The organism is Paenibacillus doosanensis, assembly GCF_025060755.1.
Lineage (GTDB): Bacteria > Bacillota > Bacilli > Paenibacillales > NBRC-103111 > Paenibacillus_S > Paenibacillus_S doosanensis.
In genome coordinates this window covers 1-57,671 of record NZ_JANYUY010000011.1, presented here as the reverse complement: position 1 = coordinate 57,671, position 57,671 = coordinate 1, and the positions used below count along the sequence as shown (strand labels likewise).

Below are 57,671 nucleotides of genomic sequence, written 5' to 3'. Positions count from 1 at the left end.
ATGCTGGCGCCGCCGGGCTCGCGGATCATGCTCGCCGAAACCCCCGGGCCGGCCGATAATCCGGCCCGCAGCATGAACGGGCTGCTGCACAGGCAGCACGGCACGAGCGCTTCGTTCGTGACGGCGTACAGCGACAGCAGCCGGCCTGCTGCATTCGCCGGCCCGGAAGCGGCCGCCGCGGGAACGCGGGCCGTCGAGCTCAGCTGGCCGGGCGAGCGCTGGCGGGCTCGGCTCGACCCGGCCGAGGGGCTGCGGTTGGACCGAATATAAGCTTCGGATATGAACAGCTTGGAGATGGACCATCAGGCGACTGCGGGAAGAGAGCGACGACGATCCCGCCGGGGAGCCTGCGGTACAAGCTCCAAGCTGTTTTGCCGTTATGTCAGTTATGGCCGGATAGACTGCGATTGGAGCGGATGAAACGCCGGGAAAGAAGGCGTTTTGCGTTGGAAAGGGGGTGATTTCCGGGATGTAATGATAGCGGTTACATGCGATTGGAAAATCAAATGGGCACCGCAGCGGACTTGTTCACCACACTCTTAGAAACGAAAGGAGATTGAATCATGCGCAGCAAGCCATCGTTATGGCTTTGGAAAAGTAGCGTCAGCTGCTTGACGGCGGGGCTGCTCCTCTGCGGAGCGGCGCAGCTTCCCGGAACGGCGCGCGCCGTTACAACGGAGACCGACATCTATGAAGACTTTCAAGGGTTCAGCACAAGCGCCGTATTCAACACGAGCAGCAGCACCGCCTACCATTGGGCGGCCAATGCAAGCGCCAATAACTGGTCCGTCGAGGCCGACGCGGACGAAGCCGCGAATCATTTCATCCGGATCGGGGGGCAGCAGTCCTCCACGACGCTGCTCTACAACAAGGATTTCGTAGGGAACAATGTCGCTTACTCGGCGCTCGTCAAATCCGACACGACCGCCGCCGCCGGCATTACGGCCCGCTACAGAGACAGCAGCAATTATTACTGGTTATCGCTGAATCGGGACGGGAAGCTCAGCCTCGGCAAGCGAGCGGCGGGCGCTAACACGACGTTGAAGTCGGCCGTCATCCCCGGCTTCGATGCGGACCGCTATTACCGGTTGAAGCTGACGGTGAGCGGCGCATCGCTGGCCGGTTCGGCGGAAGGAGGTCCGACGCTTTACGTCGCGGAGGACACTTCGCTCTCGGAAGCGCCCGGCGGCACCGCTGCGAATCGGGTCGGATTCTTCGCCGCGGGAGGAGCTGCGGCGTCATTCGACGATATGTACGCGGTCAACGTCGTGCCGCCGGCCCCGACGGGACTCGCGGCGATGGCCGCCGTCGACGGGCAGATCAGCCTCGGCTGGAACGGAACGGGCGGCCGCTATGCCGTGAAGCGCAGCTCCTCTCCGGGCGGCCCGTATACGACGCTTGCCACCGTCAGCGAAGCTTCGTACACGGACCTCGTGCCTGACGGGACCGCTTACAGCTATGTCGTATCGGCTGTCGCGTCCGCCGAGGATCGCCCCGAAGCGGAGGGACTCCCGTCGGGCGAACTGACGGCCGCTTCGACGGCTTCAACGGTTCCGCCGGCGGCCCCGGCCGGTTTGTTCGCGGTGGTCGGCCTGTCGCAGGCCGCCTTAACCTGGAACGCGTCCGCCGACGTGACCGCTTACCGTATCAAGCGCAGCGAGCAGCCGGGCGGGCCTTACGAGACGATCGGGGAGGTCGGAGCGGCAGCGCTCTCTTATACGGATACCGGGCTGATCCCCGGACACATTTACTATTACGCCGTGGCGGGAGTGAACGCCCAGGGCGAAGGCCCGTTGTCCGTGCAGGTCGCCGCGTCTCCGTCGACGCCTCCTGACTCCCCTTCGGCTGTTACGGCTATCCCGGGCAATGGCAAAGTGAAGGTGGCTTGGAGTCCGGTGAACGAAGCGGCGGGATATACCGTCAAGCGGTCGGCTTCTCCGACCGGACCGTTTATGCCGATCGCTGCCGGACTTAATGCCCTCGCGCTGGAGGATAGCGGATCGCTGTCGAACGGAACGACCTATTATTATGTCGTTCAGGCGGTTAACGACAGCGGGGTGAGCAGCGACGACTCGGCTCCGGCAAGCGCTACTCCCCGGTCCAGATACCCGCTCGATCCGGCGGGGATAACGGCAAGCTCGGACGACGGCAACAAGCCGCAAGCTTCGGCGGACAACAAGCTGAGCACGCGCTGGGGCGCAAACGGTCAGGGACAGTGGATTCAATACGATTTGGGCGCCGTATCTTCAATCGGTTATTTGGGTATCGCCTGGTACAAAGGAGACGTCCGTTCATCCCGGTTCCATCTCGACGTGTCTAATGACGGACTCGCATGGACAAGGGTATATACGGGCCAAAGCAGCGGTTCTTCCGCCGGATTGGAAGCTGTGCAGCTTCCCGATACGGAAGCGCGCTATATTAAGCTGACCGGCGAAGGCAACTCGGCGACCGCGTATAACGGCATTCAAGAGCTTCAGGTGTATGCGCCCAATCCGAACGGGGCCGTCCTCGAGCCTGTAGCCGAGGAACCGGGCTCTCATGCTCCGACGGCCGTCCCTTATTTGAAAGCGGGGCTGTACAACGCCGATGGAACGCCTCATCTGCTGCCGCAGCCCAATGCGGTGACGGGCCGAACGATCGATGTCGCCGCCGAATACGGCGCCGATCCGGCCGACGGCGAGGACGACCGTCCGGCCATACAGCGGGCTATCGACGAAGCTCAGCCTGGCGATGAGCTGTATTTCCCCAATGGCGTGTATAACTTGAAGACGGCGGCTCCGGGAGATGCGAACTCGAACCTGGTGCTGAAAAGCGGCGTCAATCTGCGGGGAGAAAGTCAGGAAGGGACGATCTTGATTTCCGATTTCGACAATCGGGCCGGTTCTTCGCTGACCGGAAGCAACAGCCGCGTCATGGCGGCGATCAACAAGAACGGCATCGTCATCTCCAACCTGACGATCAGCTCCTCTTGGACGGGGGCTTATCCGACCGACACGACGGTTTCCAGCCCGGAGCGCGGCGGGCCGAAATCCGGCATTTACATTGACGACAGCTCTTCCGGCACTACGAATACGAATAACGAGCCGCATAACATCGTGGTCGACCATGTGACGGTGGAGAAGTACGAGCGGCTCGGCGTGAGGATCAGCAAAGCTCACGATGTCGTCGTCCAGCATTCGCTCTTCCGCAACGCTACGGATATCGGAGGCGGCGGGGCCGGCTACGGCGTAGATATTCAAGGGGTGTTTAAGGAAGACCGGCTCGGATATTATAACGACTCCCGCTGGAACGTGGTGCAGAACAATTTATTTGACGGCACGAATGCGCTGCGTCACGGAGCGCTGCTGCAGGCTTATACGCATAATAACGTCGTTAGAGACAACACGTTTACCGGGACGGCGCTGGATGCGATCGATTTGCACGGCGAGGACGAATATTTGAACGAAGTATATGGCAATACGGTGACGGGCGTCTGGCACGGCGGAGGCATCGGCGTAGGCAATACCGGCGGTTCGTCTCCGAGCAATCACGACGCATCCGGCCCGTACAATTACATTCACGACAATGTGATCCGCAATTCGCTGCGCGGCATTCAATTAATGATGGGCTCGCCCGATACGATTGTCGAGAACAATCTGATCGAGTTCGATCCCGAGCTGGAACCGACGCGGGAGTTCGTTACGGATGACGGCATCGAAGTACTGAATGCGCCGAGAACGATCATAAGAAATAACGTCATCCGCGGTTTCTCGGGGCCGAGTTCGAGAGGCATCGTCGTGATGCGGGATGCGGGGGACAAAAACAACGGCAATGTCGGAGCCGGAGACCCTGCCGATGTTTGGATCGCCGGCAATACGGTAACGGGCAACCGGACCGGCGTTCAGATCGATGCGGGTACGGGGATCGTTCTTGAGGACAATGAGATTGCGGGCAACATCGCCGCGGATTTGCTGGTGAATTCTGCGGTACAGGCCGTGTTCGACCGGCAGGCAGCCGCCGCGGAAGACGCTTGGGCCGACCGCTCCCGGCCGGATGCAAATTTCGGCGCGGGAGACTCGAACGACGCGCAAAGCTTCCGAATGACGACGAGTCCGGACGGAACCGCGGCTTCGATCGCCTATTATAAGTTCAACGTGCCTGCAGTCGGCGGCATCGCCTCCGCGCAGCTGCGGCTAAGCGGCAGACTGACCGACGCCAATCCCGGGGACGATGCATACCGATTCGACGTATACGGACTTTCGGACGCTTCATGGAGCGAGAGCGGCTTAACCTGGAACGCATCGCCCAATCATGCCGCCGGCGGGACGCAGGTGACCGGCATCGGCTCGACGGCAGTCTACTTGGGAAGCATCACTGTCACAGGCAATACGATCCAGGCTTACTCGCTGTCCTCGCAGGAGCTGACCGATTATGTGAACGGCCGGCGGGGCGGCCAAGCTTCGATTCTGGTCGCCGATACCGAGGGGCAGAATGCGGAAGCGGAGCTGTATTCCCGCGAGAAAGTATATGAGACGCTGCGTCCGGCACTGATGCTGCAAACATCCGGGCAGCCGTAAACGGCAGGGATCGAGGTCGAGCCGGGGGAGGAACTGGCTGCGAGCCTCTCAATGCGCCGCCGTCTCGTCGGCGGAAGGAGCCCTGGTTCGTCCTCAGGCACTGCAGCGAAATGCTGACGGATAACCTTGCTGGAATGCCGCTTGACATGGAAACCTTTTTCCAGTATAACTACTATAAAGTATAGGAAGACGATGTTTCACGGCATATTCGAATATTGATGAACGGGAGAGTAATTCCGACCGACAGTCGCAGCGAGCCGGGTTAGTGCAAGCCGGTACGAAGGATCGGAATGAAGCGGACCCGGGAAATGGTTGGCCGAAACGGCGGTTTATGGCGGCGTAGGCGAACCCGGTACGAGACCGTTATCGCTAATGAGCGGCCGATTCGCATGCTAATGCGGATGGGCACTTAGAGTGGCACCGCGGGAACTTCAGGCTCTCGTCTCTTACAAGGAGACGGGGGCTTTTTTGCTTTTGCCGGAATCGGCCGGCGGTTATCCGCTGGAACTATCATTCTAAACGGAGGGAACACAGATGATCAGAAATATAATTGTTTCGTCGGTAGAACGTATTGTCAGCGAGCTATGGGAGACCTCCGGGAGGGAACGGCCCGCAGGCGTGAAGGTTTCCGTGGAACGCCCCGCTCATTCGGAGCACGGCGATTACAGCGTCAATGCCGCGATGCTGCTGGCCAAACCGCTCAAGCGGTCTCCGCAGTCGATAGCTTCGGAGATCAGGGAGAAGCTGATGAACGATGCCGCAGCCGAACCGTACTTTCACAAAATCGAGACGGCTGGACCCGGTTTTCTCAATTTCTATGTCAACTGGGCGAAGTGGAGCGCTCCGGGAGCGTCATCCGAGAAGATTCAGCGGAAAAAGGAGAAAGTCATCATTGAGCATACGTCGATCAATCCGAACAAATCGGCGCATGTCGGCCACCTGCGCAATTCCTGCATCGGCGATACGATCGCCCGTATGATGAAACGCAGCGGTTATACGGTCGAGGTGCACAATTATATCGACGATTTGGGCAACCAACTGGCCGACACGGTCGTCGGACTGCTCCATACCGGCAACGCGGGAAATTACGCCCGGTTCGGCGATTTTTGCTGGGACACGTACGCCAAGATCAACCGCGAGTACGAGAAGCGGCCGGAGCTTTTGCAGAAGCGGACCGAGGTGCTTCACGAGCTGGAGCGGGGCCATACGAATACCGCCTGGCTGGGGCTTCTTGTTGCGGAACGAATCGTCCGCGAGCATCTGGAGGAAATGAAGCAGTTCGGCATCCGGTACGACGTGCTCGTGTGGGAAAGCAGCATCGTGAAGGAAGGCTTCTGGGACAGCGCATTCGAGCTGCTTCGAACGACGCCGATTTTCCGCCGGGAAACTGCCGGGAAGCTGGCAGGCTGCTGGGTGTTGAAGCAGGAGGATGCGGCCGGGAGCGAAGCGGAATTTCAGGCTGATAAAGTGCTTGTCCGTTCCAATGGCATTTTGACGTACACGGCCAAAGATATTGCCTATCATTTGTGGAAGTTCGGCGTATTGGGCCGAGATTTCCGCTACAAAAAGTTCGGCGAAGGGCTATGGTCGACCGATTCCGAGGGGACCCGGAAAAAGCTGGGCGCGGCGGATATGGTCGTTAACGTCATCGATCATAGGCAGGAATATCCGCAAGCGATGGTCAGGCAGTCGCTTGCCGCGCTCGGGCTGGAGAAGCAAGCGGCGCAGCTGAGGCACGTCAGCTACGGCGTCGTCTCGCTCAGCAGGGATACGGCGGCGGGACTCGGCGTGGACGTATCGGAAGGCAAGCATGCCTATCCGATGTCGGGCCGCCAAGGGATCGGCATTCAAGCGGCGGATTTGCTCCGCCGGATGGAGGAGGCGATCGAGGCGAAGCGCTCCCGCAAAGCGGGTCTGTCCAGCCGGACGATCGCCGCCGCGGCGATCCGTTACTACTTGCTGAGGTTTCATCTACAAACCGAGGTCGTATTCGATCTGGCGCAGGCGACCGAAATATCGGGCAATACGGGCGTTTATTTATTGTACGCGCACGCGAGAGGATGCAGCATTCTCGATAAAGCCGGCAGCGAAGCAGAGGCTATCACGGCGAATGTGCCGGAAAGAGAGCGAATGCATCCGCAGGAGCTCAGCCTTATCAGACAGCTGGCTTACTGGCCTGAGACGCTGGAGGCGGCGGCCGGGGAGCTGTCGCCGATTACGATTTGCGCGTATGCGCATGAATTGTCGGCGCTATTCAACCATTTTTACGCCTCGTGCCCGATTTTGAAGTCGGAAGGCGAAGAGAGAACGTTTCGCCTATGGCTGACGGCGCGTTTCCAGGCGACGCTGAAGGAAGCGCTCGAAGTGCTCGGTCTTCCGGCTCCGCGAAGAATGTAATGCTGGATGCCGGACTAACAACTGGCTCTGGACGAAACGGCCGGAAAAGAGTAACATAACAGTGGGCTGAAACAATCGGTCCTCTGATCTCGTATATATAAGATATACTCGTAAATAGTAAGATATTATTGAAATAAGACGGGCATGCTAAGGAGGTGAATGCATTGTTCGAGCTGCAGGATGTGCTCATTCACGAACTGCTGCCGTATTTATTTTCTATCGGGATTATTTGTTCGTTCAGCTATGTGTACCGTATTTTTCTGCATGACGGCGTCCATCTGGACTGGATTCGCAATGAGCATCCGTCGATGCCGCCGCTTCCGCGGCCCCGGTTGCGGCAAACTCGCCGCGACGTTCATCACGGATTAACGCGCAGAGTGAAGCGGAAGGAAGCGCCGGACGGCGAATCCGGTGACTGCCGCCCCTCGTTGGAGAGTTACTTTTTATCCAAACGAGGAGGATGTTTATGGCAAAGAAGAACAATGGATTCACCCGGTTTAAAATTATCGGCTTACTAACGGCGCTGGCCGTGCTGCTCATCGTCAGCGGATGCGGGGTTAGCGGACCGAACGCCAAGATCGATGCGAGCACGCCGGGCATGTTTAATCATTATATTGTGTATCCTTTTTCTTATTTGATTCAGCATTTGGCTACTTTTTTTGACGGGAGCTACGGTCTCGGGCTGATCGTTCTGACGCTGATGGTCCGCTTGGTGCTGCTGCCGCTCATGATGAGACAGTACCGCAGCCAGCATATGATGAAACAGAAAATGAACGCCCTTCAGCCGGAGCTTAAGCAGCTGCAGGACAAGTATAAAGATAAGAACGACGCGGAATCGAAGACGAAGCTCCAGCAGGAGACGATGCAGCTGTATCAGAAGCATCAGGTGAACCCGCTGGCGGTAGGCTGTTTGCCGATGCTGATTCAGCTGCCGATATTATCGGGGCTGTATTACGCGATCAAGCTGACGCCGGAGCTGGCGGATCATTCGTTCTTATGGTTTCAGCTCGGCAAGCCGGATATGGTGCTGCCGTTCGTCGCGGCGATCATCTACTACTTTCAATATAAAGTATCGCAGATCGGCGTCGATCCGGCGCAGCAGAAGCAGTTTGCGCTTATCGCCTACGTCTCTCCGATCATGATGGCGGTGTTCTCGTTCAGCGCTCCCGCCGCCGTGCCGTTGTATTGGGTCGTAGGAGGAATCTTCGTCATCTTGCAGACGCTGCTCGCCAAAAAAATATATCATGTCAAAGCAGTGGATGAAACGAATCAGCCTGCGGAAAGCAAGGCGTAGAGAGCAAGTATGCTTTTAAAGGAAATAAGCTATGTACAAGCTGCCCGGTTCAGTCGAGAGACTGGTCCGGGCTATTTTTTTGACAGTATAGATTTATAAATTTCGGGGCCCCCCGCCAAGTACCTGAATCAGCTTCGAAGCCAAGGCCCCATTTTGCGGGGTTACTTTGCCGTTAAGAGGTGATAAAGTCGCCTCCGTTAACATGCATCGTTTCTCCGGTAACGTATCTGGAATCGTCGCTCGCCAAATAGACGTAGGCCGGAGCGAGCTCGAAAGGCTGCCCGGCGCGCTTCATCGGCGTATCGGTTCCGAAAGTGGACACTTCCTTGGCCGAGTAGCTCGAAACGATAAGCGGCGTCCAGATCGGACCGGGCGCTACGGCATTGACGCGAATGCCCTGGCTGACCAAGGACATCGACAAGGAACGGGTAAACGATACGATCGCCCCTTTGGTCGAGGAGTAGTCGATCAGCTCCTTGCTCCCCCGGTAAGCGGTGATCGAAGCCGTATTGATGATGGAGCTCCCCGCCTTCAAATGCGGCAGCGCGGCTTGGGCCATGAAGAAATAGGAGAAAATATTCGTCTGAAACGTGTGGAGCAGCTGCTCCTCTGTAATATCGAGCAAGCTTTGCTGAGGGAACTGGACGCCGATATTGTTGACCAGCACATCGAGCTGTCCGTAGGCTTGCAGCGTTTCCTGGACGACCCGGGCGCATTGCGCTTTATGTCTGAGATCCGCCTGAATCGTCAGGCATTTGCCGCCCAGCTTCTCGATATGCCGCTTCGTTTCCTCCGCGTCGGGCACCTCGTACAAGAAGGCGATGGCGACCTGCGCTCCCTCTTTGGCGAAAGCGACGGCCGCCGCCCGGCCGATCCCGCTGTCGCCGCCGGTAATAATGGCGGTTTTTCCTTTCAGTTTGCCGCTTCCGATATAGGAAGGATTATCGAAAATCGGCTTCGGATTCATCAAATACTCAAGCCCCGGCTGCTGGTTCTGATGCTGGGCAGGGAACGAGATCGGCTGCTCTTCGCAAACCATTTCTTTACTGTAATACGGATAGACAGGATACGAATTCATGGGAACCTCCGGTGAAAAAAAGTATATATCGAAATAGTATATTCGCCGCGCCCATCGTCGGTTCCAGGCAGGAGAAGCCGCCGAACCGCAAACGCAAATTAACACATAGGAGCATAATTTACCGTATAGAAACGTAGCGCCTCTCCTTTGTATAGTTAAATAGGCATGCTGCTGGCCGGATCGGCCGCAGCCGAATACATATGCGATAGAATTCAAAGGGGAGAGTGCGAATGAAGCTTGCACAAAGAAAACTGTCAGGGGCTTTGCTGTCTTCGGCGATGCTGATGACGCTGTTTACAGGCTGTTCCAAGGGAGGGCAGGAGGCGCCGGCCCAAGCGGTCGAAGCCGTCAGCGATAAGGGAGGACCGGTTCAGACGGAGCCGGTCGACATTACCTTTTATCGCCCGAGCACAGGCACGACGCAGGAGCAGTTCATGGATTTGATGGGCAATGCGATCAAAGCGAAATTTCCGAACGTCAACCTTAAGTTTATCCCTTACGGACAAGGTACGAATGTGGAGGAAGTGTTGACCGCGGGATCGGATATCGATCTGCTGATTTTGAATATTAACCTGATTGCGCAGTTTCCGAAATATAATTTGCTGCAGGATGTTTCGGATTCGATCAAGAAGGCGAATTTCGATTTAAGCAGGCTGGAGCCGACGACGGTCGATTTCATCGACCAATTCACGGGCGGCAAAATCAATGCGCTGCCGATCTTCACGACGGCGCAGTCGCTGGTGTACAATAAGGACATTTTCGATAAATTCGGCGTTCCGTATCCGCAGGAAGGGATGACTTGGGACGAGCTGTACGAGCTGGCCAAAAAAGTAAGCAAATCCGACAACGGCATCCAGTATTACGGTTTTGCAGGCTCGACGCCGTTCAGCTCGATGACCCGGGTCAACCAGAAGTCGATCGCCTACGTCGATCCGAAGACGAACAAATCGCAGATCGCCGGCGAAGAGTTCAAGAAGGTCGTGGACAATTTCGCGAGATTTTACCGGATTCCCGGCGCCGAGTTTCCGAAGGACAAGATGGGCAAAGAGAACGATATGTTTAATAAGGACCGCAACCTGGCGATGTACGTCGGCAACAGCAGCCTGTTGATCAACAGCGCGGTGAACATGAACGTCGATGCGATCTCGCTGCCTTCCTTCAGCGATGCGAAGGGCGTCGGTCCGCAGATGTATCCGACTTACGCGGCCGTATCGAGCATCAGCAAGCATAAAGATATCGCCTTCCAGATTCTTACGTATTTGACGTCCGACGAAATGCAGGAGAAATTCGCCAGGGACGGCACCGGACTTCCGATCATCAAAGATCAGAAGGTCGTCGATCTGTTCGGCGCCGATTTGGAGCAGCTGAAAGGGAAAAATATGAAATCGTTCTATCCTCAGAAGCCGGCCCCTATTGCGATGAAAACGCCGTACGACGACAAGGTCGAAGGCAAGGTGAGCGCGGCGTTCAAGGAAGTCGTCGGCGGAGACAGCGACGTCAATACGGCCTTCCGCAAGGCGGCGGAGCAGGCCGACGCGGACATAGACGCCGCCATCAAGGCGTCGTCCGCCGGCAAATAGAAGCGGCTTTAAGCGGAGCTTGCGCACGTCGGCGCGGGCTCCGTTTCTTTTTATGCGGGGAAACGGGCAAAGTGGGATGGCGGTGGCCTATGAGAGCGAATACAATTCATGTATTGACAAATGATAAATCGTGAAACTATAATAAAAACGTACCTGCTCATCATTGATGAGGTGGTGTTGACAAAGAGTTGGCGTTTGAGCAGTGCAGTGTAAAATAAGCGAGTCAAAATTTTTTTATTTCCACCTGCTCATCATTGATGAGCAGGTGAGAAGGCGAGGTTTAAGGTGGACATTAAATTGGTTGAAAACGTAGACAAACTCGACGAAGGAAATTTTTTTGCTTCCAGAAACGAATATTCGGAATATTTGGTTTTGAAGTATTTAATCCAATCCGACGAGCCGGTCGGTTCCTGGGTTCTGAAGGTAATGCTCGGACTGAAAGGGATTGAGCTAAGCACCGCCACCATTGGAAGACTTTTAAAAGAATTGGACTCAAAAGGGTTTACCAAGCTTGTCGATGCACAAGGAAGGGTCATCACTTCAGAAGGAATCGGCTATGCCAAAACGCAATCGGAAAGAATAGAGAGGGAGCGCCTTCAGGCACGGCTTATGATGGCTGCGATCCCGCAAAGTCTTGACGAGTTAATCGATTTGCTTCATGCCAGAAAAGCGTTGGAGTGCGAAACGGCAAGACTGGCTGCGCTTCGGGCGAATCCAAAGGATATCGATGAACTTGAGCTTTCCTTAAAAAAACATGCGGAAGTGGTCAAAGGGCATATCGACCCTACAGATATAGCGCTAGATTTCCATATTAAAGTGGCGAAGGCTTCCTATAATCGCTTTTTAATTGCATCGCTGGATATTTTAATTTACGAGGAACTTCGATTGGAATCGCAGATTGCCCAGCTTATCACCCGGGAACGCGGAGAAGAGTACTTGCTCCAGCATATCTCGATTGTCGAGTCTATTAAACAAAACGATCCGCATGAAGCGGAAAGGCGAATGGGCGTTCATATTGAAACGCTGATTAACGCGATTAAAGAGCAAGCCGAGCGAAATTAAGGAAGACAGGATCTCATAGAGTTACGAAAGAAAGGAGCGCAAGAAATGGGAACTATATTCGATACTGCAATCGTTAACGGAACCATCGTATTGGAAAATCGGGCGGTCCGGGGAACCTTATTCATTCAAAACGGGAAAATTGCGGGGATGGCGGACGGCAGCAGTACGTTCGAATGCAAACAGCTTATCGATGCGGAAGGGATGGTGATATTGCCGGGCGCAATCGACCCCCATGTCCATCTTTGGGAACCGGGCCCTCAAGATTATAGGGAGGACTATCGCTGCGGTTCTCAAGCGGCGGCTTCGGGCGGAGTCACGACGTTAATCGAGATGCCGTTAAGCGTCCCGCCGGTCATCGATCGGGAATCGTTTCAATTAAAAAAGGATATTGCGGATAAGCATTCCGTGATCGATTTTGCTCTGTGGGGCGGATTGATTCCTAAATCGGCAGATCATCTCAGTGACATGCATGAATTAGGGTGCGTCGGCTATAAGGCATTTATATCTTATGCCAATGACAATTACCCGCATACGCCGGACGACGTTCTGTTCAAAGCGATGAAGAACGCAGCCAAGTTCAACGGCCTCATCGGGGTTCATGCGGAAAACGCCGACATCGTCGAAGCCGCAAGTAAAGAGATGGAGCAAAACGGTGTGCTCGATCCGGAATCATATCCCGACGGAAGACCGGCTCTGGCTGAACTGGAGGCGATGGAAAGAGCGATTTGTTTTGCGGAAAATGCCGGCTGCCGTTTGCATATTGTTCATATGTCCGTAGCCGAAGGCGGAGAACGGGTGCGCAAGGCGAAGGAGAGGGGGGTTAAAGTTTCTAACGAAACATGTCCGCACTATCTGCTATTTGATAAGTCGATCCTGCGGGAAAAAGGGCCTTTCGCCAAATGCAATCCTCCCATAAGGTCGTACGAGAATAAAGAAGCTCTTTGGGAACAGCTATTCAAAGGGAATATAGACTTTATCGGCTCCGACCATTCGCCGTACACGGACGAGGAAAAGCTTAAAGGTAAACATAATATATGGGAAGCGCCGCCCGGATTCGGCGGAATTGACGTACTGCTGCCGGCTATGATCAGCGAAGGCGTGAATGCCAGAGGACTCGGCTTGGTCGAGCTGGCAAAGCTGGTTTCCACCAATGTCGCGAAAGCGTTTGAATTATATCCGAAAAAAGGGACCATCACCGTCGGTTCCGACGCCGATTTGGCGATTGTAGATTTAAATGAGGAATGGGTGTATAAAGGCGAATCCTCGTTCTCCAAGACGAAAAGCTCGCAAGGCATTTACGAAGGATATAAGTTTAAAGGCAAAGTGAAGATAACGATGGTGCGGGGAAGCGTCGTTTATGAGAACGGGAAAATTACCGGAGATGCCTCCTACGGAGAATTTGTAGCCATTCAGCGTTAATTGATCCATTCTCCCCCTTTTTGGGGGTTAAATAAAGGAGGAATAAGCATGAACGTATTAGTCACGGGAAGCTCAGGGCTAGTAGGGTCCGCAGTGATGGAACTATTATCCCGCGAAGGCCATAACGTCGTAGGATTTGACCAGAAAACATCGCCGCTGACGGAGCATTTTACCGTTGAAACGGGAGACTTGTGCGATTTTCCGAGATTGGTCTCGATTATCCAAAAGCACGGCATTGACGCGATAGTTCATTCGGGCGGAATTTCACATCCTCATGCGGGAGAAATATCGCCTTATGAGACTGTACGAACCAATATTGTAGGAACGACGACGATCCTCGAAGCGGCAAAAATATTTCATATCCGTAAAGTGGTCTATTTGAGCTCCGGCGCTGTCTACGGCAATCATGCCGCAGCCGTAACTACATTGGAAAGCAAGGTAAATCCGGAGAATACGTATGCCGTAACCAAATTAACGGGCGAGTATCTGGGGGAGACGTACAACAGAAATTACGGGATGAACGTCATTTCTTTACGTCTTGCTTTCGTATACGGGCCCTACCGGTTCATGCCCGACCCCATCAAGTCCCTGCTGGAGCGGGCTGTGAACGGAATAGACGTCGATGATGCGAAGGGCGCGGATCAGCGATTGGAATTCATTTATGTGAAGGATGCCGCTCTTGCCGTATACCAAGCGCTGCAGGCCGAAACATGCAGTTCCAGCATCTTTAATATCGGAACAGGCGTCAATACCAAGATGACGGAGGTTGCGGCCATTATTAAAAAGCTCTACCCTAATAGATCCATCAAGCTGGGCTCCGGAGATTTAGGCTATGATTTTATCGGTGCGTTCGATTGCGGCGAAGCGGAGCGTCAGCTGCAGTTTAAAGCCAAATATAATCTTGAAGACGGCATTGCGGATTATGCAAAATATTTGGAGAAAGCAAGCAGCGGGCAGTTTGAAAGCGTTTAATTTAACGGGGCGGGTGAATGTCCATGGGACAAATTTCAGTTGGCACGATCGATTATTTCATTATTTTTAGTTATTTTGCATTTGTCATCGTCGTCGGATTCATTGTTCGCAAGCTGATCAAAACCGACAGCGACTTCTTTCTTTCGGGCCGGTCGCTTCCGGCATGGATGACGGGAATCGCCTATTTGGCGGCGAATTTAGGCGCGCTGGAATTGCTGGGAATGGCGGCCAGCGGTGCGCAGTACGGCATGCTGACTATGCATTATTATTGGATGGGAGCAGTGCCCGCCATGATCTTCGTAGGCTTGTACATGTATCCGTTCTTCTATGCATCGAAAGCGAGAACGATTCCGGAGTATTTAAGATTTCGTTTCAATGAAGCCACCCGGGGATTGAACGCCATCACCTTTTTCGTCCTGACCATTTTATTTTCCGGAATTAGTTTGTACGCGATGGGATTAATATTCAGCGTGCTGTTGGGATGGTCGATGGTCTTCAGCATCATTGTTGCGGCCATAGTCGTTCTATTATACGTATCGCTGGGCGGATTAACTTCATCGATCTACAATGAGGTCATTCAATTTTTCTTAATATGGATCGGTTTGCTGCCCGTTGCGCTGATCGGAATGTATAAGTTTGGAGGCATCAACGGTATTTTGGCTAATTTGCCCGAGTCGTTCACACATCTATGGCAGGGCTTGAGCAGCACGGCCGATAATCCGATGGGGGTAAGCTGGTTTGGCGTCATTATAGGTCTTAGCTTCGTTCTCTCGTTCGGATATTGGATGACCGACTTCCTGGTTGCCCAAAGGGCTTTTGCCGCCAAGGATGTAAGAGCTGTTCAAAACACGCCGGTCTACGCCTCCTTTTTTCGACTTATCGTGCCCATTGTCGTTATCATTCCGGGATTTATAGCCGTTCCGCTTTTTCCCGAGCTAGGCAAAAACCCTGACTTGCCCTACAATCTAGCGTTGCCGTTGACACTGGTGAAATTATTGCCCGAAGGGCTGTTCGGTCTCGGGATCACCGCTCTATTGGCCGCTTTCATGAGCGGGATGGCGGGGAATATTACCGCTTTTACTACCGTGTGGACCTATGATATTTATCAAGCTTATATTAACAAGGACGGCAGTGACCGGCATTATATTAAAGTCGGGCGTCTCATGGTTGTGATTGGGACCATATGCGCCGTGTTCGCCGCGTTTATTGCAGCCAAATTTCCGAACATTATGGATTACATTCAAATGCTGTTCTCCTTCTTTAACGCACCGTTCTTTGCCACCTTCTTCTTGGGAGTGTTCTGGAAACGAGCTACCGGATGGGGCGCGTTCTGGGGACTGTTATTGGGGGTTGCAAGCTCCTTCCTGATGTTCTTCTTCATTCCAAGCGATTTCTATAGCACACTCGCGGAAGGCAACTTCTCAAGGGCACTATGGGCTTGGATCGTAACTATGGTCATCACCGTCGTCGTAAGCTTGTTTACGAAACCGAGACCGGAAAGCGAGCTTAAAGGATTAGTGCGAAGCGTCAGCGAAAAAATATCGTACGCCCATCTTCCTTGGTATAAACGCCCAGGCTATTTATCCGTCATTTCTCTGATTATTATGCTTGTTATTAATCTTTATTATTGGTAAGCGGTTTCAACTTGTCCAGGCGTAAATGTCGGCTGATTGCAACGAAACAGACGGGGAGTGATAGTATGAAGCGATTGCTGTTTGATCTTAAATTTTTAACAGGCGTTATTTTTTGTTACCTCGGCGTCGTTTTAACGATATACGGCTTGTTTACGAATAAAACGACGGAATACTTTCCATATAATATCAATTTATGGTGGGGGATTTTCACCGTTTTGTTCGGAGCAGCCTTTTTTATCGGCAGCTTCCTAACGATGAAAAAGGCTGAATCCTACCAGGCGGGCGGATCAGCCGTCTTTCATGAAGATAACTAGAAGCGCGGTGAAACAAGAGCTGAGGGGCCATTGGAATCTGAAGCAGCGTAAGCGTTCGACTTTGTAGACGGATTTTCCCCCCTTCTAGACCACAACGGAGATAAGGAGATGGAACATCTATGGATTCCGCATTACAACCGGCTCATATATTTATAGAGCCTACCGAAGAGAGATTTAAGGATCATTATCGGCGTTGGCAAGGGATTCCTTCGATTGAAGTCACGGATCAAGGAAGAATCTTTATCGATTTTTACTCCGGACAGGATGCGGAGGTTGGCGGCAATATGATGGTTTTATGCGTAAGCGACGATCATGGGCAGACGTTCCGCTCAGGCGTTACCGTCGTGGAGCATCCCGATCGGGAATGCCGTATTTATGATCCCAATTTATGGATCGATCCTTTGAAAAGATTATGGTTGACTTGGACGCAGGCGCGCGGATTTAACGACGGAAGAATGGGAGTATGGGTTTCCGTTTGCGAAGATCCGGATGCGAAGAAGCTGAACTGGTCTCCACCGCGAAGAATAGCCAACGGCATTATGATGAATAAACCTGTTGTCACATCGAAGCAAGAATGGCTGTTTCCTTGCGCGATATGGTGCAATACGAGCGGAAGCAGGCCAAGCGAAAATCACGGACTCCAGCATGAGCAGTTTTCCAATGTTTACGTATCCGCCGATAACGGGAATACGATTAGTCTTAGAGGTCATGCGGATGTGCCTAATCGAGGCTTCGACGAGCATATGATCGTGGAAAAAAACGACGGGACCTTATGGATGCTTGTCAGAACGTTTGACGGGATTGGGGAGAGCTTTTCGCATGATGGAGGTTATACTTGGTTTCCGGGCCGGAAAAGCCATATCGACGGACCATGCTCGCGCTTTCATATTCGCAGATTGAAATCGGGAAGGCTGTTATTGATTAATCATTATCATTTTGAGGAAAGAATTGACTTGGACGATATTATGAGCCAAGGGAATGTGAAAAGCTGGAAAGGTCGGAGCCATCTGACTGCGTTATTGAGCGAAGACGACGGGAAGACATGGCCGTATACGTTATTGCTGGATGAACGCAATGAGGTGTCTTATCCCGATGCTGTCGAAGCCTCGGACGGATACATTTATGTGACGTATGATTGGGAACGGGTGAAACAACGGGAGATATTGATGGCGCGGTTCACCGAGGAGGATATTATAAGGGGGCAATGCGGCTCGCAAGGCGCTATGCTGAAGCAACTTGTGAATAAAGCGACAGGGCAGCCGGATATCCAATAAAGCTTGACCGCGCCTGCGCCATGCTGCCGGGCGGGAAAGACGAGTCGGCCGGCAGCGCAGCCGGATCGACGCGCCTAGCAGATAACGAGCAGTCCGATTCCGTCACGGCGATCAAGCCGGAATGGGACGAATCGGTGTGCAAGCAAAGCAGGGCGGGCGGTGCGGCAGCCGCCCGTTCCGTTTATGCATGCAGGGCGGCCTGCCGCTTCAAGTGATCTTCAAGGACGAGGCAGGCCATCGCTTCCACGACCGGCACGATCCGCGGGCAGATGCACGGGTCGTGCCGTCCTACGGTGCGGATCGTATGCTCCTCGCCGCTGATGCGGATCGTCTGCTGAGGCAGCGAGATCGAGGAGGTCGGCTTGACGGCGACGCGCAGTACGATTTCGGCGCCGGTGCTGATGCCTCCGAGAATGCCGCCCGCATGATTGCTCAAGAACCCCTGGCTGTTCATCGCATCGTTATGCTCGCTGCCGAGCATGCGAGCCGCCTCGAAGCCGGCCCCGAATTCAATGCCTTTCACAGCTCCGATGGATAACATCGCTTTGGCCAAATCGGCGTCGAGCTTGTCGAATACGGGCTCGCCCAGACCGGCCGGCACGCCGCCGATGCGGCACTCCACGATGCCCCCGCAGCTGTCCCCGGCGGACGACAGCGCTTCGATCTTGCGGATCATGGCGTCTGCGGCTTCGGGATCGCAAGCTCTGACGGCGTTGCGTTCGCTCTCGCCTTCGACGTACCGGGCGCAGCGGATGCCGCCGATTTCCTTCGTATAGGCGGTCACGCTGACGCCTCGCCTCTCCAGCAGCTTGCGGGCGACCGCTCCGGCGGCGACGCGGCCTGCCGTTTCTCTGCCGGAAGCTCTGCCGCTGCCCCGGTGATCGCGAATGCCGTATTTATGCAAATACGTAAAGTCGGCATGTCCCGGGCGAAAGGCCAGTTTAATATCGTCGTAAGCTTCGGGCCTCATATCTTTGTTGTATAAAACGACGAACAGCGGAGTGCCCGTCGTCCTGCCTTCGAATACGCCGGATAAGATATGAACCTCATCGTACTCCTTGCGCGGGGACGTGACGGAAGACTGCCCCGGCTTGCGGCGGTCCATCTGCACCTGGATGTACGCCTCGTCGATTTCCACTCCCGGCGTCACCCCGTCGATAATGACCCCGACCGCTTCCCCGTGCGATTCTCCGAATGTCGTGACCTTAAAGCTTTCTCCAAAACTGTTTCCGGCCATTCCTATCTCCTCCTGCAATCATTGAATGATATTCCGTTTTGACGTTTGCTCTGGTACCCATTATAATTGCAAGCATGAAATAGATAAAATACGAAAATTAAATTGTTGCCATAGAGAGGATTTATATCATGCAGTCGATGAATTTGGAATGGTACCGTATTTTTCTGTACACGGCCCGCTCGGGCAGCTTGACCAAAGCGGCGCAGCAGCTGCATATTACGCAGCCTTCCGTCAGCTATTCGATCAAGCAGCTGGAAGACACGCTGGGAGCCAAGCTGTTCGACCGGCTCTCCAAGGGCGTCTCCTTAACCCGCGAAGGGCAATCGCTGTACGATTATGTGGAGCAATCGTTCGCCATACTGGATGCCGGAGAGAAGCGGCTGCAGTCGCTTCAGCGGCTTACGGCCGGAGAGCTGCGGATCGGCGCGAGCGGGCCTGTGATCAGGCATATGCTGCTGCCTTCGTTGGACCGGTTTCATGCCGCCTATCCGGATGTGAGAATTCGATTGACGCAGGGAAAAACGGCGGAAATCTCCGGCAAATTGCAGGAAGGCAGCCTCGATCTGGGCATGGTGCATCTGCCGTTGGCGGACCCGGAGCTTGCCGTCCGTCCGTTATTTTCCATCCAGGACTGCTTCGTCGTCGGGGAAGCTTACCGCAAGCTGGCTCAAGCCGGTCGGCCGGTCGCAGCGATCCGGCTCACGAAGCTTCCGCTGCTGCTGCTGTCGCCGGGGAGCAGCACCCGACGGTTTGTGGAAGGCTGGCTGCAAACCCAGGGAGTGGCCGCGGAAGCGGATATTGAGCTGGGCAGCATGGACATGCTGGTCGAGATGGCTCGCCGCGGCTATGGAGCGGCCTTTGTAACCCGAGCGTTCGTCCGGAGGGAGCTTGCAGGCGGGCAGTTGTTCGAGCTGCCGCTCGCGGAGCCGATTCCGCCGCGAATGATCGGCGTCGCGTCGCGCAAGGCAGCCTCGCTGCCGCTTGCGGCGGAACGGTTTATGACGATGCTGGCCGAAGCGGCCATAAGCGAGTGAGAATGCATCTGTCCGATGGAGTTACGTTTATGCATATTGAATGAATAATGACTGCCTATTTTGCCGCTAACGCTGCATGAATACTGTCATTTTGCATAGATATACTTTCTACGTCGTCGTTCATCGGACAGACTCTTACAGGGCTGCTCCCTTATGCAGGGGGCGGCCTTTTGCGTGTTCTCGCTTCGGGCCATGCGGGAAAAGCCGCTTCGGGCTCATCTGAGCTTAAGCGGCTGTCTTTGGAAGCGTGGTGAAAAAAGAGCGGAGGGGCCATTTGAATCTGGAAAAGCGTAAGCGTTCGCCTTTGAAAACGGATTCTCTCCACAGAAAAACGAAAAAACAATCCAAAGAATCCGTTTACAACAGCGATTGGAGGATCAAATGGACGCCGCAGCGGACTTTTTCACCACCCTTTTAGCGATGTATTCAATATGAACAAAAGAATGAGCAGCGCGATCCCGACTGCGGCAGCAAGCCAATCTCTCCGCCGGAAAGGCGGGTAGTCTGCGGAAGAGCGGTTCAGCCGATGCAGTTTGCAGCCTCGGGCCTCCAGGGCGAGGGCTAAATCCTCGGCATGCCGCATCATCGACAGCAGCAGCGGGATCATGAATACCGGCACGTCCCGAAGGCGCAAGGCTGCGCCGGGCTTCGCCACGGCTTTGCCGCGCGCTCTGACGATCAGCGACATCCGTTCTGTTTCCGCCGCTATTAACGGAATGAAGCGCAGCAGAAGAGAGGCGGAGAAGGTGAAGACGGAGACGGGAATGCGAAACCGTTCGAGAAACGATAAAGCTTGCTCCAGCCCGCGCTGCATCATCGAAGGGCGGGTGCTGACGGCAAAGGCGACGCCGGCGACCAGCACGAGAAAGAACACGGAGAGCTGGCGAACGGTTCGAAAAGCGGCGTCCCAGGAAAAAGACGCGGCTTGCCAGCGCCACCACTCTCCGTCCGCCGCGGGCTCCACCCCGGACAGCAGGGCGGATATGACGATGAAGACGGCGAACGCTTTAACCGCCCTGCCGGCCGTTCGCATGGATACGCCTGCCCCGTAGACCATAGCGGCGACGATCAGAGCGGAGAAGAGCAGTCCGGGCCACCGGTTTTGCAGAAGCATACCGGTCGATACGGCTACGTAAAATATCCACTTGGCGATCGGATGAAACCGGTGCAAGCCTTCGTCTGCCGCTGCGGCAGGCACCGAAGCCGCTGCAGCTTCGGCCATGCTGCGAGCCTCGCCGCCGCTGGCTGTGCATTGGACGGCAGCCAGCGCTTCCTCAGCGCCCGCGCCCGCATCCGCAGGCGGCAAACCGGGCTCGGCTGCGAGGCTGCCGCCCTCTGCCGCCGCCGTATCCACCGCAGAGGATTGCGCAGGCTGCGGCGCGCGCAGCGCCCGAACGACCGCCTCGGCGGTATCGTCGGCGGACAGAGGGCGTCCGGCCAGCCGGAACCCTCGCTTCCGCAGCTCCTGCGCGATGCGGATCGAGGCCGGCAGTCCGACTTCGGCCCTAAGCAGCGGGCCGGGATCGTCGTACAGCCCGGCCGGAGACGTGGCGGCGGCGACCGTGCCGCGCTGCATGATGAGGACCTGATCCGCGACGGGCAGGAACGTATCCAGATCATGGCTTACGATGATGACTCCGCCTGTGCCGAGCTCGCGATGTGATTTGATCGCCGCGAGCAGCGGCGGTATTCCTTGCGGATCGATGCCCGCCGTCGGCTCGTCGAGCAGCAGCCAGTCCGGCTCAGCCGCCCAAGCGGTGGCGAGGGCGGCTTTGCGCTTCCAGCCGTCCGATAAGGTGAAGACCGATTCTTGCAGAATGGACTCGGGCAGCTCCAGCAGGGCCAGCGACCCGCGGATTCGCGCGAGCGCTTCCGGCTTCGATAGCCGAAGAGGCTGCAGCGAATAAAGAAATTCTTTCATCACGCTGTCGGCAAACAATTGGCGTTCCGGATACTGAAAGACGATACCCGAGCGGAGCCAGACGGATTTCTGCACACGGCCGTCCCGCCACAGAGGCTCGCCGCCGCAGAGGATTTGTCCGGAGGCGGCAGGAATCAGCCCCGCCAGCGCGTGGAGCAGAGTGCTCTTGCCGGAGCCGGTGCGGCCCGCGATCAAAGTGATCGTCCCGTCGGGGAAAGTATGGCTCACCTCGGACAAGATCGCCGCCGATCCGCCGCGAGGCGGCATCACTGTAACCTGCTGCAGCTGCAGCGTCATAGCGCGCTCACCGCCTCACCGAGCTGTTCGGGAGTCAGCGGCAGCGGCTCCGGCCTATAGCCGTGCTTTACGAGCTGCCGCACGACCTGAATCGTATAAGGCGGGGCGAACCCCAATTGCTCGCAGCAGCTCAGCCCGTCATCGCCGATTTCGTAGAAGAACGCCTGGTTCGTTCCCGTAAACCGAAGCCGGCCTACTTCCAGCGCAGCGACGCGGTCGGCCCAGACCAACTCGTCCAGCAGCTGGGTGATCCATAGAATCGTCGCCCCCTCCCGGTGAAGCCGGCGCGCGATATGTATAATGCCTTCCCTTGCCTGCGGATCGAGCATCGAGGTCGCTTCATCGAAAATGTACACCGCAGGCTTGGCCGCGAGACATCCGGCAATGGCCAGCAGCTGCTTCTGCCCGCCGGATAGCGTTGCCGCGGGAACGTGCGCAAGCTGCGCGAGCCCGACCTGATGCAAGGCGTCGAGCGCCCGGGACGGCATATCTTCGTTAGAGACGCCGAAGTTGGCGAGACCGAGGCAAACATCCTCATAAGGCGTCTCTCCAATGAGAGCCGTCTCCGGATTTTGAAAAATGAGCTGGACGGCCGGCTCCCGCCCGATGCTGCGCTTAAGATTTCCGCCGGTCGGCGAATACAGCCCGGCCGCTATTTTGGCCAAGGTGCTTTTGCCGCTTCCGTTCGTTCCCGCCACAGCGAGCCATTCTCCTCGATAAACGGAGAGATCGATATTGCGCAGGGCCATCCGCGGGGTTCCGGCGTGATCGATGAGATAAGAAACTTGTTCAAATGTAATGAGGGCGGTTCGATCCATAGACTCCATAGAATTAACTCTTTTCTAATAGTAAAGTTTGTGTTAGAATTCGATTGTCAACTTGATGTATACATATTAGGTTAACAAATAAAAGGGGCTGTGGCAATGAAAAAAAGTTTGACTATGAGAGGATTGGCTTTTAGTGCGCTGTTCGGCGCTCTGCTGGTCGTATCCAGCTATTTGAACATTCACCTTGGGTTTACTCCGATTCCGATCTCGCTCGAAAACTTGGTCGTCATGCTCACGGGGGCGATTCTCGGGCCGCTGTACGGATTTTGCAGCGTAGCTCTGGTTGTCGTTCTAACTGCGCTCGGCATCCCTTTGCTGCACGGCAGCGGCGGCTTCGCCTTGCTGCTCGGGCCGACCGGAGGCTTCGTATGGGCGTATCCGTTCGCGGCGCTGCTGATCGGACTGCTGCTGAAGCGGGTCAAGGGCAGAGGCGTTGTCGCTTTCGTGCTAACGTTTCTTGCTTTGGAGCTGTGCGGGTCGCTGCTGCTGTATGTAAGCGGGGTTCCGTGGCTCGCCCACAAAGCCGGCATTTCACTGCAAAAAGCGATGGCGCTAGGCTGCTATCCTTACTTGCCGGGAGATGCGGTCAAAGCGGTATTGGCGGCGGTCATTCTCGTTCCGGTGCGCCAGATGTTCCCGGTTTCGAGAATAACGGGCGTCAAGCGCATGATCGACTTGACGGAATAAGCCGCCGCAAACAAACGGCAGCGCGCTTTAGGAGTCTGTCCGATGAACCGCGTAGCATGTAAAATGACAGTAATGAAGCAGCGCTAGCGGCAAAATAGGCAGTCATTATTCATTCGCCATAATAAAAGCAAAAAAGATGCCGGGGAGCAAGCGTCCGAGCATCTTTTTTGCGGTTATAGCCAAACATCGTCTCGAGCGGCGCTTCGCCGGGCGCTACACGGTCAGCACGCGGACGCCGGCTTCCTGAAACAGCCTGATCTGCAGCTCGGACGCCTCACATCCGGTGATGAAGGTGTGTACGCTGGACACCGGCGCGACCGTATGCAGCGACACTTTCCCGATTTTCGTATCGTCGGCGACGACAATGATCTCCTGCGCGCAGCGGATCATGCCCTGCTTGGCCGGCACCAGCTCCGCTTCGGGATGAGTGAGCCCGTGCGCCGGATGAATGGCGGGCGTGCCGAGAAACGCTTTTTGCACATGGAGCTTTTCCAGCACCGAATCCGTATACATGCCGTTCAGCATGTAGCTGGAGCGGTACAGCGTGCCTCCCGTGACGATGACCGTGACGCCGGAAGCGTCGCGCAGCTCCGCGGCAACGTTCATATCGTTGGTCACCACGGTAATGTTGGAGCGGTTGACCAAGTGCCGCGCGATATGGACCGTCGTAGTCCCCGAATCGATAATAATATGATCGCCGTCCTCGACAAGAGAGGCGGCTTTTTTGCCGATCCGGTCTTTTTGGTCGAGCTGATCGCTGACCCTCTCGGAGAACGAAGGCTCGGCGTTGGCCCCCTGGTCGAGGATGACTCCTCCGTGGGTCCGTCTCAACAGCCCCTCCTGTTCAATCTCCGCCAAGTCCCGGCGTATCGTTGCCTCGTGCACTTGAAATTCTTGAGCCAGGGCGGCTACGGAGGCGACTTGCTTCTGTTTGACCCATTCGACTATGCGCAGCTTGCGTTCGGCAGCGAGCATCATTATGACCTCCATCATTGTAAAAAATATTCGTTCGTCGCATCCGGCGACGATTCGGTTCGTATATGTTCATTTCTGCGTATTATCATTTTTTTAGAAACTTTACTTCTTTTAAGATTAATGAGAAAATCGGCCATTGTCAAGGCAGTTTGGCTGCTGGGGCATATTGACACCGAGAGCGGGCTCTTTGTAGTATAAACATGGAATTGATCACAAATGAACAACAAGAAGCAAAAGCGAGCGTATATAAAAATGGTCGGCAGCTTGCTTCCCATCGAAGCCGCCCAAGAAGGGGCATGCAAACGACGGAGCGCGGACCCAATTCGAGGCTAAAGGAGAGTTGTCCATGAGAAAAAGTAAAGCGTTTTCGCTATTGGCGCTGATGGCTGTGCTGGGAGCTGCTCTGCTTGCCGGCTGCAGCGGAGGAAACGGCAGCAATACCGGCCCGAGCGACAATACGGCCGAGTCGGCGAAAGAGGATCGGTATAATAACGAGCCGGTCACTCTGCGGTTTTATTCCCACAATGCGGGCATATTGAGCGATGCCGATCTGGAAACGCTCGTCGGAGCGCCCCTGCGCGCCAAATACCCGAATATTACCCTGGAGCTGATCAAAGGAACGACGCTAGATAAAATGATTGCCGCGGGCGAAGTGCCGGATCTTATTGCGACCAGCAACTATTATTTGCATGACGTGCTGCAGCTCGGGCTCGGCACCGATTTAAGCGGCTTCGTCAAAAGTCAAGGCATCGATATGAGCAAATTCGAGCCGGAAGCGGTCAATGTACTGAAGTCATTCGGCAAAAACGGAGAGCTGTACGGTATTCCGTATGCGATGAATTACGGCGTGGTCGCTTACAACAAAGATATTTTCGATAAATTCGGCGTTCCCTATCCGAAGGACGGAATGACCTGGAGCCAAGTTTTGGAGCTTGCCCGCCAAGTCACCCGGACGGATCAGGGCAATCAATATATCGGGTTCGATATGGGAGACCCGCAGCTGTTGACCCGCGCTTACTCGCTGCCTGTCGTGGACGAGAAGCAGGAGAAGGCGGTGCTGACTTCCGAAGGATACCAAAAGGTATTCGGCTTGTACCGCCAGCTCTATGACATTCCAGGCATCGTCGATTCGAACAAAAAGTATACGTACGGCATCGATGCGTTTTTGAAGGACCAGAAGGTGGCGATGTTCCCTTACTGGATTTCGGCACTGACCGCGCGCCTGCCGCAATTGAAGGAGCCGGGCAAAGATTTTAACTGGGATGTCGTTTCGTTCCCGTCATTCGACGACAAGCCGGGGCTCGGGCGCGAAATCGACTTCCACCTGGCTATGGTGCCTCCGGGCAGCAGCAATAAAAAAGCCGCCTACGCCGTCATCGAAAGTATGATCAGCAATGAAGCCCAGCTCGCGATGAATCGGTCGGGCAGCCGGCTGACGATTCTCAGCGACGCTTCCGTGCGCAATCAGTTTGCCGCCGACGCCAAGCTGTACGACGGCAAAAACCTGCTCGGCATCTTTGCCGTCAAGCCGGCCCCTTTGCCCGAAGCGACCGCTTATGACGTCAAGTCGTACTCCTTCCTAAAGGAAGGCATCAAATCGATGATCAACGACGGCAAAGACATCAATACCGCGCTCAGAGAAGCGAACGAAAAGGCGGATAAATATATTCAAGAGATGAAAACCACTCAATAACGACGACGCTGAACAAGCCGCGCAGCCGCGCGGCTTGTTGGCATTTGTGCGAGCGGTAGGGAGTTCGCGCGGAAAAAGGACGGGCGGAAAGAAAAAATGATGAAAAAACATATTGACATACCGACGGTAGGTACGTAATATAAAAGCATAAACAAACCGACGGTCGGTATCGATAATCTGCTTGCGCTGGCACGAACGATGAAGGCGCCGCCTCATGAACAGACGACCGCATCCCACCCGGGGAACTTATTAGGAGGTTATTATGATGAGTCAACAACCGATGTTTCAATTAGGTTTTACCAATTTGGAGCAGGAAGTGCACGGATGCCGTCTTCCCGTTACCGGCTCGGTGCCGGGCTGGCTGTCGGGAACGCTGTTTCGCAACGGTCCGGCGAAGTTCTCGACGCAGCAAGGATGGCATACGCACTGGTTCGACGGCTTGGCCATGCTGCACAAATTCACCTTCCGCGATTCCGAAGTCATGTACTGGAACAAATATTTGCGGACGAACGCTTATCGTCGGGCACAGGAAACCGGCGTGCTCGGATCGGGCTTCGGAACGGCGGCCGGGCAGAAGACGGTGAAGGATCACAATGCGAACGTCAACGTGTCGCAAATCGACGGCCATTTCGTGGCGATGACGGAGACGCCCGACGTGGTGGAGTTCGATCCGTACACATTGGACACGATGGGAGTATTCGATTTTCACTGCGAATTTCCGGGGCAGTTTACGACCGCGCATCCGCATATCGATTGGAAGACGGGACGCCACATCAACTTTACCATCGAGTTCGGCGCCGTCAGCCAATATCATCTGTATTCGATAGCTCCTCATTCTACGCGCAAGGAGAGAATCGGCTCGGTTCCGACGCTGGAGCCTTCCTATATTCACAGCTTTGCGGTTACCGAGCGCTACGTCATTATCGCGGAGTTCCCGTTCGTCGTGAATCCGCTGGAGCTTATGACGAGCGGCAAGTCGTTCATCGACAATTTTCAATGGAAGCCGGAGCGGGGCACGCGCTTTTATGTAGTGAGCAAGTCGGACGGCGCTTTGGTAAAAACGTATGAAGCCGAACCGTTCTTCTCCTTCCATCACGTGAATGCTTACGAAGCCGGTAACGGAGACATTATGCTCGACATCTGCGCGTCGGCGACCGCTTCGGTTGTCGGGGATTTGCAGGTCGACAATTTGACGAACAAGGACGACGCTCCCGCATCGCCGAGAACCGAGCTCCGCAGATATCGCTTGCCGGTATCGGGCGCCGCCGCCTCCGGCGTACTGCTCACCGGCGAATCGATGGATTTGCCGACGATCAATCAGTCCCGGGGAACGGGCCGCACATACCGTTACGCATACGGCATCAGCATGAACAAGCAGCGGATGGAGAAATACTCCAATCAGCTGGTCAAAGCGGACGTCGTGCAAGGCGAAAGCAAAATCTGGTTTGAACCGGACTGCTATCCGGGGGAGCCGATTTTTATCGAGAAGCCCAATGCGCTGAGCGAAGATGACGGCGTCGTCGTTTCGGTCATTCTGGACGGCAAAAGGGGCCATTCGTTCCTGCTGCTTCTCGATGCCCGCACCTTTACGGAAATCGGCAGAGTCCATGTGCCGCATCATATTCCGTTCGGCTTTCACGGCATGTTCACGGAGGAATTGTTTCTCCGTCATGCTTAGAAGCATGGTGAAAAAAGAGCGGAGGGGCCATTTGAATCTGGAAAAGCGTAAGCGTTCGACTTTGGGGACAACAGCGATCTGATCATATACGACAACTCTTGGAGGAGGCAGACGCTATGAATATCGTGAAAGCCGGCTTGGAGGATCTCGAAGCTATCTCCGGGCTGTATGAAGAAGTGACCCGCCATATGCGGGAGAACGGCATCGATCAATGGGATCAGTATTATCCGACGAAGCCGGTGTTCCACAACGATTTGCGAAACGGCCATTTATACGGCATTCGGCATGAAGGGCAATGGATCGGCGCCGTGGCGGTCAATGACGAGCAGAGCACGGAATACGAAGGACTGCCGTGGCAGGACCGTTCGGGCCATCCGATGGTCATCCACCGGCTGGCGGTTCACCCCGCGTATCAAGGCAGGGGCATCGGCAAAAAGCTGCTGCAGTTTGCGGAAGCCGGCGCTCTGACCCAGCCGTACACGAGCATCCGGCTGGACGCCTATTCGGCCAACCCCGCCGCGATCGGCATGTATGAAAAATTCGGTTACACCAGCGTAGGAGAGGTGCGGTATCCATTCCGCAAACATCCGTACCGCTGCTTTGAGAAGATCATTCCGACGGAGCTTCGCCTGAACTAGGCGGCTCCGTCTTTCTTTTGTCAGAGTTCTGCGGCAAGGCGGCGCACTCGGGCCGACCGGACCCCAAAGGTAAAAATAGTGCACAAACGGGTAAAAATCTTGAGCGTGCAAACCGGGGCAAACCTTTTATAGTTATATCCAGGCAATTAATATAAATGAGGTGAACAGCTTGGAAATGAACAAAACGGAAGTGGGAGCCCGGGGAGTCGTTCGGCCCCGGAAATTTTGGAATACCGCGAGGAAGGACGCCGCGATCGGCTGGTTGTTTCTGGCCCCGGAATTTCTCGGGATGCTGGTGCTCGGCGTGTTTCCGATCGTCTTTTCCTTATATTTAAGCTTTTGCGACTGGAACCTGGTCGGGGGGCTCTGACGAAGCAAGCAAAATTATTAAACAAAATACGAAATAACCAGGTATAGGGCGCCGTGCAGGCGTCATCGGCTATTCGGTTACGCAAAACAAGGTCAAGGAAAAGGTCAAGCTGACTAACGAGTCGGTCGTTTCGGTTATGTCGAAGGATATTGCGAAGATGATCGACGACTTGACTTACGCCTCCAATTTCTTCGTGCAGGACGCCAATGTCCGCAAGGAGCTGAGAAATTTTACGGCCGCCAAAGGGATTACCAATTATGCGGATTTGACGACGTATCAGCAGATTAAGGACTTTTTCAGTCTTGTCATAGCCAAAACGATGAATACCGATATTTTGATGTTTCTGGTGAATAACGAAGGTTTTATTATCCAGTCGTTCGACGGCGGAGACATCTCCCCGGAGCAGGTGCGGCAGCATTGGAGCATCGTGAAGGACCGCGTCGATTACGAGCAGCGAAGCCGGCTGCAGTGGCTCGGAACGGTAGCGGCCGGGCCCGACGGGGGCAAGTCGGCGTACTACGTTTCGCGGGTGCTGCGCGATCCGACGGATAACGGGCTGCTTGCCACCTTGTATATATCGATTCCGCACGCTTATTTCGCGAAGCTGTTCGACCAGATTCAGACGGGCAAGCTGGCGCTGTACGATGCGGACGGAACGCTTATCGCGGGAGACGATACGGTATTCTTCGAGTCCCGTCACGCCGAGCCGCAGAATGTCAGAAACGAGATGGCGATCGAGAAATCCGGCTGGAAGCTTGTCTATGAAACGCCGCGAAAAGAAGTGACCGGCGAAATTTCGCGGACGTTCTATATTTCGTTATTGCTGGTCGTCCCGTTTTTCCTGTTGTTTTTTCTGATCTCGATCCTGATGGCCAGACGCCTCCACAGTCCGATCCGCAAGCTGCAGCTCGGCGTGAAGCAGTTCGGCAACGGCAACCGCACCATCCGCTTCCAAGAGGACGGCAAGGACGAAATCGCCGAGCTCGGGCGGACGCTCAATACGATGCTGGAGCAGATCAACCGGCTGATCGCCGATATCGAGCATGAGCAGGAGCAGAAGCGGGTGATGGAGCTTCAAGCTTTATTTTCCCAGATTCGTCCGCATTTTTTGCTAAACACGCTGAATTCGATCAAATGCAATCTGATTTTGTACGACGATGAATTCCACAGCCAAAAAATCGATTCGCTGATGAGCTTATTGCGGGCTTATATGAAGTTTAACGAGCCGTCCACCTTAAAGAGCGAGTGCAGGCTGCTCGCCCACTATGTCGATATTATGCAGATGCGCAGCGATATCGAGCTGGATTTCCGGGTGCGATTGGCGCCGGAGACGGAGGGCGTCGATCTGCCGAAGCTGCTGCTTCAGCCTGTGGTGGAGAATGCGTTCGTCCACGGCTTTGCCGAACAGGCGGAGCGCCCGCGGATCGAGCTCGAATCGGAGCTTCTGGGGGACAAGCTGCGCATCCGGATTGCGGACAACGGTGCGGGATGCGGCGATGAACGGCTGGCGGAAATGAACGCATGGCTCAGCCGGACCGATGAGCAGACCTTCGGCTCTTATAAGCGGGTGGGGCTGATAAATGTGCTTCAGCGTCTGCGTATCACTTACGGGTCTCAAGCGTCCATGCAGCTGCTGCGCAATGAATACGAGGGAGTCACCGTGATGATGGTCATTCCGCTCGGGAGCGGGCTCGAACCATCGATAAGCGGCAAGGGGGAGTTATAATGAGGCTGAGAGTGATGCTCGTCGACGATGACGTGCCGATGATTAAATATTTGGTGAAGCTGGTCGCGTGGGAAACGATGGGGATGGAGATCGTCGCCACGGCGCATTCCGGGAAAAAGGCGCTGCAGCTGTTTCGCGAGGCGAATCCGGATCTGGTCATTACCGATATCGGCATGCCGCAGATGGACGGTCTGGAGCTGGCGGCCGAGCTGAAGCGGATGAAGCCCGAAATCCGGCTGCTCTTTCTGACCTGTCACGAGGAATTCCATTACGCGCGCAAAGCGGTGCAGCTGGGCGCCGACGATTATTTAATCAAGGACGAGCTTAAGCCGGGAGCAGCTGGAGAAGAGCTTGAGCAAAGCGTCCGTCGAGCTGAGGGAGCAGCTGGAGCAGCGGCGGGAGCAGGTTTACAAGCATGATTTGATGAAAAACAAGGATGTGCTGAAGGAGCGTTTTTTCCGGCAGATGATGAGCGGGGTATCCGCGAGGGACATGCTCAGCTACGGCAAGCGGCTTGGTTTCGAATGGGATCGTTCTCATTTTATGGTGGCGATCGGTTATTTGAATTTCGCGTCGTTTCCTGACCGGTACCGGTACAGCGACGTTCCCGTCCTGCTGTACGCCATCAGTAATATCGCCGAGGAATTGTCGCCCGAAGAGAAGATGGTGACCGCATTTACGGACACGGATGCTTATTTCATCTGCATCGCCAATTTCCAGCCGAATTTGAGCTTGAATACGACGGAGCAAGTTCAGCGGTATTTGGCCGCTCTCAAGGAGAAAATCAAGGAATATTTGAAGGTCGATGTGTCGATCCTGTTCGGACAGCCGTTCAAAGGGGCGGAAGGCATCAAGGCGAATTACAAGCAGCTGAAGCAGTGGAACCGCGCCGCCTATTATGAAGATCTTTCGTTCGGACCGATGCCCGCGATGGAAGGCAAGCTGTGGTCGATTGATGTGACCGGGGCGCTCGGAGACGAATGGAACCGCCTGCTGAAGGCGTACAAGGACCGGGACGACAGCTCCATCCGGCAAGCTCTCGACGAAATGAAGCGTAAAGCAATCAAGCTGCAGCTCGACCCGGGAGAGCTTATCGCCAAATGCTCGCAGTGGGTCAGAGTCTTGGAGCTGGAGAGCGATCGGCACAGCGATGACGGCTTTCACGATTGCCTGCTGAAGAGCCGGCGGCTGAGCGATACGATGGATCTGCTGGAGACGAAGGTGAAGGAGCTTTATGAAGCGAACCGCGAAGCCGTCATCGAGAGAAAGGCCAAGCTGCAGCAGATCGACCATTATATCGCCGAGCATTTGTCGGAAAACATTTCGCTTGTCGACATCGCCGATTATTTGTTCTTGAATCCGAGCTATTTGTCGCGGTATTTCAAGCTGGAGACAGGAATGAATTTCACCGACTACGTGCATCGTTACAAGATGAAAATCGCCTGCCATCTGCTGAAAAGCAAACAGGACAACATCGAGCTCGTCGCGTTCAAGCTTGGTTACGTAGAACGCACTTATTTTTTCCAAAATATTCAAAAAATACGTCGGAGTGAGCCCGAAGGACTATCGTTAAGAGGCGGGCATCAACCGGCGCCCTGCGATAAAAACATAAATTCGTCCATATGAAAATGGGTTTTGTCCATATTCGCCGGAGGGAAGCGAAGCTATAATAGAGCTGAAAAACCTGTACGAATAGGGAGGCTGTCATGAGTATCGTATTCGATCCGGCTTCGCAAACGTTTCACCTGCAAGCCGCCGGCGCAAGCTATGTGATGCAAATCGTCCGATCCAAATATATCGCCCATATCCACTGGGGCCGCAAGGTGCGCGGAACGAATCCGGGAGGGCTGCTGGCAAGACGCGAGCGCTGCTCGTTCACGCCGTCTACCGATCCGGACGACCTCAGCTTATCGCTCGACACGCTGCCGCAGGAGCTGCCGGCTTACGGCGGAAGCGATTTCCGGGTGCCCGCCTACCAGGTTCAGCTGGAGAACGGAACGACGGTCAGCGAGCTGATCTATGAATCGCATCGCATTTACCCCGGCAAGCCGCAGCTTCCCGGACTTCCGGCGACTTATGTCGAGCGGGAGGACGAGGCGGATAGTCTGGATATCGTGCTGACGGACAAGCTGATCGGGATGAAGGCGGTCGTTACCTATACCGTATTCCGCCATTTCAATGCGGTAGCCCGTTCGGTGCGCTACATCAACGAAGGCGGCGGCAAGCTGCGCCTTTTAAGGGCGCTCAGCATGAGCGTCGATTTTCCGCATCCGAACTTCGACATGCTGCATTTGTCGGGCTCCTGGGCGAGAGAGCGGCATATCGAGCGACGCTTGCTTACCGCCGGAGGCGCAACGATCGAGAGCCGCCGGGGCGCGAGCAGCCATTCTTTGAACCCGTTCGTCGCGCTGTTGTCCAAGGATGCGGACGAGGATCACGGCGAAGCCTACGGCTTCAGTCTCGTATACAGCGGCAGCTTCCTGGCGCAGGCGGAGATCGATCCGTACGGCACGACCCGCGTCGTCATGGGCGTGAATCCGTTCGATTTCAGCTGGCTGCTGGAGCCGGGGGAATCGTTCCAGACGCCGGAGGCGGTGCTCGTCTATTCCGGCGAAGGACTCGGGGAGATGTCGCGCACTTATCATAAGCTGTACCGGACGCGGCTGTGCCGCGGCGAATACCGCGACCGCACGCGGCCGGTGCTCGTCAACAACTGGGAAGCGACCTACTTCAATTTTAACGCCGATAAAATCGAGGAGATCGCCACAGCCGGTCAGGAGCTGGGACTGGAGCTGTTCGTGCTCGACGACGGCTGGTTCGGCAAGCGGGATAACGACAACTGCTCGCTCGGCGACTGGTTCGTCGACAAGAACAAGCTGCCGCAAGGACTGGAGGATTTGGCCGCGAGAGTGAACAGGCTGGGTCTGCAATTCGGTCTCTGGTTCGAGCCGGAGATGGTCTCACCGGACAGCGAGCTGTACCGGGCTCATCCCGACTGGTGTCTGCATGTTCCGGGGCGGCGCCGGACGGAAGCGCGCCGGCAGCTGATTCTCGACTATTCCCGGCAGGATGTGCGGGATTATATCGTAAAGGTCGTCTCCGATATATTGGAAGGTTGTCCCATCCGCTATGTGAAATGGGACATGAACCGCAATATGACCGAGATCGGCTCGGCGCTGCTTGCCCCGGACCGGCAGCGGGAGACCGCGCATCGTTACATGCTGGGGCTGTACGAAGTGCTGGAGCGGATTACGTCGGCGTTTCCGCATGTTTTATTCGAAAGCTGCTCCGGCGGCGGCGGGCGTTTCGATCCGGGCATGCTCTACTATATGCCGCAAACGTGGACAAGCGATAATACCGATGCGGCGGAGCGCTTGAAAATTCAGTACGGCACGAGCATCGTCTACCCGGTCAGCACGATGGGAGCGCATGTATCCGCGGTGCCGAATCATCAGGTTCACCGCACGACGCCTATCGAAATGCGCGGGCATGTGGCGATGTCGGGCAATTTCGGCTACGAGCTTGATTTGACGAAGTTTACGGCGGAGGATAAGGAGGCGGTACGCCGGCAGGTGGCCGCTTACAAGCAGCTTCGCCCGCTGATTCAGTTCGGCGACTTTTACCGGCTGCTCAGCCCGTTCGAGGGCAACGAAACGGCGTGGATGTTCGTATCCGAGGATCGCACGGAGGCGCTGGTCGCCTTCTTCCAGGTGCTGGCCAAGCCGAATGCGCCGCTGTCCAAGCTGCGTCTGAAGGGATTGGACCCGGACAAGGATTACCGCGTGCTTGACGTAGACGGCGCCGCAGCGGAAGCCTCCGTCTTCGGAGGGGATGAATTGATGCATATCGGTCTGAACCTCCCGCAGTGGAAGGGCGACTTCCGCAGCCGCTTATACCGGCTGACCGCGCAAGAAGCGGAATAAGCCAAACGAGATCATATCTAAAAGCGTGGTGAAAAAAGAGCGGAGGGGCCATTTGAATCTGGAAAAGCGTTAGCGTTCGCCTAAGAAAACAGCGATTGGAGGATCAAATGGGCGCCGCAGCGGACTTGTTCACCACGCTTCTAAGGGAGCGAACCGTATTGAAAAAGTTTAGGTTAACCGATTTGCAGGATACGAGAGAAGGGCATTTTCTGCAAGGGATATTGCCTGGGGAATATTTGTCGTCGGGAGGACTGGCCTTTGAGAAGCCGGGCTTCCGCACGCATACGAATGACGGCCCGGAAGGGCGGGATTACCATGTTCACAAAGACTGCGAAGTGTTTATCATCGCGCAGGGCAAAGGGGAGATGGAAGTGGACAAGTCCTTCCACCCGGTCGTAACCGGCGATATTATCGTGATCGAGCCGGGCGAGGATCATCATCTTATTTCCAGCACGGAAGACCCTATCGTGACATTATGGGTCCATGCCGGTCCGGCCCGCCATAAAAACCAGCTCCCCGAATAACCCGGGGATGACGCAAGAAGTCCTCTTTGTCCGATCGGAGCAAAGAGGACTTCTGCCGTTCATTTAGGAAACGACGCCGCGCGCTAAGCGGCTCGATGCCTTCTTATCCGAAGCCGGGGCCTCAGCCTTGTTTCAACACCTTCAGCATCGCGTTGATCATGCCCAAATGCTGGTTATCGTGGAGCATAACGGCCTGGAGCAGCTCGCCGACGGTTTCGGCTTTGAAGAAGTTTTCCTTCACCGGGGCATCCATTTTGCCGCTTAAGGCAGCTTCCAACTGACCTGATTGCTCTCTTAACTGAGCTATGAGCGTATCCCAAGCCGGCGGTTCTCCGGTCCAATCGGCGGGCTTGGTCCCGTTGCCGAACAAGCCGCGGTACGTTGCCGGAACGGCGGAAGGCTCTCCGGAGAAACCGAGCACGATGCCGTCGGTTACCGTAACGAGATGCCCCACCTGCCATAGCAAGTGATTGTTAAAGCCTTGCGGCACTTCCTCCCGCTGAGCTTCCGGACTTGCTTCAAGCAGTTCCAGCAGCTTACCCCTTCCTCTGTTGATCAAACCGAACAAATAGGATTCTCTCATCCGTGCATCATCCTCCCTAGTCATTGCAAAATATCAAGCCGACCGATCCTGCCTTATCGGCGAACGAGGACGCTCTGCTTGGCCCCATACGGCTGCCATCTCATTATAGCAAGATATGAAGCAGGGAGTATACTTCAGCTTAATCCTCTGAACCTCCGGCGATACTCGGAGGCGGATTCCTGAGCATGCTTGCCGAATTGTCTCGCGAAATAATGCGGCGAAGAGAAGCCCAGCGTATAGGCGATCTCCGTAATCGGCATATTCGTCTCGCGCAAATACGTCTTAGCCTTGTCCAGCCGGCACTTGAGCAAATAGGTTTGCGGGCTCGTCCCCGTCTGTTTGCGGAACAGCTCGTACAAGTAAGCGACGCTGATGCCGAGCTTACCCGCCCATTCCTTGACGCAGGGGTCCGCCGTCTCCGTATGTCTTAGCCAATCGACCATTCGCCCGATTCTCGGATCGTACCAGGTCTCATAAGGCTTCCGGGCGAACCGCACATACCGGACGAGGAACGTTTCGAACAACGAGCGCAGCAGCGCATCGTCTCCGATCCCTTGTTCCGGATATGCCTCGATTACCGCCAGATAAGGCTCCAGCCAGGCCGCGCCGCGCGGAGCCCGAACCCGGACGGGAAGAGCGATTCCGTCCGCATCCGTGAATTGCACCCGTGCGGCGCAGAGCGACACGTCGTACTCGCCCGCATTGTGGCAATTGAGCTGCGGGTCCCCCTTCTGTTTGGGGGTAGAGGGGGACAGCAAATCGGCGTAGACGGAGGCGTGGACCATCGGATCGTCCTGCGCGGCGATGAACGTATGGGATACGCCGGGCGCAATATAGTACAAATCGCCGGTTTCGGCGGCCCATACGTCCTCTCCGATCTTCATCGTCCCCCTGCCCGCCGAAATGTAGATGAACAGATGGACGTAGGGAAGCCGCGGACCGACATGCTGCCCCGGCTTGAACGGGTAAAAGTTGGCGCTTACGATACGCGAATGGATTTCGTTCAGCTGGGCCGTCTTCGTCTGCGGTTGTCTCGTTGCGGACATCGATGCGTCACCTCGTCTTTTTTGTCCGGTGGATGTTATCGCCCATGCTACCACGAAAGGGGGGGCAAGACAATATTTTATCCTCCAATCGTGCAAATTCAAGACTGAAGGATAAACCGTTGGGAAGCGCTGTTGGTATAGTAGAGGATAAGCACGGTCAAATCAAATTTATGCTAATGGGAGTGTTCATCTGTTATGACGATCAGCGAAATCCAATTTATTCAAGCCGCCGCGTCTTTGGTTAGGGAAACCGGCGGAAATAGAAGCGAGCGGGCCCGCGTCGCTGCCGAATGGGCAGGGGAGACGGCAAGCTTCCGTCTGATTAACGAGGGAGACGAGCCGATCTCCGTCAAGGAAATCGTTTTATTCCAGGGAGCTTGGCCTTTCGGCGGAGATACCAAATTTTATGGCGAAGGCTACAGCATGCTGTCCCAGTACGGCGGCACGATCGGCGAGCCGAAAATGATCGGTAAGTTCGACGACCGCAAGCATTACAAGCTCCCGGCCACCGAAGGATTTTTTACCGCCTATAATTTCGTGCTGCTGTCGCCGGAGCCGACCCGTCATTTGCTGATGGGCTTTACGTCCTGCCGCCGCCATACGGGAGAAATTCGTTTGGCCGCCGGACGCTTCGAGGTCGTACTCGACGGCGAAGAACTTATCGTAGCGCCCGGAGAAAGCCGTGAGCTGGAGAGCTTCGCCCTGCTTACGGGAAGCGACAGGGAAGCGCTCCTTGAACAATTCGCGGCCCTCATCGAGGCGCATCATCCGAAGCTTGAGACACCGGGCGTGCCGACCGGCTGGTGCTCGTGGTACTGCTTCGGGCCTGCAGTGACCGAGCAAAATATATTCGATAATTTGCACGCCATCGGCAAACAGGTTCCGCAGCTCAAATATATCCAGATCGACGACGGTTATCAAGCATACATGGGGGACTGGCTTACGCCGGGGCAATCGTTCAGCGATATGGAGAAGCTGTGCAAGCAGATCAAGGCCGAAGGCTTCGAGCCGGCGATCTGGGTCGCTCCGTTCATCGCTCAGCAGGAATCGGCGCTGTTCCGCGAGCATCCGGACTGGTTCATCCGGGACGAGGAGGACAAGCCGCTCGCATCGAACCGGATTTCGTTCGGAGGCTGGCGGCACGGGCCTTGGTATATGCTCGACGGAACGCATCCGGAGGCCCGCGATTACTTGCGCCGCGTATTCCGTACGATGCGGGAGCAGTGGGGCTGCCATTACTTCAAGCTGGATGCGAATATGTGGGGAGCGCTTCCCGGAGGCCGGCGCTATATACCGGAGGCGACCAAGGTGGAGGCGTACCGCATGGGGATGGAAGCGGTGCTGGAGGGAGCCGGAGTGGACAGCTTCCTGCTCGGCTGCAACGCGCCGATGTGGCCGTCGCTCGGTACGGTTCACGGCATGCGCGTCACCGGAGATATTTCCCGCAAATGGCCGGTGTTCGCCCTGCTCGCCGCGGAAGGCTTCTCCCGGAACTGGCAGCACGGCCGGCTGTGGGTGAACGACCCGGATTGCCTGGTGCTGGAGAACCGCAACATCAAGCTCGTCGATCCCGACGGCACGGTGCGCCGAGGCATGTCTTCCATAACGCCGGATGAATTCATGTTCCACGCCGCCTATATCGTCGCTTCCGGCGGAATGGTACTGTCGGGCGACGATATGCAGACGATGTCAAAGAGCAATCTGCAGCTCGTGAAGAAAGCGCTGACGACTCGCAATATCGCCGCCCGGTTCGACGACGACAGCTTCCGCGTAGGCAGGGTGAACGAGCCGGACCGGCAGCTGCTCTGTTTGTTTAACTGGGAGGAAGCGGTATCCGATCTGACGATTCAGCTTGATCGTGCCGGACGCCTGGAAGACTTCTGGACGGGGGAAGAGTTGGGCTTTTGGGAAGGCCGCCTCACGCTGACGGGAATGCCGCCGCATTCGGCGCGGGTGCTGGCGCTGTATCCTTGTAGCTGAAGGGGATAGAAATCCGGGAACAAGCGGACGAGCGGCCAGAGCAGTCTGGAGAAGCGCCGGCGTTCGCCTTTGTCCCCGGAGTACACTCGCAACGGACACAGCGGCCGTTATATAAACCCTATCGACCGTTTTGGATTTCTAACGGACACAGATGCAGCTATTTGTTGAAAAAACTGCCTTATTGAGCAATTCGGAGCTATGTAAGCGCCGTGGCGACCGTTACGTTTAAAAAGCGTCTGTTTGTGACGACTTTAGCTCCCTGGTGTCCGTTACAATTAGAAACTCGGTTCCGGAGGCTACACCTTCTGCAGCTCCCTTCCAATACTGTTCGATCGCTTAGCCGTCCCTGAGAAAGATGGTTGGGGAAGTGTTTTGAAGACGCCATTTTCGCTGGTAAAAACCTAGCTTGCAGCCAAGCCATTGTCCAAACGGGTACGTTGGAGCATGAAAAACGTGGTGAAAAAGTGAGCGAAGCAAGCGAGAGCAATCTGAAGCAGTGAAGCGTTCGCTTTTGTTTTCGGATTTCACCCGTTTCACGGGCTTAACTATTCAAGAAATCCGGGACGGGCAACTTTCTATCGACTCTCCGGTCACTTTTTCACCACCCTTCTAGGAGTCTGTCCGACGAAGTTACGTTTGTGCATACTGAATGAATAATGACTGCATATTTCTCCGCTAGCGCTTCATAATTACTGTCATTTTGCATATTTATACCTTCTACATTGTTCATCGGACAGACTCCTAGAGCTTGCAAGTAAATTATGGTACAGTGTAATTGAAAGCGATTGCTCATTATAAAACGAATGGAGATGTCCCGTTTTGAAAATTGCAGCTCAGCTCTATACGTTGCGAGAATTTCTGAAAACCCCGGAAGACATTGCCGAAACGCTCAAAAAGGTAAAAGAAATCGGTTATCGCGCCGTACAGGTGTCCGGAGTCGGCCCGATCGACAATCAGGCGCTCAAGGATTTGGCGGACCGCGAGCAGCTCTCGATTTGCGCCACGCATATCAGCTACGCCGATTTGAGCCAGCAGCTCGACGCCGTGATCGAGAAGCATCAATTATGGGGCTGCCGGTACGTCGGACTTGGCGGCTTGCCGCAGGAGTACCGGACAAGCGCGGAAGGGTACTCGGCGTTTGCCAAGGAAGCGTCCGAGATCGGCCGCAAGCTTAAGGCGGCGGGACTTACGTTCATTTATCATAACCACAGCTTCGAATTTGCGAATTTCGGCGGTAGAACCGGAATGGACATTTTGTTCGAGGAATCCGATCCCGAAGCATTCGACTTCGAGCTCGACGTGTACTGGGTACAAGCCGGTGGAGCCGACCCGGCGGACTGGATTCGCAAGGTGAACGGCCGGATGAAAGTCGTGCATCTGAAGGATATGGCCGTCACCGGAGAGCGCGAGCAGCGCTACGCCGAAGTAGGCGAGGGCAATATGAATTTCGACCGCATTCTCAAAGCCTGCAACGAAATCGGCGTCGAATGGGGAGCGGTGGAGCAGGATCAATGCTACGACCGCAATCCGTTCGAAAGCCTTGCCATCAGCTTCAACAATTTGCAGAAAACCGGACTTATCAGCGTATAATCAAGTCCTTATCATTATTTTGCGCGAAGGGGAATCCCGCGCTGCTTGACGATCAAGCGGCACGGGATTTTTTGCGTTGCGGCAGCGTAACGAATGCCCCGCAACGCCCGATAATACGGCAATCTTAATTTGGGATAGCCGATCTTAATATCGGATAATGGCGAATATTAACCTCGGTTTATCATTGGTTAAATTGAGCGGTTTCCATGTTACGAAATCTCTGCAACAATAAGGTTAGCGAAGCCGCCGGTATTTCCAGCGAACAGCATCCTGGGCCAAACGCATCTTTGATCGCATCATACCTTTGCCGCAAGCCGGCATTTCGCCAAACTTCTGCTATATTCTGAAGGAGGTAAAAGGGGTATATGAAAAAAATCAGTCGGAAAAAATGGGTAGCCGCAGGGACCTCGGCGCTGTTGTCCATCACGGTCGTCGCAGGCTGCAGCAGCGGCAGTCCAGCTCCCGCAAATCAGGGAACGGCCAAACAGGAAAATCAAGAGCCGCCTAAATTGCAAGCGCTTACGTACTGGGTCGGCCTGGCAAGCAACGTTGCCGCTACATTAAAAAGCTTCGGGGATATGACGGTTTATCAGGAGCTGCAGAAAAAAACCGGGGTCAATGTAACCTTCCAGCATCCTCCGGTGGGACAAGAGAAAGATCAGTTCAACCTTATGATTACCGGCAAAGATTTGCCCGATGTCATCGAGTACGGCTGGACCGGCTACCCCGGCGGTCCCGAGAAAGCGATCAAAGATAAAAAAATTATTAAGCTGAACGATATTATCGACAAATACGCGCCGAATTTGAAGAAAATTTTGGACGCCAACCCGAACTGGAAAAAGCAGGTCATGACGGATGAAGGCAGTATTTACGGATTTCCGTTTCTGCGCGGCGACGATTACTTGCTGGTCAGCAACGGGATCGCGCTCCGCCAAGATTGGCTGGATAAGCTGAACCTGAAAATGCCGGAAACGATCGACGATTGGTACAATACTTTGACAGCCATCAAGAAAAGCGATCTCAACGGCAACGGAAAGCCGGATGAAATCCCGCTCTTAATCAGTAAAGGCGATATGGGAGGCTCCGTGGCGTTCCTCGGCTCGTTCGGCGTTAACTACGATTTTTACCATGACAACGGTACAGTGAAATACGGACCGATTCAGCCTGAATACAAGCAATTTCTGACCGTCATGAACAAATGGTACAAGGAAGGGCTTCTCGATCCGGACTTTGCCGTCACGGACAGTAAGCTGAAAGACGCGAAAGTTACGGGAAATCAGCTTTTCGCGACCGTAATGAGCACAGGTTCGGGGATCGGCAACTATACCTCGCTTGTGAAAAATAAAATTCCGGATTTCAAGCTTGTCGCTGCACCGTTCCCGGTCGTCAACAAGGGAGACAAGAAGATGTGGAGCGCAAGAACTTATAACTTCTCCGGCGGGGTGGCCGCCGCCATCTCGACCTCGAACAAAAATCCGGAAGCGACGGCCAAATGGCTCGATTACGCTTATAGCGATGAAGGTAAAATGCTGTTCAATTTCGGCGTAGAAGGCGTCTCCTATAAAATGGTGAACGGTTATCCGACGTATACGGACGACGTGATGAATCCGAAAGATATGTCGATGGCGCAAGCGATGGCCCGTCATGTCCGCGCCAACTTCAACGGTCCTTTCGTGCAAGACAAGCGATATATGGAGCAGTATGCTGCATTGCCTGAACAGAAGGATTCGATCAAAATCTGGTCGGAACCGACCGACGAAAGAAAGCTGCCGCCCGTTACGCCGACTTCGGATGAGAGCAGCAAATTCGCTTCGATCATGAACGACGTGAATACGTTTAAAGACGAAATGTTCAACAAATTTATTATGGGAGCCGAGCCTCTGGACAACTTCGACAAATACGTAAAAACGATTGAGGGCATGGGTATCCAGGAAGCGGTCAAAATTGAACAGTCTGCATTGGAAAGATATAACAAGCGTTAATGGGCGCCTGTCCGCGAATGGACATATGAACTGATCTTGTCGGGGGATGAACCGCCGTTCATCCCTCCGGCTTATTCAAAGCGAAGGAGGGAAGCCGTATGGAAACGATCAAATCCGCCGCGAAGCCTGTCGCCAAGCCGAGCCGTTCCGAGCCGAGCCTATGGATCACGATTGGACGCGATCTGAAACGCAACAAGCTCTTATATATCATGGTGCTGCCCGTCATCGCGTATTATTTAATTTTCGACTACGGTCCGATGTACGGCTTGCAAATTGCGTTCAAAGATTACAGTCCCGGCGACGGCATCTGGAACAGCCGTTGGGTCGGCTTCGATCATTTTGTCGAATTTTTCAACAGCTACTACTTTTGGAGATTAATCCGCAATACGCTCCTGATCAACGTGTACGAGCTGATCTTCGGTTTCCCGGCGCCGATCGTGCTCGCGCTGTTATTGAACGAATTGCGCCGGCAATATTTCAAGAGAATCGTTCAGACGATCACGTATTTGCCGCATTTTATATCGGTCGTCGTCATCGTCGGGATGCTGGTCGACTTTTTGGCTAGGGACGGGGTTGTGAACCAGCTGCTTGCCACGCTGGGCATTGCGTCCAAGTCTTATTTGTCCGAACCGGAATGGTTCCGCTTCATTTATGTATCCTCCGGCATTTGGCAGGGAGTCGGATGGGGCTCCATCATCTATCTGGCGGCGCTGTCCGGTATCGATCCGACCCTGTATGAAGCGGCCAAAGTCGATGGGGCGGGGCGCTGGAAGCAAATGATTCATATTACGATTCCGGGGATTATGCCTACGATTATTATTTTGCTGATATTGAAAATGGGCTCGATGATGTCCGTCGGCAGCGAGAAAATTTTGCTCATGTACAATCCGCTGACCTACGATACGGCCGACGTCATTTCCACTTTCGTGTACCGCAAAGGGATTTTGGAAGCAAGCTACAGCTACACGACGGCGGTAGGCTTATTCAATGCTGTCATTGCGTTCTCTCTGCTTATTCTCTCCAACAGCATAAGCAAGCGGGTAAGCGAGACTAAACTATGGTAACGGAGGTGGAACAGCAGGATGGACAAACCGACTTTAGGCGAAAAATCGTTTGACGTTTTGAACGCGGCCGTGATGATCGTTCTTTGCTTCTTGACGCTGTATCCGTTTTTATACGTAGCCTTTTCTTCCTTAAGCGATCCCGGCTTGCTGGCGCAGCACCGCGGGCTGCTGTGGAAGCCGTACGGCTTTAGCCTGGACGCTTACAAAGCCGTTTTTGCCAATCCGAACATTTTGAGCGGTTACAGCAACACCATATTTTATGTCGTTGTCGGGACCTTTTTTAATTTGCTGATGACGGCGCTCGGAGCGTATTTTCTTTCCAGAAGAAACGTATTTTTTAAGAACGCAGTCATGTTTATGATCGTCGTTACGATGTTTTTCCAAGGCGGTCTGATTCCTACGTATCTTCTTGTCAGCAATTTGGGGCTCGTCGATACGCCGTGGGCGATGATTATCCCCGGCGCCATCAATACGTGGAATTTGATCATTATGCGTACTTCATTCCAGGCCGTGCCGGTCAGTCTGGAGGAATCGGCGAAGATGGACGGGGCAAGCGAATGGACGGTGATGTGGCGCATCATTTTGCCGCTGTCGATCCCGGTTATGGCCGTTATGGTGCTGTTTTACGCCGTCGCTCACTGGAACGCATGGTTCAATGCGATGATTTACTTGCGCGATCGCAATTTGTATCCGCTGCAGCTCATTTTACGGGAAATTCTCATTACGAACAGCACGGATAATATGATGACCGACGCCTCCGGCGTAGATAAAATGCCGATCGGCGAAGCGATCAAATATGCGACGATTATGGTCGCAACCATTCCGATTCTGGTGCTGTATCCGTTCTTGCAAAAATATTTCGTTAAGGGGGTTATGATCGGGGCGCTGAAAGAATGATTGAAGAGAAGCAGGAAAACGGGTACCACTTCCAGAATAAGCTATAATTAAGAATGAACGGAGAGAGGTGGAACATGATGCGCATTAAAAGCATACATCTCGGAAACGCTTTCATCACTCTTTTATTGTCTTATCTGGCCGTTTTCCTGCTTCCTCTTGCCCTTGGATCGATTCTGTACACGAAGACCAATACGATTATGACCGATAACGCCAACCGGGCGAATCTGGCGATGCTGGAGCAGCTCCGCCAAGTGCTGGACAGCAAGCTGAAGGATGTCGAGCAGATGTCCCAGCAGATCGCCTTGAATCCCCGGCTGCAATGGCTGATGAACAATACGGACAATACCGATACGGCCGACGCTTACAAATTCGTCGAATTCGTATCGGATCATATGTCCCGCTACCAAAATGTAAGCGATCTCATAAGCGGATATTACGTCTATTTCGGCGCCAACGACACGGTATTGATGCCGACGTCCAAAACAACGGCGGATGTGCTCTACCAGCGTTTGTACCGGCCGGTGGGGACCAGCTTCGAAGCGTGGCGCGGCGGACTGTTGGGGGGGCGCATTACAAGGATTATACCCCTGCCACTTACGAAACGCCGACAGGAACGCTCGATACGATCACATACATCCAGACGCTGCCCCTGGGAGAGCCGAACGATATCCGCGGGGCGCTCGTTATTTTGCTTGACGTGGGTCAAGTCCGCAGCATGCTGTCCAAAATCGAGTCGGCTTATCAAAGCTCGGTTTATATCTTTGACCGGAAAGACCGTCTTATCGTCGGAAACGAGCGTCAAGCGCTTCCCTGGAACCAAATTTCACAGGAGGTGACGACGAAGGGCGTTCCTTACGAGTACAAGGATCACGGCGAGGAGATGATGCTCTCCTATACCGTATCCGAACAGAACGGCTGGAAATACGTCCATACGATGCCCAAGCATGTCTACCTGGAGCGGGTCCAGACGCTGAAAAATTGGATGATCACGCTGCTGCTCATTTGCTTGGCCGGCGGCGGCGCGGCGATTACCTTCTGGGTGCACCGCAATTATGCTCCGCTGCGGGGCGTCGTGCGCGCGCTGCAAAGCGAAAAGCCGGCGCGAGCCAAGCAGCCGTCCAACGAGTATGAATTTATCCGCGAAACGATTCGTATGACCATTCATGAGGAACGGGAGCTGCGGAATATTTTGTCCCGTCAGACCCCCGTCATTCAGGCGAGCTTTCTGTCGCGCTTCGTGCGCGGGCATGTGGACGTCGCGCGGATGACCGAAGAGTCGCTGCAGTTTATGGAGATCCGGCTCATCTCCGATGTATTCGCCGTGATGCTGATCGACATTGCCGATTTCAGCCGGTTTAGCACCGATCAATCCGAGCGCCAGTGGGCGCTGATCCGGTTTATCATTTCCAACATCGGCAACGAATTGATTCGCGAGCGGGGATGGGGATATTCGGTCGAGCTCGATCAGCACCGCGTCGCCCTGCTTGTCAATTTCGACCGGGAACGGCGGGCGGAGGCGGAGAAGGAGCTTGACGTCATCGCCGCCCGGCTGAAGGAACTGATCGAGCAGCGGTTCAAGACGTATATTACCCTTGCCATTGGAGATGTCCACGAAGGGATGGATCATGCCTGCGAATCGTATTTCGAAGCGCTCAGCGCGCTGGATTACAAAATGTACCGGGGCCACAGCTCCATTATTCGCTACAGAGAAATCGCCGAGGCGGACCGCCATTACTATTATCCGATTGAAACGGAAATTCAGCTGATCAATTTCACCAAAAGCGGCGATGTGGACAATGTCGATAAACTGATCGGCAATTTGTTCCACGCGCATTTCAGCCAGCGGCGGATTACGCCGGAGCTGGGCCGAAGCTTGTTCACCAACATGGTCAGCACCCTTTGGAAAATTATTAACCCGATGGACCCGCTGTATCGCGAAGTGTTCGGGGAAAAGTTCGATCCCTTGAAGGAGCTGTCCTCCTGTCCGACGGTCGAGGAGATGAAGGTCCAAATCCGCGATTGGTTCCTAGCGCTATGCCATTATTTGAACGCGAGCCGCAGCGGCCACAGCAGGCAGCTGTCCGAACGGATTGCGCAATACATCGAGCAGCATTACGGCGACGATTCGCTCAGCCTGACGACCATTGCCGAGCATTTTCAACTGACGCCGCAGTATTTATCCGCTTTTTTCAAAAAACAGACCGGGATGAACTTAACCGATTATTTGACGAGAGTGCGGATCGACGAAGCGAAGAAGCTGATGCAGAACAAGAAGCTGACCTTTGCGCAAATTGCCAATCAGGTCGGCTACGCCAACGATATCGGGTTTATTCGGGTATTCAAAAAGTACGAAGGGACGACGCCGGGAAAATACCGGGAATCGCTGTAAATGGTATAATAAACGGGAGTTGGCATGGAAACAATGAACGATATAACGAACAGGAGCGATGAAAAATATGGCTAATCCCGTAACGATTCCCGATTTATCGTCCCGGCCGCATGAACTGCAGGTCGAGCGGCTGATGAAAGCTTCGCCCGCGGTGCTGTTCGGCGCATGGACCAGGCAGATCGACCGTTGGTTTGCGGCGCCCGGAACCGTAATTATGCAGGGGGAGGTCAATACGGTCTTTTTCTTCGAAACGGTGTTCCGAAGCAGTCCTGACAGCGAGGTTCAGCGCCACCCCCATTACGGAAGATTCCTGAGGCTGGAACCGGACAGGCTCGTTCAATTGACCTGGCTTACGGGCGCAGGGGGAACCCAAGGGGCGGAGACGGTCGTAACGGTCGAGCTTGAACCGCACGGCAGCGGCGCTCGCCTGCGTCTGACCCATGCCGGGTTCCCCGACGAAGCTTCCCGGAACGGGCATTTGGAAGCGTGGCCGTTCGTGCTGGAGCAGCTGGACCAGCAAATGGCGGAAGGATAACCGAGAATATTGTGGCCAAGACCGTACAATATCCTGTATTTTGTACGGTCAACATGGTCCATGAGAGCGTTCGCCTGTCCCCTGGGGGTTCCGCCGTTATGCGCATGTGAAGCGCCGTTCTTATTCCCAGGAAACGGATTGAAAGGTTCCGGTCGCCGCCGACTCTCTCGCCTTCAAGCAAAGCAGCGCGCTGACGAGCCCGTCCTCTAGCGGGCTGACCGACTTCTCTGAGCTTCCCTCCATCAGCCCGGCAAAACTGCGCATCAGCGCGGCGTCGCCGCCGAAGTGTCCCTCCCCGCCGCCAAATTCATACGTTTCGACCCGTGTAGAATGATGCATGTATACTTTGATGATGCCCGTATAAAAATCAAATTCCAGCGTTCCCTTGTAGCCGAAGAAACGCGCACCGCGCGCCGCCGCCTGATTGCGGGCAAAAAAGTTCTGCGAGTACGAGACGTGCATTCCGCTATCGTACCGGATCAGCGCGCTGCCCGAGTCCTCGTTGCCGGTGTCCTCGGCAAAGCAGCAGTAGGCCCATTCCTCCCTCAGCTTATCGGTGCGAAACGCCGTGCTCTCGGGACAGGTCTTATTGTCGCCGCATTCCGTGCACCTAAGGCCCGCCGGCTTGTTCCCTTTGAAGATTTGCTTGGATACCATCGCCGCCACCGATTCGGGCTGCATGCCGAGCACGTAGTTGATGTAGTCGAAATCATGCGTCGCTTTTTGCAAAAACAGGCCGCCCGTTTCCTCTTCATCGCGATACCAGCCTTGAAAATATACGTTTCCGTAAGGGACGTTGTTGACGGCCTGCACATGCTCGACGGTGCCGATTTTGCCGGAATCGATAATTTCCTTGACCCACTGCACAATAGTAGTGACCCGCAGCGGGAAGGATACGACCATCTTGCGGTTGCCGGAAGACTCATAGCCTCGCTTCAACCGCAGCGCATCCTCCAGGCTGGTAGCCACGGGCTTCTCCAGAAACAGCGGCAGGCCGCTGGGAAGTACCTTAAGCGCCATAGAAGTGTGGAGCGAACAGCGCGTGCCGATTATAATCCCGTCTAAGTTCATGTCGGCCAGCATCGCTTCGGGCGTTTCGAAAATGCGCACTTGTTCCGAGCCCGCCTGTCTCGCCTCCTCGTGTTTGGCCGGATCGGGATCGACTAGCCCGGCAATTTGCAGATGCGGATCGAGCTTCTTCAGCTCGTTCTGGATAACTCCTTTAATTCTTGTCCCGTAACCGATCACGCCAATGTTCATCCTCGTAATCCTCCTCAGCTTTCATTGCGATTTTCTTCAGTATAAAAGAGAGCCCGGCCGATTTCGTTGTCTTGAAAGCCGGATTTTTTGTCAATTCCAGCTGCTTTTCCCGCAGCGGCGCAAGCTGTATCATAATAGGGAGGCTGCAGAATGCCGGAAACTACATTCGAGGAGCAGGAAAGCGCATGGCGGATTACAAAAGGACGAACCTGAATCAGACGATTGCGATTGAAAGTCTGATTACGATGTATTATTTTGAATTCGGCAAAAACTACGTTTTTTCCGGAGAACGGCATGATTTCTGGGAAATTGTATATGTGGACAAAGGCGAGGTCGAGGTGCTGGCGGATTCCCGCCGCCACATACTGGGACAAGGGACGATTATTTTTCATAAGCCCAATGAATTTCACAGCTTCTATGCGCATAAAGATACGGCGCCTAACCTGATTGTCGTCACATTCGATTGCCGGTCCGAAGCGATGAAATATTTCGAGGACCGCGTCATTTCCCTGGGGGATACCGAACGAAATTTGCTGGCCCAGATCGTCAAAGAGGGAGCGGAAGCCTTTTATTTTCCGTTTCGCTACCCGCTGTTTTCGATTCGCCGCGACGATGCGCTGATCGGCTCCGAGCAGCTCATCAAGCTGTATCTCGAAACGCTGCTTATTCGCTTATTGCGCCGCAACCGTCCGGAGAGCGCCAAGCCGGTTTTATCGTCGGCTTCCCGAGAGAAGGACAATCAAAACTTGACGGTGCGAATTATTCAGTTTTTGGAAGAGCACGCGGACGGCAATCCGACCTTGGAAGAGATCAGCGCGTCGCTTCATATCGCCAAAACCCGGCTGAAAGATATATTTAAGAAAGAAACCGGCTATTCGATTAAAGAGTATTTCGCCAAATTAAAAATCGAGAAAGCGAAGCAGCTCATCCGCGGCGAATCCAGCAGCATGACCGAAATCGCCCGGCAGCTCGGATTCAGCAGCGTCCATTACTTCTCCAAAGCCTATAAGAAAGCGACCGGCATGAGTCCGACCGAATACAGCCGAACCGTTAGGGCACGGATGTAAGCGGGATTCGCAAACCGAAAAAGGAAATGATTTGCGCCTAATAGTTGTTGGTGATATAATTGTCTAAACAATTAATTTAGAAAGGGGGAAGCTTCATGGACCGATACGATCTGGACGGATCGTACGGCTTTTTGCTCGGCAAGGCGTACCGCAGAATGCTTCAGCTGCTGTCCGCCCGGTTTAAACCTTACAATATAACGCCGGAGCAGTGGACGGTGCTATGCCGGCTGCAGGGCAACGACGGCATCAGCCAGAAGGAACTCGCCGCCCGGGCCGATAAAGATGCGCCGACCACGACGAGAATCCTCGATGCGCTGGAGCGCAAGGGCTGGGTTCGCCGCGAGACCAACGCGGAGGATAGAAGGTCGTTCGGCGTCTATTCCACCGAGCTCGGGGTCAAGCTGGCGAAGCAGCTGATTCCGATCGAACTGCAGACGCTGAGGGATGCGGCCCATGAGATCGGCGAAGATCAGCTGATCCAGTTCAAGCAGCTGCTCCGGCAAATTAGCCGGACGGCGGAATCGCTTCAGGAAGAAGAAAAATGACATCATAATGCAACTGCCAGAAGGGAATCGTTACACACTATGAATTCTACGGATATGCCGTCGTCCAAGCTTTGGACGATGAACTTTATTTTTCTTACCTTATGCAATCTCTGCGTTTATTTGAATTTGCAAATGATTACGCCGTCTTTGCCTGCTTATGTATCGGCTGCGTTCGGCAGCAGCGGCACGACGATCAGCTTCGTCATTAGCCTGTTTGCCGTTTCGGCGATCGCAACGCGGCTGTTTGCCGGCACTTTGTTCGAGCTGTTCGGGCAAAGACGGCTTATGTTTATCGGTTTGATCGTCTTCGCCGTCTCCACCGCCGGATACGCCTTGATGCAGTCGATGGGGGCGCTGCTCGTTCTTCGCATCGTCTACGGAATCGGCTTTGCCGTTGCCGGTACGGCGTTCGGCACGCTGGCCTCGGAGATTATTCCGAAGAACCGGATGGGCGAAGGGATGGGCTATTTCGGCCTGTCGACCAGCTTATCCATGTCCGTCGCTCCGGTCATCGGGCTATGGCTGCTGAACGGATACGGGTTCGGCACTTTGATCGCCGTTTCGTCGGCGCTGGCGGTCGTCGTCTTCCCGCTTGCTGCGCTCATCCGGTTTGCGGCCCGCAAAGGGGCCGCATCCGCAAGTGCTTCCGCGGCGCAGAACGTCCGGGCTTCCGGCCGGGGGCATAGCGGATTTTGGGAACAAGGGGCGATGTTTCCGTGCGGCCTGAACTTGCTGTTGTCCGTGACGTACGGGGGACTGATTACGTTCATCGCCTTGTTCGGCCAGGAAGTGAAGCTCGGCAACGTGGGCTGGTTTTTTCTGTTCAACGCCTTGATGGTGCTGATCGTTCGCCCGTTTTCCGGCAAGCTCTTCGACCGCAAAGGCCATGCCGCGGTGCTGCCGGCGGGGGCGATGTTTACCGCTCTCGGTCTTGTGCTGCTCTCCTTTGCGTCGGGGATGCCGATGCTGATTGCATCCGCTCTGTGCTACGGGATCGGCTACGGCATGCTGCAGCCGTCGCTGCAGGCCTGGACGATCCAGCGCAGCGCCCCGGAGAGGCGCGCAGTCGCAACGGGGATGTTCTATAACTCCATTGACCTCGGCATTGCCGTCGGCTCCGTCTGCCTCGGCTTCGCCGCTTCAGGAACAGGATACGCGGGAATGTATCGCCTGTCGGCTTTAAGCATGCTGCTTTTCCTTATTTTCTACGTGATGCATGTCATAGGCTCCAAACAGAAGCCCGCCTTGTCCCGGACGCAAGCGCAGACGCGCACGCAAACGGCCGATTAACAGGCGAAGGAATATGTAACGCAAAAGCAACACCCTGCCGCGGAATCGCCGTCTTAGCGCGATGCAATCCCGCAGCAGGGTGTTTTTGTATCCAATCACACGAGTTCCGACAGCGTTGGACCCCCTATCCCATTGGGAAGGATCACGGGGACTCCAATCGCCGATTACAATCATGCCCCTTGAATGGATAAGGGCCTCGGTCTGACCCTGATTGTAAGTCAGTTCTGAAGATCCTGGAGATACGAACCGTCGTGGACGAGCGCTAACGGACAGGGGTGCGCTTATTTCGCGCAAAAGTCGGGTTGTGCTTTTTTAACGGACAGAGGTGCCTTTATTAGCCCCAAAAGTCGGAAAAATCGCGATGATAGGTAAAATAGGAGCGCTGGCGTCCGTTACATTCTGCAAATCCCTGATTTTGTTTTCATTGCGGCACCCATGTCCGTTAGAAGGGGCTGCTCCATTTCATATCCTATTTTGTGGATGCGATGCTTCCCATGGTACTCTAAACAGTCTTGGACCCTATCCCATACTGGAAGTACGTAGGCGTATAGCGCACATGCAGTTCAATTCCCGCGTCAGCCGCAATTTGCTCAATTTCCTTGTCGCTGAAGAAATTTTTCACTATAGCGGCATGATCACCATTATTAAGTTTCCGAACCATCGTTTGCCCGGATGTCCTCACTACATGAGACTCACGGGTTCCTGCTGCTTCTCGATCGTCGACAAAGAACATTTTCCCTTCGGGCTTCAAACAGCGTGAAATCATGGAGAAGAAGCCGCCCATTCTCTCTCTGGGTAGATGCGATATCCAAAAAGTAAAAGCAACTGAATCATATAACTGGTCAGGAGACCAATGGAAAAGATCAGCGATAATCGTCCTTACCTTGGGCTCAGCAACGACCGGATTATGTGAAAGCATCTCTACGGAGCCGTCTACAATTGTCAGCGTCCGGGCTTCTTTTAAGAACAAACAACTCCAAGTGCCGGTTCCCGCTGCAAGTTCAAGAAAATCACCCTGGAAATGCTCAGCTTGAAAAGCATCCTTAACCATGCTGATCTCATCGAACCAGATTCGATTAGCTTCGTCACCATGATGAAATGCGCCGTGACGGTACCACCAGTCGTCATACTCCGGAGCCCGTTCTCGATAATAATTCAACTGCTCTTGAAGCTGCTGATCTGTTACACTTTCGTACGAAGCATCTTCGCGCTTTTTGCTGTTCATGCAAGCATCCCCCCTCTCAACATTGCTGTTATTGTAATCCATTTATAACCATAGATATAATATATTTTTAAACTTGATCCATATAATGAATATATATACTGAACCTGATATATCCCCTTGATTCCCCGATCACCCATAAAACTGCACATAAAACAAGGTCACCCAGTCACACCTCCGGTTGACCTCGCCATCCTATTCTTATCTCCTTATAAGAGCTAAGCTCCGTCCGTCCCAAATCATATAAATTCCGGAAGAAACCGCAGTGTCGCCCCGAAGCTGCCTGGTTAATGATGACAACGGTTTGGATATGACAGCTGGCCAATGAGTGGCTAGGTGCAATTCATTCGGTTAGATTGAGCGATTTAAGAAAAAGGGAAGATTCCGCTTTACGTTCAGCCGGATGATTATCTAAGGGAACACGACGGTTAGTTAAAGACCAGCTTTCATCAAGGCTGAACCGAAGTCGCTTCATTGGCTGCGTTCAAGCATGGTATGGTTCCGGTTTACTCTATGAAGCCGATATTATTTCGTGAATGCAACCCATACGAATACCAATACGCGATCCGGATACCAGCCGAGGTATCGCTAGTCTGACAACATCGTCCTGTCCCATTCTTTTGCTCCAACGTATGAAGTTCGTATTGCGGCAGTCCGGGAGCCGGTTCGCGGCGCACCGATTACTTATTGTTCTCACCCTATAAATAATACATATCATAAGTACAAATAATTTTTATTAGTGTACAATTAATCAAATATATATTGCGTCATAATACAAATTGTGTTATACCATATATATAAGCGTTGCACATTATTGAGGGAGGCAAATCATGAGAAGAGGCGTTGGCATTAGCGGCATGGGAAGAATCGGCAGATTGCTTGTAAGGCAGCTATGTACGGCTTCGCAGACCGCCGTTGAGTTGAAAGCGATAAATTGCATCTATCCGGTTGAAACGGTCGCTCATCTGTTGAAATACGATACGGTTCACGGAACATGGGACGCGCGAATCTCCGTTCAGGACGGCGACCTGATCGTTAACGGCCGCACAGTCAAGGTAGTATATGAACGGGACCCGGCGAACATTCCCTGGAGCGCTCTCGGAGTGCAGCTGGCGCTGGATGCAACCGGCAAATTCAACGACCGCGAAGGGGCGCTGAAGCATTTGCAAGCCGGAGCGGCTTCCGTCATCGTTACGGCTCCGGGACAGCAGATGGATCTCACTGTCGTAATGGGAGTCAATGACCGCCAGTATAATCCCGCCCTTCACAAAATCGTATCGGCCGCTTCCTGCACGACCAACTGTGCGGCGCCGGTGCTTCATATACTCGATCAGGCTTTTCAGGTGAAGAAAGGATGGCTTACGACCATCCACGCGTTCACGTCCGATCAGAACCATCTCGACAATCCGCATAAGGATCTGCGCAGAGCAAGGGCCTGCACGCAGTCGATCGTTCCTACGACGACCGGAGTCGGCAAAGCGTTAGCCGACGTGCTGCCGCATCTGGCTCCGCATATCGAGGGGCTGTCGGTTCGCGTGCCTACGCAGGATGTATCGCTGATCGACTTGACGGTTCAAGTCGCGAAGCCGGCGGCTAGTCTTGAAGAAGTGCGGGAGGCGCTGAGAACGGCGGCCGAAGGCGCTTTTGCAAGCTATGTCGATTATATAGAGGAGCCGCTTGTATCCGCCGATTTCGTCGGCTGCTCCAAATCCGCCGTCGTGGACGGATTGTCCACTATGGTATCCGGCGATCAGATCAAGGTGTTGGCCTGGTATGACAACGAATGGGCTTACGCTTCAAGGGTAGTCGAACTAACTCAAACTGTGGGCGAAAGGATGGGAGAATCATGCGAAGCATCTCTGGCGGTTCTGTAAATTTGGGGGTCATCGTATGCAAGCATTGCGGAGAAATGATCGATACCGTCGACACGGAGAAAGTCGTTACCTTCTACAGCCAATGCGACCATGAACGCTGCAAGCAGCTGAGTCACAGATCGCAATGGACATCCGATAGCGACGATCGAGATCTTGCCGTCATAAAACCATAATTTAAAGAGTCCGCCTGCGACCGCGGGCGGGTGGAGGCGCTATCGCCATGCCATTCGCCGGCCGGTCGCGGGACGAACCATTCAGGAGAGGAACGGGAACCTATGATCATGAAACTATCCGCCGTTAGTCCGAAGCAGAGCACGGAATCGGGCTCCGTCCATATGAACTTACCGGCAGCGAAGCTGGTGGAGATGGCCGTCGCGCGCCGCGAAGGCCGGCTTGCTTCCAGCGGCGCTTTGCGGGCAACGACAGGCAAATATACCGGGCGCTCGCCTAAAGACAAATATATTGTGGAAGAGCCGTCCGTCATGGAGCATATCGCTTGGGGAGAGGTGAATCGGCCGATATCGAAGGAACGGTTCCAGAAGCTGTACGACAAGGCGATCGACTATATGAAGGAGCGCGAGCTGTTCGTCTTCGACGGATATGCGGGCGCCGATCCGGGCTACAGGCTGCCGATCCGCGTGGTGAACGAACGGGCTTGGCATAATCTGTTCGTGCGCCAGCTGTTCATCCGGCCGACGGAGGAGGAGCTGCAAGAGCACGCGCCGGAATTTACCGTCATCGCCTTGCCGGGGCTGCAGGCCGATCCCGCCGCGGACGGGACCCGCTCGGAAACGTTCATCATCATTTCCTTCGAGCAGAAAGTCGTCCTGATCGGGGGAACGGAATACGCCGGAGAGATGAAAAAATCGATTTTCAGCGTTCTGAACTATTTGCTGCCTTTGCGCGGCGTATTTCCGATGCACTGCTCGGCCAACGTCGGCGAGCAAGGGGATGTGGCCTTGTTCTTCGGGTTGTCCGGCACGGGCAAGACAACGCTGTCGGCCGATCCGAACCGCCGCCTCATCGGCGATGACGAGCACGGCTGGTCGGAGCAAGGCGTATTCAACTTCGAAGGCGGCTGCTACGCCAAATGCATCGGACTGACGCAGGAGAAAGAACCGCAAATTTGGGACGCAATCCGCTTCGGCACCGTGCTCGAAAATGTCGCGCTCGATCCGCTGACCGCGGAGGCCGACTATGCGGACGGCACCCTCACCGAAAACACCCGCGCCGCTTATCCCGTAGAGTTTATCGACCATGCGGTCATTCCGGGATCGGCCGGGCATCCGGGCGTCATCTTGTTTCTCACCGCCGACGCGTTCGGGGTGCTCCCGCCGATCGCCAAATTAACGAAGGAACAGGCGATGTATCATTTTTTATCGGGATACACCTCCAAGCTGGCCGGCACGGAACGGGGAGTGACCGAGCCGGAGGCGACGTTCTCCGCCTGCTTCGGAGCGCCGTTTCTGCCGCTGAAACCGGCCGCTTATGCGGAAATGCTGGGCAAGAAGATCGATGAGCACCAGGCTAAGGTGTATTTGCTTAATACCGGCTGGTCGGGCGGCGGCTACGGCACGGGCGGCAGAATGCCGCTTGCGTACACCCGCGCCATGGTCACGGCCGCATTGAACGGAAGCCTGGAGCAGGCCGCGTTCGCTTTGGACCCGATCTTCGGTCTGTACATCCCGGATCATGTGGCCGGGGTGCCGGACGGCGTGCTGCAGCCCCGCGCCGCTTGGGCCGATGCGGAGGCATACGACCGCAGCGCCCGGCAGCTGGCCCGGCGGTTTGCCGATAATTTCGCCAAGTTTGCGGATGCGCCCGAGGCGATTCGCGAAGCGGGGCCGAAAGCCGGCTCAGGCTCGCAGGGGCAGGACTAGGGAAGCTTACAGGATGCGCTTGCTCGCATAAAAGGCGATTTATAGCCATCGCAGCTTCTCTTCATGGCGTTGACGCTGGATAAACGATAGGTATTCGCCAAAAGGACCTCGTTTCCTTAAGCTGCATTCCGCAGCGGGATCGGAGGTCCTTTCGCCGTTCATATCGCCAAAATCAGGAGCGCGGCCGCACGCGGCTTGTCGGCATGGCGACAAGCGGGTCGTCCGGCCAATAATGCTTCGGATAGCGGCCTTTCAAATCCTTTTTGACTTCAAAATAAGCATGAGACCAAAAGCTGGCCAAATCCTGAGTCACCTGTACGGGACGCTGCGCCGGCGACAAGAGATGCAGCGTCAGCGGCACCCGGCCGCGGCCGATTCTCGGCGTATCGGTCAGGCCGAACATTTCCTGCAGCCGTACGGCCAGCAGCGGCGCGGCCGGATCGCTGTAGTCGACGGGAATGCGCGAGCCGCTCGGGACGACGATATGCGTCGGCGCGTAAGCGTCGAGCTCCCGCCGCTGCTCCCACGACAGCCAGGCTTCAAGAATATCGGCGAGATGGAGCCGTTCCAGCTCGGAGCGGCTCTTGAGCCCGTACAGATGCGGCGCGAGCCACTGCTCCAGCGCGGAGAGGAGCGCTTCGTCGGAGGCGTCCGGCCACGACGGATCGACCCGGTGCATGAAGCGGATGCGCTGCCGAAGCTGTCTCGCCGCCCGGGTCCAGGTGAGCAAGGACAAGCCTTCGGCGGCGATTCCCTGCAGCAGCGCGGCGACGGTCCGCTCCGGGCTTGGCTGCGCCAGCGGGGTTTCCTTCAAAACCAGCGCGCCGAGACGCAGCGTCCGGCGCGCGCGGACCGCTTGCGAGGACGGGTCCCAGGCGACCGTCTCCTGTTCCTCGATCAGCGCGCCCATATGCTGCTGAAGCTCGCCGAGCTCGACGGGAGCCGCCAAATAAATGCGGCTCTCCGGACCGTGATCGTCGAGCTCCGCCGCGACCAAATAAGCCTCGGCCGCCAGCGGCTGCGTTTCATGAAAGGCGGCTCCGCGGCCGTTCTGGAGCAGGAAGCGGCCGTTCGGCCTCCGCTGGCCGATCCGGTCCGGATAGGCGAATGCGAGCAGCAGGCCGCAGGCGTCCGTGTCCGCTGCCGCTGCGGCGTCCCCGACAGGCGGCAGCTTGAGCGCGCGCATCCACTGGCGCGCCTCCGCCAGCGCGCGCCGGCACGCGGCGGTGTCGATGCGGAAGCCTTCGTAGACGGCGGCTTCCGCGGTTTCCCGCCGCCCGCCGCGCTCGGCGGCCGCCCGGCGCAGCGCCTCTACGCGCAGGCGCAGATCCGCGCTCGGCGCGGCGCCCGGCTCCGC

47 protein-coding genes and 1 other annotated feature (1 of these 48 running past the window's edge) are annotated in these 57,671 nt (G+C 55.0%); of the genes, 36 read left to right on the top strand and 11 right to left on the bottom strand.

The genetic code is table 11. From position 1 onward, the window contains the following. From N0M98_RS10850 to yidC, 5 genes are all read left to right on the top strand, one after another. On the top strand, positions 1-270 hold the 3' end of the coding sequence (locus N0M98_RS10850) for a heparinase II/III domain-containing protein (RefSeq protein WP_259617868.1). 1,782 nt of this gene lie to the left of the window's left edge; 270 of the gene's 2,052 nt are visible here — the last part of the coding sequence; its start codon lies beyond the left edge, outside the window; the stop codon is at positions 268-270. A gap of 293 nt (positions 271-563) precedes the next feature. Beyond that, positions 564-4,556, top strand: a complete 3,993-nt coding sequence (locus tag N0M98_RS10845; protein WP_259617867.1) for a discoidin domain-containing protein — start codon at positions 564-566, stop codon at positions 4,554-4,556. Between the two features lie 209 nt (positions 4,557-4,765). After that, positions 4,766-5,006: a binding site (T-box leader), on the top strand. An 84-nt stretch (positions 5,007-5,090) separates the two neighbouring features. Continuing rightward, positions 5,091-6,953, top strand: coding sequence for an arginine--tRNA ligase (locus N0M98_RS10840; protein ID WP_259617866.1), 1,863 nt, complete (start codon positions 5,091-5,093; stop codon positions 6,951-6,953). A gap of 164 nt (positions 6,954-7,117) precedes the next feature. After that, positions 7,118-7,471 carry a hypothetical protein gene (locus N0M98_RS10835; protein WP_249864746.1) on the top strand — a complete coding sequence of 118 codons (354 nt, stop codon included), beginning with the start codon at positions 7,118-7,120 and terminating at the stop codon, positions 7,469-7,471. Then, positions 7,420-8,247 carry a membrane protein insertase YidC gene (yidC, locus tag N0M98_RS10830; protein WP_249864745.1) on the top strand — a complete coding sequence of 276 codons (828 nt, stop codon included), beginning with the start codon at positions 7,420-7,422 and terminating at the stop codon, positions 8,245-8,247. The genes N0M98_RS10835 and yidC overlap by 52 nt, the downstream gene beginning before the upstream one ends. A 172-nt stretch (positions 8,248-8,419) precedes the next feature. On the opposite strand, the gene N0M98_RS10825 is transcribed toward yidC, so the two are convergent. Then, positions 8,420-9,325, bottom strand: a complete 906-nt coding sequence (locus tag N0M98_RS10825; protein ID WP_259617865.1) for an SDR family oxidoreductase — start codon at positions 9,323-9,325, stop codon at positions 8,420-8,422. A gap of 230 nt (positions 9,326-9,555) precedes the next feature. Here N0M98_RS10825 and N0M98_RS10820 point away from each other — a divergent pair, with 230 nt between their 5' ends. The 7 genes from N0M98_RS10820 to N0M98_RS10790 all read left to right on the top strand — a co-directional run bounded on the left by N0M98_RS10820 (position 9,556) and on the right by N0M98_RS10790 (position 17,580). Further along, positions 9,556-10,905, top strand: coding sequence for an ABC transporter substrate-binding protein (locus N0M98_RS10820; protein WP_259617864.1), 1,350 nt, complete (start codon positions 9,556-9,558; stop codon positions 10,903-10,905). A gap of 285 nt (positions 10,906-11,190) precedes the next feature. Then, positions 11,191-11,967 (top strand): FadR/GntR family transcriptional regulator, encoded by a 777-nt coding sequence (locus N0M98_RS10815; protein WP_259617863.1) that lies wholly within the window; start codon positions 11,191-11,193, stop codon positions 11,965-11,967. Positions 11,968-12,012: 45 nt separating this feature from the next. Further along, complete coding sequence (gene allB / locus N0M98_RS10810) at positions 12,013-13,386, top strand: allantoinase AllB (RefSeq protein ID WP_259617862.1); 1,374 nt, start codon at positions 12,013-12,015, stop codon at positions 13,384-13,386. A 48-nt stretch (positions 13,387-13,434) separates the two neighbouring features. Further along, entirely contained in the window at positions 13,435-14,358 is a 924-nt protein-coding gene (locus N0M98_RS10805) for an NAD-dependent epimerase/dehydratase family protein (protein WP_259617861.1), read from the top strand. Positions 14,359-14,381: 23 nt separating this feature from the next. After that, a complete protein-coding gene (locus N0M98_RS10800) occupies positions 14,382-15,992 on the top strand; it encodes a sodium:solute symporter family protein (RefSeq protein WP_259617860.1) in 1,611 nt (536 codons plus the stop codon). Positions 15,993-16,003: 11 nt separating this feature from the next. Further along, complete coding sequence (locus tag N0M98_RS10795; protein WP_259617859.1) at positions 16,004-16,306, top strand: hypothetical protein; 303 nt, start codon at positions 16,004-16,006, stop codon at positions 16,304-16,306. A gap of 119 nt (positions 16,307-16,425) precedes the next feature. Continuing rightward, positions 16,426-17,580 (top strand): sialidase family protein, encoded by a 1,155-nt coding sequence (locus N0M98_RS10790; RefSeq protein ID WP_259617858.1) that lies wholly within the window; start codon positions 16,426-16,428, stop codon positions 17,578-17,580. 181 nt (positions 17,581-17,761) lie between these two features. On the opposite strand, the gene aroC is transcribed toward N0M98_RS10790, so the two are convergent. Beyond that, positions 17,762-18,817 carry a chorismate synthase gene (aroC, locus tag N0M98_RS10785; RefSeq protein WP_259617857.1) on the bottom strand — a complete coding sequence of 352 codons (1,056 nt, stop codon included), beginning with the start codon at positions 18,815-18,817 and terminating at the stop codon, positions 17,762-17,764. 137 nt (positions 18,818-18,954) lie between these two features. On the opposite strand from aroC, the gene N0M98_RS10780 reads away from it, so the two are divergent. Beyond that, positions 18,955-19,851 (top strand): LysR family transcriptional regulator, encoded by an 897-nt coding sequence (locus N0M98_RS10780; RefSeq protein WP_259617913.1) that lies wholly within the window; start codon positions 18,955-18,957, stop codon positions 19,849-19,851. A gap of 403 nt (positions 19,852-20,254) precedes the next feature. Here the strand turns inward: N0M98_RS10780 and N0M98_RS10775 are convergent, their stop codons facing one another. After that, positions 20,255-22,069, bottom strand: coding sequence for an ATP-binding cassette domain-containing protein (locus N0M98_RS10775; protein ID WP_259617856.1), 1,815 nt, complete (start codon positions 22,067-22,069; stop codon positions 20,255-20,257). Next, the gene (locus N0M98_RS10770; RefSeq protein ID WP_259617855.1) at positions 22,066-22,896 is read right to left on the bottom strand and encodes an ATP-binding cassette domain-containing protein; all 831 of its coding nucleotides are present in this window, start codon (positions 22,894-22,896) and stop codon (positions 22,066-22,068) included. Before N0M98_RS10770 ends, N0M98_RS10775 begins: the two co-directional genes overlap by 4 nt. Positions 22,897-22,992: 96 nt before the next feature. Here N0M98_RS10770 and N0M98_RS10765 point away from each other — a divergent pair, with 96 nt between their 5' ends. Then, on the top strand, positions 22,993-23,583 hold the full coding sequence (locus N0M98_RS10765; protein ID WP_259617854.1) for a biotin transporter BioY: 591 nt from the start codon (positions 22,993-22,995) through the stop codon (positions 23,581-23,583). A 213-nt stretch (positions 23,584-23,796) separates the two neighbouring features. Here N0M98_RS10765 and N0M98_RS10760 read toward each other — a convergent pair whose 3' ends face one another. After that, positions 23,797-24,558 (bottom strand): DeoR/GlpR family DNA-binding transcription regulator, encoded by a 762-nt coding sequence (locus N0M98_RS10760; protein WP_249866238.1) that lies wholly within the window; start codon positions 24,556-24,558, stop codon positions 23,797-23,799. Between the two features lie 346 nt (positions 24,559-24,904). On the opposite strand from N0M98_RS10760, the gene N0M98_RS10755 reads away from it, so the two are divergent. From N0M98_RS10755 to N0M98_RS10715, 9 genes are all read left to right on the top strand, one after another. Then, a complete protein-coding gene (locus N0M98_RS10755) occupies positions 24,905-26,251 on the top strand; it encodes an ABC transporter substrate-binding protein (RefSeq protein ID WP_259617853.1) in 1,347 nt (448 codons plus the stop codon). 262 nt (positions 26,252-26,513) lie between these two features. After that, positions 26,514-27,929: a carotenoid oxygenase family protein gene (locus N0M98_RS10750; protein WP_259617852.1), complete on the top strand. Its 1,416-nt coding sequence runs from the start codon at positions 26,514-26,516 to the stop codon at positions 27,927-27,929. A gap of 116 nt (positions 27,930-28,045) precedes the next feature. Beyond that, positions 28,046-28,567 carry a GNAT family N-acetyltransferase gene (locus tag N0M98_RS10745; protein ID WP_259617851.1) on the top strand — a complete coding sequence of 174 codons (522 nt, stop codon included), beginning with the start codon at positions 28,046-28,048 and terminating at the stop codon, positions 28,565-28,567. 169 nt (positions 28,568-28,736) lie between these two features. Next, positions 28,737-28,937 (top strand): hypothetical protein, encoded by a 201-nt coding sequence (locus N0M98_RS10740; RefSeq protein ID WP_259617850.1) that lies wholly within the window; start codon positions 28,737-28,739, stop codon positions 28,935-28,937. A gap of 136 nt (positions 28,938-29,073) precedes the next feature. Further along, the gene (locus N0M98_RS10735; RefSeq protein WP_259617849.1) at positions 29,074-30,663 is read left to right on the top strand and encodes a sensor histidine kinase; all 1,590 of its coding nucleotides are present in this window, start codon (positions 29,074-29,076) and stop codon (positions 30,661-30,663) included. Continuing rightward, positions 30,663-31,082, top strand: a complete 420-nt coding sequence (locus N0M98_RS10730; RefSeq protein ID WP_259617848.1) for a response regulator — start codon at positions 30,663-30,665, stop codon at positions 31,080-31,082. The genes N0M98_RS10735 and N0M98_RS10730 overlap by 1 nt, the downstream gene beginning before the upstream one ends. Beyond that, positions 31,015-32,289, top strand: a complete 1,275-nt coding sequence (locus N0M98_RS10725; protein WP_259617847.1) for a helix-turn-helix domain-containing protein — start codon at positions 31,015-31,017, stop codon at positions 32,287-32,289. The genes N0M98_RS10730 and N0M98_RS10725 overlap by 68 nt, the downstream gene beginning before the upstream one ends. Before the next feature lie 80 nt (positions 32,290-32,369). Beyond that, complete coding sequence (locus N0M98_RS10720; protein ID WP_259617846.1) at positions 32,370-34,586, top strand: alpha-galactosidase; 2,217 nt, start codon at positions 32,370-32,372, stop codon at positions 34,584-34,586. A gap of 158 nt (positions 34,587-34,744) precedes the next feature. Next, on the top strand, positions 34,745-35,110 hold the full coding sequence (locus N0M98_RS10715; protein ID WP_259617845.1) for a cupin domain-containing protein: 366 nt from the start codon (positions 34,745-34,747) through the stop codon (positions 35,108-35,110). Positions 35,111-35,231: 121 nt separating this feature from the next. Here the strand turns inward: N0M98_RS10715 and N0M98_RS10710 are convergent, their stop codons facing one another. Continuing rightward, positions 35,232-35,693: a DinB family protein gene (locus N0M98_RS10710; protein ID WP_259617844.1), complete on the bottom strand. Its 462-nt coding sequence runs from the start codon at positions 35,691-35,693 to the stop codon at positions 35,232-35,234. Positions 35,694-35,827: 134 nt separating this feature from the next. Beyond that, the gene (locus N0M98_RS10705; RefSeq protein WP_259617843.1) at positions 35,828-36,739 is read right to left on the bottom strand and encodes an AraC family transcriptional regulator; all 912 of its coding nucleotides are present in this window, start codon (positions 36,737-36,739) and stop codon (positions 35,828-35,830) included. A gap of 195 nt (positions 36,740-36,934) precedes the next feature. Between N0M98_RS10705 and N0M98_RS10700 the strand changes: the two genes are divergently transcribed. The 5 genes from N0M98_RS10700 to N0M98_RS10680 all read left to right on the top strand — a co-directional run bounded on the left by N0M98_RS10700 (position 36,935) and on the right by N0M98_RS10680 (position 44,252). Then, the gene (locus N0M98_RS10700; protein ID WP_259617842.1) at positions 36,935-38,719 is read left to right on the top strand and encodes a glycoside hydrolase family 36 protein; all 1,785 of its coding nucleotides are present in this window, start codon (positions 36,935-36,937) and stop codon (positions 38,717-38,719) included. A gap of 819 nt (positions 38,720-39,538) precedes the next feature. After that, the gene (locus N0M98_RS10695) at positions 39,539-40,309 is read left to right on the top strand and encodes a sugar phosphate isomerase/epimerase family protein (protein ID WP_249864719.1); all 771 of its coding nucleotides are present in this window, start codon (positions 39,539-39,541) and stop codon (positions 40,307-40,309) included. A gap of 365 nt (positions 40,310-40,674) precedes the next feature. Beyond that, a complete protein-coding gene (locus tag N0M98_RS10690) occupies positions 40,675-42,291 on the top strand; it encodes an extracellular solute-binding protein (protein ID WP_249864718.1) in 1,617 nt (538 codons plus the stop codon). Positions 42,292-42,389: 98 nt separating this feature from the next. Then, positions 42,390-43,355, top strand: coding sequence for an ABC transporter permease (locus N0M98_RS10685; RefSeq protein ID WP_249864717.1), 966 nt, complete (start codon positions 42,390-42,392; stop codon positions 43,353-43,355). Between the two features lie 18 nt (positions 43,356-43,373). Continuing rightward, positions 43,374-44,252, top strand: a complete 879-nt coding sequence (locus N0M98_RS10680; RefSeq protein WP_249864716.1) for a carbohydrate ABC transporter permease — start codon at positions 43,374-43,376, stop codon at positions 44,250-44,252. A gap of 122 nt (positions 44,253-44,374) precedes the next feature. Here the strand turns inward: N0M98_RS10680 and N0M98_RS10675 are convergent, their stop codons facing one another. Further along, the gene (locus N0M98_RS10675; RefSeq protein WP_259617841.1) at positions 44,375-44,644 is read right to left on the bottom strand and encodes a hypothetical protein; all 270 of its coding nucleotides are present in this window, start codon (positions 44,642-44,644) and stop codon (positions 44,375-44,377) included. 149 nt (positions 44,645-44,793) lie between these two features. Between N0M98_RS10675 and N0M98_RS10670 the strand changes: the two genes are divergently transcribed. Beyond that, positions 44,794-46,641 carry a helix-turn-helix domain-containing protein gene (locus N0M98_RS10670; RefSeq protein WP_259617840.1) on the top strand — a complete coding sequence of 616 codons (1,848 nt, stop codon included), beginning with the start codon at positions 44,794-44,796 and terminating at the stop codon, positions 46,639-46,641. A 67-nt stretch (positions 46,642-46,708) separates the two neighbouring features. Beyond that, positions 46,709-47,176: an SRPBCC family protein gene (locus tag N0M98_RS10665; RefSeq protein WP_259617839.1), complete on the top strand. Its 468-nt coding sequence runs from the start codon at positions 46,709-46,711 to the stop codon at positions 47,174-47,176. A gap of 120 nt (positions 47,177-47,296) precedes the next feature. Here the strand turns inward: N0M98_RS10665 and N0M98_RS10660 are convergent, their stop codons facing one another. Continuing rightward, the gene (locus N0M98_RS10660) at positions 47,297-48,436 is read right to left on the bottom strand and encodes a Gfo/Idh/MocA family protein (RefSeq protein WP_259617838.1); all 1,140 of its coding nucleotides are present in this window, start codon (positions 48,434-48,436) and stop codon (positions 47,297-47,299) included. Between the two features lie 185 nt (positions 48,437-48,621). Between N0M98_RS10660 and N0M98_RS10655 the strand changes: the two genes are divergently transcribed. From N0M98_RS10655 to N0M98_RS10645, 3 genes are all read left to right on the top strand, one after another. After that, positions 48,622-49,503 (top strand): AraC family transcriptional regulator, encoded by an 882-nt coding sequence (locus tag N0M98_RS10655; RefSeq protein WP_259617837.1) that lies wholly within the window; start codon positions 48,622-48,624, stop codon positions 49,501-49,503. 95 nt (positions 49,504-49,598) lie between these two features. Beyond that, positions 49,599-50,048, top strand: coding sequence for a MarR family winged helix-turn-helix transcriptional regulator (locus N0M98_RS10650; protein ID WP_249864711.1), 450 nt, complete (start codon positions 49,599-49,601; stop codon positions 50,046-50,048). 39 nt (positions 50,049-50,087) lie between these two features. Beyond that, positions 50,088-51,338, top strand: coding sequence for an MFS transporter (locus N0M98_RS10645; RefSeq protein WP_259617836.1), 1,251 nt, complete (start codon positions 50,088-50,090; stop codon positions 51,336-51,338). A 502-nt stretch (positions 51,339-51,840) separates the two neighbouring features. On the opposite strand, the gene N0M98_RS10640 is transcribed toward N0M98_RS10645, so the two are convergent. Beyond that, entirely contained in the window at positions 51,841-52,563 is a 723-nt protein-coding gene (locus tag N0M98_RS10640; RefSeq protein WP_259617835.1) for a class I SAM-dependent methyltransferase, read from the bottom strand. Positions 52,564-53,390: 827 nt separating this feature from the next. Between N0M98_RS10640 and gap the strand changes: the two genes are divergently transcribed. The 3 genes from gap (at position 53,391) to pckA (ending at position 56,314) form a co-directional block, all read left to right on the top strand. After that, entirely contained in the window at positions 53,391-54,434 is a 1,044-nt protein-coding gene (gene gap, locus N0M98_RS10635; protein ID WP_249864708.1) for a type I glyceraldehyde-3-phosphate dehydrogenase, read from the top strand. After that, positions 54,407-54,607, top strand: a complete 201-nt coding sequence (locus tag N0M98_RS10630; RefSeq protein ID WP_249864707.1) for a GapA-binding peptide SR1P — start codon at positions 54,407-54,409, stop codon at positions 54,605-54,607. Before gap ends, N0M98_RS10630 begins: the two co-directional genes overlap by 28 nt. Before the next feature lie 108 nt (positions 54,608-54,715). Beyond that, positions 54,716-56,314, top strand: coding sequence for a phosphoenolpyruvate carboxykinase (ATP) (pckA, locus tag N0M98_RS10625; RefSeq protein WP_259617912.1), 1,599 nt, complete (start codon positions 54,716-54,718; stop codon positions 56,312-56,314). Positions 56,315-56,486: 172 nt separating this feature from the next. On the opposite strand, the gene N0M98_RS10620 is transcribed toward pckA, so the two are convergent. Beyond that, positions 56,487-57,671: ATP-dependent helicase C-terminal domain-containing protein (locus tag N0M98_RS10620; RefSeq protein WP_310943492.1), on the bottom strand; the 1,185-nt coding region annotated here is incomplete at its 5' end.

Coding starts and splice junctions, on each gene's coding strand:
- N0M98_RS10665 (WP_259617839.1), top strand. CDS start 46,709: ATGGCTAATCCCGTAACGATTCCCGATTTATCGTCCCGGCCGCATGAA.
- N0M98_RS10775 (WP_259617856.1), bottom strand. CDS start 22,069: ATGACGCTGCAGCTGCAGCAGGTTACAGTGATGCCGCCTCGCGGCGGA.
- N0M98_RS10630 (WP_249864707.1), top strand. CDS start 54,407: ATGCGAAGCATCTCTGGCGGTTCTGTAAATTTGGGGGTCATCGTATGC.
- N0M98_RS10700 (WP_259617842.1), top strand. CDS start 36,935: ATGACGATCAGCGAAATCCAATTTATTCAAGCCGCCGCGTCTTTGGTT.
- yidC (WP_249864745.1), top strand. CDS start 7,420: ATGGCAAAGAAGAACAATGGATTCACCCGGTTTAAAATTATCGGCTTA.
- N0M98_RS10735 (WP_259617849.1), top strand. CDS start 29,074: ATGTCGAAGGATATTGCGAAGATGATCGACGACTTGACTTACGCCTCC.
- N0M98_RS10655 (WP_259617837.1), top strand. CDS start 48,622: ATGGCGGATTACAAAAGGACGAACCTGAATCAGACGATTGCGATTGAA.
- pckA (WP_259617912.1), top strand. CDS start 54,716: ATGAAACTATCCGCCGTTAGTCCGAAGCAGAGCACGGAATCGGGCTCC.
- N0M98_RS10660 (WP_259617838.1), bottom strand. CDS start 48,436: ATGAACATTGGCGTGATCGGTTACGGGACAAGAATTAAAGGAGTTATC.
- N0M98_RS10750 (WP_259617852.1), top strand. CDS start 26,514: ATGATGAGTCAACAACCGATGTTTCAATTAGGTTTTACCAATTTGGAG.
- N0M98_RS10680 (WP_249864716.1), top strand. CDS start 43,374: ATGGACAAACCGACTTTAGGCGAAAAATCGTTTGACGTTTTGAACGCG.
- aroC (WP_259617857.1), bottom strand. CDS start 18,817: ATGGCCGGAAACAGTTTTGGAGAAAGCTTTAAGGTCACGACATTCGGA.
- N0M98_RS10705 (WP_259617843.1), bottom strand. CDS start 36,739: ATGTCCGCAACGAGACAACCGCAGACGAAGACGGCCCAGCTGAACGAA.
- N0M98_RS10730 (WP_259617848.1), top strand. CDS start 30,663: ATGAGGCTGAGAGTGATGCTCGTCGACGATGACGTGCCGATGATTAAA.
- N0M98_RS10720 (WP_259617846.1), top strand. CDS start 32,370: ATGAGTATCGTATTCGATCCGGCTTCGCAAACGTTTCACCTGCAAGCC.
- N0M98_RS10710 (WP_259617844.1), bottom strand. CDS start 35,693: ATGAGAGAATCCTATTTGTTCGGTTTGATCAACAGAGGAAGGGGTAAG.
- N0M98_RS10755 (WP_259617853.1), top strand. CDS start 24,905: ATGAGAAAAAGTAAAGCGTTTTCGCTATTGGCGCTGATGGCTGTGCTG.
- N0M98_RS10845 (WP_259617867.1), top strand. CDS start 564: ATGCGCAGCAAGCCATCGTTATGGCTTTGGAAAAGTAGCGTCAGCTGC.
- N0M98_RS10765 (WP_259617854.1), top strand. CDS start 22,993: ATGAAAAAAAGTTTGACTATGAGAGGATTGGCTTTTAGTGCGCTGTTC.
- N0M98_RS10820 (WP_259617864.1), top strand. CDS start 9,556: ATGAAGCTTGCACAAAGAAAACTGTCAGGGGCTTTGCTGTCTTCGGCG.
- N0M98_RS10640 (WP_259617835.1), bottom strand. CDS start 52,563: ATGAACAGCAAAAAGCGCGAAGATGCTTCGTACGAAAGTGTAACAGAT.
- N0M98_RS10745 (WP_259617851.1), top strand. CDS start 28,046: ATGAATATCGTGAAAGCCGGCTTGGAGGATCTCGAAGCTATCTCCGGG.
- N0M98_RS10760 (WP_249866238.1), bottom strand. CDS start 24,558: ATGCTCGCTGCCGAACGCAAGCTGCGCATAGTCGAATGGGTCAAACAG.
- gap (WP_249864708.1), top strand. CDS start 53,391: ATGAGAAGAGGCGTTGGCATTAGCGGCATGGGAAGAATCGGCAGATTG.
- N0M98_RS10790 (WP_259617858.1), top strand. CDS start 16,426: ATGGATTCCGCATTACAACCGGCTCATATATTTATAGAGCCTACCGAA.
- N0M98_RS10685 (WP_249864717.1), top strand. CDS start 42,390: ATGGAAACGATCAAATCCGCCGCGAAGCCTGTCGCCAAGCCGAGCCGT.
- N0M98_RS10675 (WP_259617841.1), bottom strand. CDS start 44,644: ATGATCCGATACGAATTCGACGAATTTGTAAGCGTCGGCCGTATCGGT.
- N0M98_RS10805 (WP_259617861.1), top strand. CDS start 13,435: ATGAACGTATTAGTCACGGGAAGCTCAGGGCTAGTAGGGTCCGCAGTG.
- N0M98_RS10825 (WP_259617865.1), bottom strand. CDS start 9,325: ATGAATTCGTATCCTGTCTATCCGTATTACAGTAAAGAAATGGTTTGC.
- N0M98_RS10690 (WP_249864718.1), top strand. CDS start 40,675: ATGAAAAAAATCAGTCGGAAAAAATGGGTAGCCGCAGGGACCTCGGCG.
- N0M98_RS10840 (WP_259617866.1), top strand. CDS start 5,091: ATGATCAGAAATATAATTGTTTCGTCGGTAGAACGTATTGTCAGCGAG.
- N0M98_RS10645 (WP_259617836.1), top strand. CDS start 50,088: ATGAATTCTACGGATATGCCGTCGTCCAAGCTTTGGACGATGAACTTT.
- N0M98_RS10770 (WP_259617855.1), bottom strand. CDS start 22,896: ATGGAGTCTATGGATCGAACCGCCCTCATTACATTTGAACAAGTTTCT.
- N0M98_RS10650 (WP_249864711.1), top strand. CDS start 49,599: ATGGACCGATACGATCTGGACGGATCGTACGGCTTTTTGCTCGGCAAG.
- N0M98_RS10780 (WP_259617913.1), top strand. CDS start 18,955: ATGAATTTGGAATGGTACCGTATTTTTCTGTACACGGCCCGCTCGGGC.
- allB (WP_259617862.1), top strand. CDS start 12,013: ATGGGAACTATATTCGATACTGCAATCGTTAACGGAACCATCGTATTG.
- N0M98_RS10800 (WP_259617860.1), top strand. CDS start 14,382: ATGGGACAAATTTCAGTTGGCACGATCGATTATTTCATTATTTTTAGT.